We start from the raw sequence: 56,678 nt of genomic DNA on the forward strand, positions 1-56,678 counted from the left end.
ACCGGGAGATGGAGGACCTGGTGGCGCGCGTGTCGTCGCGCATCTCGCAGGGGTCGCCCCGGGAGCGCTTCGAGGAGGCCGTGCTGGCGTTCATGGGCTACGTGAAGGAGGAGCCGGCGGGCTTCGCGGTGCTGACGCGCGACTCGCCCACGGCGGTGGCGAGGCGGGGGCTGACGCGCGTCATCGACGACCTGGCGCAGCGGGTGGGGGACGTCTTCCGCAGCGAGTTCGAGCGCGCGGGCTATTCATCCAAGGTGGCGCCCATCTACGCCAACGCGCTCGTCGGCATGGTGACGCAGGTGGGGCACTGGTGGGCCGCGGAGGGCAAGGCGTTCTCCACGGAGAACGTGGCCCGCCACGTCGCGGCGCTCGGATGGATGGGATTGCGGCACCTGCCCAAGGACCCCAGCGCGCCCGGCGTGAAGCGCGAGCCCAAGCGGCGCGGCTGACGTCCGTGAGACGGGCACAGGGCCCACCGGCGACGACGCGCACCCTCGCTTCGGGAGGAGGGTGTGCGCGGACAACAGCGACAGGGAAGAGTGACCAGTTGAAGTCCGGTGAGCAGCGCGATGTGCCCTGCGGCATTCCATGGCCGGTTTGTCCCAACTGCCCAGGCGAGGGGCTACGGCGCACTGCGCGAACGGCAACTTGCTCCCGGTGCGGCAGCCCCTGGCTTGAAAGCGAGGGCATGCCGTGCCCCGGGGCACGTACAGTCCGCCTCGTTGAGCATGAGGGGACAGCCGAAGTCGTCTGCGCTTCCCACGCGGCGCACCCGAGCGTGGCTACGTGGGGCAAGGCCGTTGACCTCGCCGCGCGCCGAGGCCCTCAGTAGGCGCCCGGTGCGCTCACGGGGGCTGAACGATTCCAGCGCCCGCTCATCAGAGGCAGGCGCCAGTCACGCGTTGAAACAGGAGACGAGAACATGCGGAAACTGTTGCTGTTGGCGGTGCTGGTGGGCGGCTGTGCTGGGCCAGGAGCGAAGCTGGTAGGCGTGGACAAGGTCCCAGTCCATGTTCAAGAGGGAGGGCACTGCAAGAGTAGCGCCGCCTGCAAGGAGGGGCTGGAGTGCATGATCTGGTCGCTGACACCAGGTTCAGGTACCTGTCAGCGGGCGTGCAAAGAGACTTCGGAATGCCCGAGCGGAGAGCTGTGCGGCGGGGATGCTTTTACCGATAGGCCGGGGCCTTTTTGCACCCCTCCGACCATCGACTATCTGGAGCCGTGCGAAGAGTGTGACGGGCCGGGGTAATGGATCGCAGTTGGATCGGCCAAGCGGATCGCGCGCTGGAGCAATGGGCGCGGCAGTCGGCTCAGGGCGGAGGCCGTCAGAAGAAACGTGGCCAGTGGGTGGGCTGAGTTCCTACCTGGGTGGTCAGCCCATGCATCCTCGCGCGCCACCGAGCACCGCCGGAGCGGTGTGCGGAGGGGCCCGCGCGGATGAGTTACCGGAGAGTCGACATGGACAGGTTGAGAGAGCTGGCGCCGAGACGGTGACCTTGACCGAGGCCACGTCCGCATCAGGCGCCGCGAGCTGGAGTGAAGTGAAGACATCCACGGAGTCGGACTCGGACGAACCCTTTCATCCCGAGACACCCAAGACGAAAACCGCGAGCACCGCAATGGATTTGAGAGGCAATGACATGAGACTCCCCCCTCGAACAGAGGGCCGCCTTATAGAATGGGAGTTCACGGGAGGCAGAGGCCCCCACGGTCGGAATGCGACAGCGGGACATGCTCCGTCCCGTGACAGATTCACGGGCTGAGGGGACACCCGGAATGCCCTGTCTTCAATTCCGATCCATGCCTTCGACGTGGGCGTTGGAGTTGACCTGGCAGCCCGCGAGCGGGCCCGTCAGCCGATGCGTCTACTCCCTGGGTCCCCGCGCCTTCATGGCGGCCTGGATGCCCTCCAGCGAAGAGGGATCCTCGATGGTGCTGAGGTCGCCCGGCTCGCGGGCCTCGGCCACGGCCTGGATGCTGCGGCGCAGCAGCTTGCCGGAGCGCGTCTTGGGCAGGTGGGCCACCAGGTGCACCCGGGCGGGACGGGCCACGGCGCCCAGCGTGCGGCCCACGGTGTCCATCACCTCGCGCTCCAGGTCAGCGCGGTCCTCCTCGCGCTGGAGGCGCGTGGGGTCCTTGGGCACGGCGAAGGCCATCACCACCTGGCCCTTGAGGTCGTCCTTCACGCCCACCACCGCGACCTCCGCGATGGCCGGATGGCCGCTGATGGCCTCCTCGATTTCACGCGTGCCCAGGCGGTGGCCGGCCACGTTGATGACGTCGTCGGTGCGGCCCAGGATGAAGTAGTCGCCGTCCTCGTCGCGCATGGCCCAGTCGAACGTGTTGTAGACAGGTGTTTCAAAGCTGGAGAAGTAGGTGGAGACGAAGCGCTCGTCGTCGCCCCACACCGTGGACAGACATCCGGGCGGCAATGGCGGCTCAATCACCAGCACGCCCTTCTGGTTCGGGGCCGTCACCTCCGCGCCGCTCAGCCCGTCCAGCAGCTTCACGCGGTAGCCGTAGAGGGCCGCGCCCGGGGAGCCCAGCTTGCGCGGACGTGCCTGCACACCGGGGACGGGCCCGAGGATGGGCCAGCCCGTCTCCGTCTGCCAGTAGTTGTCCAGCACCTGCGTGGCGGGCAGCGCGTCCGAAATCCACGCATGCGTGGGCGCATCCAGCGGCTCGCCGGCGAGGAACAGGTGGCGCAGGCGGGAGGTGTCATGGCGCTTCAGGAAGGACGCGTCCTGCTTCTTGAGGACGCGGATGGCGGTGGGCGACGTGAACATCACGCTCACCCGGTGCTCCTCCACCAGACGCCACCAGATGCTGGCGTCCGGCCGGGTGGGCAGGCCTTCGTAGAGCACCGTCGTCATGCCATTCAGCAGCGGGCCATAGACGATGTACGAGTGGCCCACCACCCAACCGATGTCGCTGGCCGTGAACATCGTCTCGCCGGGCTGGCCCGTGTAGATGTGACGCATGGACGCCGCCAGCGCCACCGCGTAGCCGCCCGTGTCGCGCTGCACGCCCTTGGGCTTCCCCGTGGTGCCGGACGTGTAGAGGATGTAGCTGGGCTCGGAGGACTCCAGCCATTCCACGGGCACCCGCGCGCCCTCATGCTTCGCCCCGAGCGTGGCGAAGTCCACGTCGCGCCCCAGCGTGAGCGAGGTGCCCGGGACGAGCCCCCGGTTGAACACCAACACATGCGCGGGCGGGTGCTGGGCGAGCGTCAGCGCCTCATCCACCAACGGTTTGTAGGCAATCACCCTGCCGGCGCGCATGCCCGCGTCCGCGGTCACCAGCAGCACGGGCCGCGCGTCGTCGATGCGCAGGGCGAGGCTGTGCGCCGCGAAGCCGCCGAACACCACGGAGTGGATGGCGCCCAGGCGCGTGCAGGCCAGCAGCGTGAAGAGCGCTTCGGGCACCATGGGCATGTAGATGATGACGCGGTCGCCGCGTCCCACGCCCAGCTCGCGCAGCATGGCCGCCACGCGGTTCACCTCCGCGTGGAGCTGCGCGTAGGTGTACTGGCGCCGCTGGTCGGCTTCGGTGGATTCAAAGACGATCGCCGGCTGATTCGCGCGGGTGGCCAGGTGCCGGTCCACCGCGTTGTGGCACAGGTTGGTGCGGCCCCCGACGAACCAGCGCGTGAAGGGAGGGCGCGAGGCGTCGAGCACCTGGTCGAACGGGCGTTCCCAATCGATGAGGCGGGCCTGCTCGGCCCAGAACGCATCCGGCTGGTCGAGGGAGCGTCGGTAGAAGTCCTCGTAGCTGCCCATGCATCCGCTCCGTCGTGGGTGGGTGTCCATCACGATAGGGGTCGGCCCGCCGGAGAGGAAACCCTCCGGGGCCCCGCACGGGCGTGTGTGTCCTTCAGGCAGCACGCGGACCGCGTGGGAATAGATTCCCAAGTCGGCATCACCTGACGTGTGTCAGCTCGCACCAGCACGTCAGGGTCAGCTCGGTGTACGGACCGCGTTCCAAACCATACGAGCCGAGCGAGAAACCATCGTTCCATTCGATCAGGGCCGTCTGCCCTGAATCGAGGACGCCGAAATCCACTGCATACCCGGCGGTGCCCTCACCGGCGGACGCCAACGCCTGGACGGCGCTCGCCACCACCGCCTCGTCCACCCGCAGGGATGCATCTCCTGCGTAGTGCCGGATGCCCACGACGACGTCCTTCACCACGAACACCCGGTATTCGCTCAGCCACTGGACCACTTCCGAGCAGAGGATGGGCGTGCTCGCGGACGCACGCTCCAGCCAGAGGAGATCCTCCGCGCTGGAGAAGACATGGCCGGTGAACCTTTTGCGACGGCCGTAGGGCTTCGCGAACACCGCAGGGCCCGAGCCATGGAGCACGTCGGCGGTCAGCTTCCGGACGGTGCTGGACCAGACACGGCGGTGAAGAAGGCCGCTCAGACTCGGTGGATGATCCCGGGTTTCAGGTGGCTCGATGCCCAATTGCTTCAAGGCCCCCAGGACGGTGGGGACATCGCCCGCCACCAGGACGTCGCGGGCAAGCGGGAGTTGGCTGCGCGCAAGTCGTTTCGCGGAGAATGGCTCGGCCGGCACGCCTCTCGCCCGAAGCTCATCGAACAAGTCTTGCATCTCGGGTTCCATGCGCCCGAAGCCCTGCTCCTGGATGAATGCGCTTCGCACCATGGGCAGGAGACTACTCCTTGCGTCAGAGACGATGCGTCCGTGAAACGATGCGGGTGCCATCAACCTGCTCTCGGCCATTCCCCTGCCCCTTGGATTGGAGCGTGGCTGTCCTTTTTTCTCGCGAACAAGCCATCCTGGGCCATGCGAGCAGGAGCCCTGGTGTTGAGCGTGGTGCTGCTGGCCACGGGATGTGCCTCTCCATCGCCGGGTCCCGGACGAAGGATGCGGCTGAACCATGCGCGGCACGTAGCTTCGGGTCCCTTGGTGGAGGCACCTGAGCCACGGTCACGGGGCCGGCCCCCTGGAGAGGACCTGGACGGACAGGACGCGACACCGACCCGCCAAGCGGTCCTTCATGCCATCGCCGAAGTGAAGAGTTCTACGGACAGCATCGCCCGCGCGTTGTCGAAGCTGGATTCGCGCGGCGACTGGGACGTATTCACCCGTTACACCGACTACGGCTCCAATCAGTTGCCCTGGCTCCGCTGCGCACAGGGGAGCGTCACGCTGCTGGCGAGCACCTCCGAAGCGGTCGCGGATGCGGACATGGCGGTGGGCCTGATTGGGATGACGGGCCCCCGTCTCCAGGCCGCAATGTCTGGCGCCATGCTGCTCGCGGCCTGGCTCGATTTCCTCCAGCTCGCGGAGGCCCTGCGGGAACAGTGCCCGTTCTATGGACAGGAGCAGCTGTTCATGGACATGGACCGCGTCCAGAAGTTGATTGAGCCCTCCATGGCCGCGCTTGCGTCGCTGGAGCCCGGGCAGGTGGAGGCCACCGCACGCGCACTTCCCGGTGTCATGGCCCAGCTCACCCGCGAGTTCCATTCCATCCGGGAAGGTGCACGCGTGGCGACGGTGCGCGCTGGCAAGGTCATCGCGGTGGCGCAGTTCATGGAGATGCTCACCCTGGTCTCGGTGTTGAAGGTGTCACTGCCGAGGCCTCCTCCCGCGGCACCCGCGACGCTCGGCGTGGGACTCGTGATGGGCTCGGGCGGCGTGATGACGGGCACGCGGGTGGTCGTCTCCGCCGAATGGGTGGAGATGATGCGCAGGCTCGTGCAGGCGGGCGTCATCACCGTTCCCGCCGCCAGCTCCGCCATCCGCATCCACGCCGGGCAGGTGATGATGGCGCAATCGACCCGGGACCTGCCCCAGGGCGTGCGCGACGCGCTGGGCGACAGTCCCGAGGTTCGGGCCATGCACGAGACCGGCAAGGCCGGGGCCGGCATGTCCGATGCGCCGAAGCACCACGTCCTGCCGCAGGAGCACCGCGAGTGGTTCGAGCGGCGCGGCTTCAAGGGCGCCATGGACATCGATCAGTTCTGCGTCAGGATGGAGAAGGCGGACCATCAAGCGATTCATGGGGGAGGGGACTGGCGCATGGGGCGAACGTGGGCCGGTGAGTGGAACCAGATGATCATGGGACAACTTCGCGACGCAGAATCCGCAGCCGGCCGGATGTTGACGCGAAACGAGATCTTGAACATCGTCGCCGAGCACATGCAGTCCTCCGACATCCCGATGAACTTCATTCGAGGGGGAAGGCGATGAGCGACGGACGTTCCTGGCAGGGCAACTGGAAGGTTCGCCTGCATGACCGGGTCCGCGAGCGCGGTTTTTCTTCGCTCACCGCCTTCGCGAAGGCACGCCCCACCGCATCCCTGATTGCGCTGGCCGAAGAGCTGGGCAAGGACGACATCGCGGGGGTCCAGGTGTTGAGCGGACTGCTTGCCGAGGCGGAACAGCGCAAGCAGGTTTCGCGCTTTGAGCGCGATGTGCTGGTGCGCATGCTGTCCCATAACCTCCCTGGTGGCTGGCCAGCCGTCCTGGACGACGCCAACCGCTTCGCGGTCGCCAAGGCACTCAGCAGTTGGATCGCCTACACCCCTGAAGCCCATCAGGCACGCGCAAGGCAGATCATGGCGGAACTCCTCGCCCATCCCCCTCCATCCGGCTGGCGCCCGCTGAGCCCCGACGACGAGCTTTTGCGCACGCTCCTGCCCGACGAAGAGGCCTGAGCCCCACGGCCTTCCTCGGCGTGCCACGAATGCTGGGAACTCACACCATCCGTGCCCCCGCCCAGGGGTGAACACTCCCTGCCCGTCCGACCCTCGGCCGGAATGATTTTCCAACGCAGGACGCTTCCCGTCCGCCCTCGGCGCCACCACCTTCGCGCCGAGGAGTGAAACACCCCATGGATGCGGACGGCAGATCGGAGTTGGGAGCCGCGAAGGTTCCCCTCATGTCCACCCAGAAGCAGCAGCGCGTCCGCCGCCCGCCCCGGACGCTCAAGCCCTCGCGGCTCCAGGAGGTGGACTTCCGCAGCGTGGAGGAGCGCATGGACGCCGGCCGCGCCCTGCGCAAGCGCTGCCCGCGCAGCAGCCACGCCGCGTGGAAGCCCTTCCGGGGACGGGACCCGCTGGCGCAATTGAAGGAATCCGACGCCACTCGGCTGCCCTGGCTGGTGCCCGTGCGGCACGAGCGCATGTCCGAGTCCCCGTTCGCCTTCCTGCGCGGCACGCCGTTCGCCATGGCGCGCGACCTGGCGCACACGCCCTACAGCGGCCTGCGCAGCCAGATTTGCGGCGACGCGCACCTGAGCAACTTCGGCCTGTTCGGCACGCCCGAGCGCAACCTCATCTTCGACTTGAACGACTTCGACGAGACGCTCCCCGGCCCCTTCGAATGGGACGTGAAGCGACTGGCCGCCAGCTTCGTCGTGGCGGCGAAGCAGAACGACCTGGGAAACCGCTGCGGCAGGAAGGCCGCGCGCAAGGCGGTGGAGTCCTACCGCCTGATGATGCGCGAGCTGATGACCCGGAACCTGCTGGACGTGTGGTCGCTGCGCGTGGACGCGAAGGCGCTGCGGCGCTCCGACTCCGAGGACACCGCGAAGCTCGCGGCGGAAGCCATGGAGAAGGCGAAGCGCCGCACCAGCGCGCACGCGGTGGAGAAGCTCACCGTGGAGCGCAACGGCCAGCGCCACCTGGCCTACCAGCCGCCCCTGCTCTTCCCGCTCACGGCGGTGAAGATGGACGTGTCGAGCGAGGAGCTGGAGCGGCGCATCAAGCAGCTCACGGTGGGCTACCTGGCCTCGCTGGACGGCGCCGTGCGCGACCTGTGCCTGCGCTACCAGCGCAAGGAGTGGGGCTTCAAGGTCGTGGGCGTGGGCAGCGTCGGGCTCCAGGCCTACGTCGTGCTGTGCGAGGGCAACGGCGGGAACGACCCGCTGGTGTTGCAGTTGAAGGAGGCGAAGGCCTCCGTGCTGGAGCCCTACCTGGGCCCCAGCGAGTTCGGCAGCGCCGGGGAGCGCGTGGTGGTGGGCCAGCGGCGCATGCAGGCCTTCTCCGACCTGTTCCTCGGCTGGACGGAGGTGGAGGGCATGGGCGCCTTCTACGTGCGCCAGCTGCGCGACATGAAGGGCTCGCTGGACGCGGAGAAGATGGAGGCGCCCGTGTTCCTGGACTACGCGGAGGCATGTGGCGCGACGCTGGCCCGGGCCCACGCGCGCACCGGGGACGCTGCCCTCATCGCGGGCTACCTGGGCGGCAGCGACCACTTCGACGAAGCCGTCGCGGAGTTCGCCTGCGCCTACTCAGACCAGGTGGAGGAGGACTACGCGCGCTTCATCGACGCGCAGGCAAAGGCCTCGCAAGCGCTGGCGAGCTGAGGACGCGCCGCCCACCCTGACGCGCTTCAGCCCGAAAGCCGCGTCCAGTCGTCCTCGCGCAGGAACAGCCTCACGCCCAGGCGCTCGCACACGTCCGCGTGCGCCTGGGCCGCGGGGCCGCCCACCCAGACGGACAGCTCCTTCGGCAAAGCCTCACGCAGGCGCCGGAGCACGTCCTCGAACACGGTGGCGCCCCGGTTCGTCACCGCCGACAGACCCACCACGTCCGGCCGGGCCCGGGCCACCGTCTCCCCCAGCCCGTCCGCCGGCACGCGCTGGCCCAGCAGCGTCACCCTCACGCCCGCGTACCGCAGCCGCAGCGCAGCCCCCAGGAGGCCCATCTCATGCTCCTCCTCCGGGAAGCACGCCAGCACCGCGTGCTTGCGCCCCCCTTCGGGCGCGCCATGCAGCAGGCTCACCAGCCGCTCGCGCACCACCTGCGTCACGAGGTGCTCCTGCGCCACCGACAGCGTCCCCGCGTGCCAGCGCTCCCCCACCTCGTGCTGCACCGGCACGAGCACGTCCTCGAACGCGCGCAGGGGCGGCAGGGCCGACAGCACCTGGTCCAGGATGCGGGAGACGCGCGGCTGGTCATACGCCTCCGCCGCCGCCATCACCTCCGCGCGCCACGCGTCCGACTGCGGGCCCGCGCCACCGTGTGTCTTCCCCTCGCGGGCCGGCGGCGGTCCGGCGGCCAGCTCCGCCATCAACTGGGGCAGCAGCTTCGCCGCCTCGCTGATGGCCACGCCTTCGTCCGTCAGCGCCTTCAACCGCTTGAGCAGCGCGACGTCGCGGTCCGTGTAGACGCGGTAGCCCGCGGGCGTGCGCTCCGGGACGAGCACCCCGTAGCGGCGCTCCCAGGCCCGGATGAGCTCCACGCGGACTCCCGACAGCTCCGCGGCGACGTGGATGCGATAGGTGCGCTCAGCCATGGTGGATCACGGTCGGTTCTGCGCGTTCCTCACCTGCTGCCAGATGGCGATCAGCTCCTCCGCGGACTCCGCGTACTGAGCGCCCAGGGTGAAGAGGATCTTCAAGTGCTCCCGCGCCCCCGGCCCGCCCACCACCACCGGCACGGAGGCGCAGGCCTGCAAGGACTCCGACAGCACCGTGAGGAAGTCCTGCGCGTCCCGGCGCCGGACGAACGACAGCGCCACCACGTCCGGCCGCACCTGCGCGCAGGCCCCATGCAGCGCCTCCGCGGGCGTGTCCGCCCCCAGCAACGTCACCCGCCAGCCCCGCGCCTTCAGGTGCACGCCCAGCGCCAGCAATCCCCCCTCATGGTGGTCCCCCGCCGGACAGGCCAGCAGCCCCCGGGGTCCATCGCTCGCGCTCACCATGCCCGCCAGCAGCATGCGCAGGCGCTGCCGCACCAGCGCGGACGCCAGGTGTTCGCGCGCCACGTCCAGGCGCGACGCCATCTCCCGGAGCAGCGGAATCAGGAACGTGTCGCAGAAGACCGGGGGGGCCAGGTCCTCGCCGGCCTCTTCCAGCACCGCGTCCGCCGCGTCCGAGTCCAGCACCCGCACCGCCGCCCAGAAGCGCTCCATCAGCCGCGAGTCCTCGGGCAGGGACTGCGCGGGCGCGGTGCGCACCTGGGCGATGGCCTCGCTCACCGACAGGCCGCCTTCCATCAGCTTCGCCACCCGGCGCACGGCCTCCACTTCGTCGCGTGAATAGACGCGGTAGTTGTTCTCGCTGCGCTCCGGGCGCGGAAACCCATAGCGCCGCTCCCAGGCGCGCAGCGTGGCTTCGCGGATGCCGGTGAGCCGGGCGATGGTGCGGATGCGCAGGCTCATCGGCCCAGGCCTCGCGCCGAGTCCCAGCGCTCCGCCACCCCGCGCGCCCCCGACAGCTTGCGCGTGAAGCCCTCCAGGTCCGTCGCCTGGGACACCCTGCGCACCACCGCCTCCAGGCCGCTCTGGAAGCGCGACAGCGGGCCGGCTTCGTGGGGCGTCCCCACCTCCAGCAACACGTCCGGCCGCTCGTGCTCGAAGAAGGCATAGCGGATGGCGATGGGCACGCACTCCGCCTTCGCCGCCCGGGCCAGCAGCTCCACGCCCCGCTCCAGCTTCAGCGGCAGGGCGCCGAAGGGCCGGTGCTCCCCTTCCGGAAAGACACACACCGCGGCGCCCGGGCGGCGCAGCAGCTCCTTCGCGTACCGGAGCGAGGACAGGGACGACATCGCGTCCTGCTTGCGGATGCTGAAGGCGCCCATCTTCGTGTGGAAGGGATAGCGCCGCAGGTTCTCCTCGTCCATCAGGCAGTAGCCGTCCCAGCCCGCCACCTGGCAGAGCTGGTGCAGCACGAAGCCGTCCCACCAGTTGCAGTGGTTCAGGTAGATGAGCCGGCCCACGCCGTCCGCGGGCAGCTCACCGCGCACCCACAGGCCCCGGAACGTCGAGCGGACCTTCCACCCGATGTACCGGTCCACCGCCCACCCGAAGGGCCCTCCCTTGGCCGCGCGAATCAAGACGGCCGCGCCTCCCTGAGACGGAACAGCGCCGTGAACAGCGCGAGCCCCAGCGACACCAGCACGCTCGTGATGAGGAAGAAGAGCACCTCCTCCAGCGGCACCACGCCCAGGTACACGCCCACGTGGCGGCCCGGCCCGAAGTTCCAGATGCCGGTGGAGATGGCCAGGTGGTCCGCGATGGACAGGTACACGCCCACCACCAGCGCTGGCGGCATCACCGCGCGCAGCACCTCGCCGGAGCGCGACTTGTAGTGGCTGACCAGCAGCGCCAGTTGGATGCCAATCACCGGCAGCGTCCACGCCAGCAGGTGGATGAGGTACGCCCAGCGCGTCTCCATCATGACGACACCTCGCGGGAGCCCAGCGGCGGCTCAGCGCGGACGGGGCGGGCCTTCTCCGCGGGCCGCGCCTCCGGCTGCTTCGCCAGCGCGCGCTCCAGCCGGGCCCGGGCCCACAGGCCCACGAGCAGCGTCTGGAGGCCGAAGAAGAGGTACTCCTCCAGCGGCAGGTAGCCCAGCTTCACGCCCCAGATGCGCTCCGGGTCGAAGCCCCACAGGCCCCACTTCACCGCCATGTTGTCCCACGGCGACGTGGCCGCGTAGACGACCACGAGCAGCACGCCCATGGGCGCCAGCCCCCGCCACGACAGCGTGCGCCGGTAGCGCACGACGAGGAACAGGATGGGCAACACGACGAACAGCCCCAGGAAGCGCGCGTAGGTCATCCCGGGCCTCCACTCCACTGCGACGCCACCCGCACCATGCGCCCTCCCGCTTGGAGCGCGTACGTATGTCCGCGCCACGTCACCAGCCCCTGCCGCGTCAGCGAAGCCCCGAAGGCAACCAGCAGCAGCACCTCACCCGTGAGCCAGTCCGTCAGCGCATGGCCCCGCCGCGCCTCGCCCGGCAGCCGGCTCAGCGCGGACAGCCGCAGCGACAGCAGCGTGCGCACAACGACGAGGGCCGCCACCGCGACGCCCACCCCGGGCTCGCCCAGCGCGGCGGCCAGCAGCACCAGCGGCACCGTGGGCGTGAAGAGCAGCGGCACCGTGGGGTACAGGCCCGGCCGGTGGCTGGCGAGCACCTGCATCCACCGCGTGAAGCGCTCCAGGGGCACGCGCCAGGACGTCGCGGACGCCATGGGCACCCACGCGGGCGCGGGGCTCAGCGCCACGTCCAGCCCCCGGGCGTGCAGCCGCTTCGCCAGCTCCAGGTCCTCGCCGATGTGGTCCGACAAGCCACGCAGCTCCTCCACCGCCCTCGCGGACAACCCCAGCGCCTTGCCACACACCGCCGGCGCGCCCGCGCTCATCGCGTGCAGCGCGCGGAAGCTGTGGTGCGTGTAGCGCAGCAGCCCCGCCATGGCACGTCCCGCGGCGTCCACCGCGCCCACGGGCGTGGGGGCGGCGGTGCTCAGCGCCGCGCCCGCCACCAGCGGCGAGGCCAGCCCCTCCACCAGCGCCCCCGTCACCGCCACGTCCGCGTCCACCGCCAGCACCACCCGCCCGCGCACGTCCAGCGTGTCCAGCGCGTAGAGCAGGTGCCCCACCTTGCGGTTGGGGGAGAGCGGGTCGCTCGGCAGCCACCGGACGCCCTCGGGCAGCCGGGGCCGGTAGGGCGACAGCACCACCTGCTCCAGCGGCCCCGCGTAGTCGATGGGGCTCGCCAGGTTCTCCAGCTCCCGCGGCGTGGGCGCGTCCACCGGGCGCAGCAACAGCACGGACGGGAGGGCCTGCGTGGCCAGGGTGGGCGCGCGGCGCGAGAGCCGCGCGAGCGCCACCGCGCTGAAGCCCCCGGCCAGCCCCGCCCACCCGAGCGCGATGAGAGCAGGCGTGTTCATGCCGTCCGCTCCACGCGCGTGCGGAAGTGCGCCATCCAGCGGATGAAGGGCGAATGGAAGCGGCGGAAGTCCGCCACCTCGCCCATCGTGTCCAGCGCGCCCCGGCGCGACTCCAGCCGCGCGTAGAAGGGCGACGACTCCAGCAGGCGCGGCGCGCCCACCACCTCGTTGCCCGCGTGCAGGTGCGAGGGGACGCGCAGCCCCCAGCCGGTGATGCTCGTGGGCCGGGCCTCGGGGTGCGGGCCGCGCTCGCACACGACGCCGGACGGTCCCGCCATCAGCCGCAGCGGGGCCACGCCATCCGGCAGGTGGTAGTCCACCACCGTGTGGCTTTCGTGGTGGGTGCGCGCCCAGTGCCACCCGGACAGCCGGTCGCCCAGCAGCTCCTGGCCGTGGTTGGTGTCGTGGTAGCCCATGCCGTCGGCCGCCACGTCCAGGGACGACACCTCCAGCCGGGCCTCCGAGCGCGGCGCCAGCGCCTGCCAGTAGTGCGGCAGCCCCGGCATCAGCTGCATCTCCATCCCCCGGGGCGTCAGCGGCCGGAGCGTCAGGCTGGCGCGCACCGGGCGGCCCCACGGCGCCGTCCCGTCGTCCACGTCCATGCGCACCGTGCCGTCCCGCGCATGGGTGAGCGTGGAGCGACCGATGCGCAGCCTGCCGGGCCCCTCCACCTGCGCGCGCGGGTACTCGCTGAGCACCCACAGCCGGCGCACGCCCCGGTGGTAGAGCGCGAAGTTCACCGCGCTGTGCTCCTGCGGCAGGCCCCCGCGCCGCGCCGCCACCGAGTAGCGCGGCGAGAAGAGCGAGCCCAGCATGAAGATGCACACCGCGCTGTAGTCCCCCGCGGTGACGTCCGCGTAGAACCAGCGGTAGGCCCCCGCCGCGTCGGGCAGCGCGGGCAGCGCGGGCACTTCCGGCAGCAAAGGATGCGCGAGCAGGGACGTCATGCGCTCCTCCTCAGGTGGGCGGAGGCCATCTCCGCGGCGAACCGTCCCGACAACATCACCAGCGGCACCCCGCCTCCCGGGTGCGTGCCGCCGCCCGCGAAGAACAGCCCCGGCGTGCCGCCCCGGATGCGGGGCCGGCGGAACGGGCCGAAGCGGCCGTGCGGCAGGAAGCCGTAGATGGAGCCCCCCGGAGCACCGCGCGCCGCCAGGTCCACCGGCGTGCGCTGCCCCACCACGCGCGTCTTCCCGCGCAGGCCCGGGTAGTGCTTGAAGAGCGCGTCGAACATCTGCGTGCGCACGAGCGCCGCCATCGACTCCCAGTCGCGGCCCGCCTGCTCCGCCTGGGAATCCCCCAGTGGCATGGCCGGCGCGTTCACCATCACGAACAGGCCCGTGCGGCCCAGCGGCGCCATGCCGGGGTCGGTGGCGGACGGGTTGCAGAAGTACACCGTGGGGTCCGTGGCCAGCTTCCCGGCGAACAGCTCGTCGAATTCGCGCCGGTAGTCCGCGCCGAAGAGCACCGTGTGGTGCGGCAGGGACGGCCGCCCCTCCACCTCCAGGAGCAGCACGAAGCCGGACAGCGACAGCGGTTCGGACTCACGGCGCAGCGACGCCAGCGGATCCGCGTTCACCACCACGCTGTCGAACAGCTCCTGCCCCGGGCCCACGCGGTAGCCCTCGGAGGTCCGCTCGAAGCGGGCGCGCGTGTCCAGGTGCACCGTCACGCCCTGTCGCCGCACCGCCTGGCCCAGGGCCTCCACCAGCGCGCCGATGCCGCCCTTCACGTGGTGCACGCCGTACGCATGTTCGATGTGCGGGATGAGCGCGAAGGCCGCGCTGGACGCATAGGGCGACCCGCCCGCGTAGGTGGCGAAGCGGCCCACGTACTGCTGCAGATGCTGGGTCTGGAAGTGCTTCGTCGCCAGCGTGTGCAGCGTGTCCAGCTTCATCCCCGCCAGCATCGCCCCGATGCCCCGGCGGGCCACGCGCGCCATGAACCCGGCCATGCCTTCGAAGGGGGCCTCCAGGTAGGGCTCGCCCGCCGCCCGCCAGATGGCCGCGGCCTCCGCGTAGAACGAGTGCACGCCCTTGCGCTCACCGGGGCGCAGCTCGGCGGCGCTGTCCGCCATGCGCTCCAGGTCCTTGTACGCGGTGAAGCCGCACCCATCCGTGAAGCGGTAGGCGCACTGCGGCTCCAGCTCCGTGAACGGCGGCAGCAGGTCCAGCGCGTCCAGCTTCTCGAAGGTTCCCCGCACCAGCGCCGGCAGCGTCAGCAGCGTGGGGCCGGTGTCCAGCGTGAGCCCCTCCACGGTGACGGCCTGCGCCTTGCCGCCCAGGGAGGGGCTGCCCTCGAACAGCGTCACCGCGTGGCCCTCCTTCGCCAGGAGGCCCGCCGCGGTCAGCCCGCCAATGCCGCCGCCAATCACGGCCACGCGCGACGTCTTCGACGCCTTCATCGGGGACCTCCCGTTCCCGTGGACAGCAGCGGCGGAGGCGGCGCCAGCACGGGCATGGCCGCGTGGGTCTCCCGCAGCACCGCGCGGGGGGTCACGAACGCGGCCGTCGCCAGCGCCAGCTTGCGGCCCTTCGTCGTGTGGGCCCGGCCGCTGAACACGTCGTAGTCCCGCGCCTCGATGTCGCGCAGGATGTCGCCGTAGATGCCGCCCATCAGCCGCACCATGCGCTGGCTGCCGAAGCCGGTGAGGTACTTCACGCCGCCCGCCGCCCGCGCGTAGTACGCCCGGGCGCGCTGGATTTGAAAGCGCATGAAGTCGCGCCAGCGCGCGTCCACCTGACCCCTGCGCAGGTCGTCCTCCGTGAGCCCGAACGCGCGCAGCTCCTCCGCGGGCAGGTACACCCGGCCGCGCTCCAGGTCCTCGCGCACGTCGCGCAGGATGTTGGTGAGCTGCATGGCGCGGCCCAGGTCCGCCGCCGGCTCCACCGCGCGCTCGTCCTCGCAGCCCAGCACCGGCGTCAGCATCAGGCCGACCACCCCCGCGACGCGGTAGCAGTACAGCTCCAGCTCCTCCCAGGTGTCGTAGCGCACCTTCGTCAGGTCCATCTCCATGCCGGAGATGAGGTCCTGGAAGGGCTGCTCCGGGATGCGGTAGCGGTGGATGCTGTGGCGCAGCGCCGCGAACTCGCTCGGCTCCCACGGCGACGGCGCGTCGGCGGCGGGCTGTCGCGTGGACGGCGGGCCCAGCGCCTTCGAGGCCAGCTCCGGCAGGGGCAGGTACACCTGGGCCACGCGCTCGCGCGCCCGGGCAAGCCGCGTGGACAGGTCCAGGGGCGAGCCCTCCAGCGCGCTCTCGCCCGCGTCCACCAGGTCGTCCAGCCGCCGGCAGAAGGCATACAGCGCGAAGGCCGCCTTCTTGCGCTGCCCGAAGAGCAGGTACGAGGCGAAGAAGAAGCTCTTCGCGTGGTGGCGCGTGACGACGCGCGCGCGCCGGTAGCCTTCCGCGATGAGGGCCGGGGAGTCGGTGACGCTCATGCCGCCACCTCCACCGGGGCCGGGGTTTGCGTGCGCGGCGACAGCGTCACGCCCGCCTTCCGGGCCCACGTCACCAGCCGCTCGGTGACGAGCCGCGCGGAGATGAGCACCGTGGGCAGGCCCGTGCCCGGCTGGGTGGAGGCGCCCACGAAGAAGAGGTTCTTCACGTTTGGATCCACGTTGGCCGGGCGGAAGGGCCCCACCTGGAAGAAGTTCTGCGCCAGCCCGAACGCGCTGCCGCGCGCCAGGTTGTACGTGCCCGCCCAGTCATCCGGGGTGAACACGCGCTCCACCTCGATGTCCGCCTCCAGGTTGGGGAAGCCCAGCTCGCCCAGGCGCTGGAACACCTTCGCGCGCACCTTCGGGCCCTCGGTCTTCCAGTCCAGGTTGGCGTGCTGGTGCGGCACCGGCACCAGCACGTAGAGCGCGTCCTTGCCCTCCGGCGCCAGCGACGGGTCCGTGTGCGAGGGCACGTTGACGTAGAAGCTGGGGTCCTCCGGCACGCGGAAGCGCTGGAAGATGTCGTCGAAGGAGCCCGCGTAGTCGCGGCCGAACATCACGTTGTGGTGCAGCAGCTCCGGCACCTTCTTCTTCATGCCCAGGTAGAGCATGTAGCCGCTGGAGGTGAAGCGCAGCTTCTTGTCGCGCTTGAACGGCGCGTCCTTCGGGTCCAACAGCTTTTCGTACGCGTACGGCAGGTCCGCGTTGCAGAGCACCGCGTCCGCGGGCACCACCTCCCCGCCCACCAGCCGCACGCCCGTGGTGCGGCCCCCTTCCGTGAGGATGCGCTCCACCGGCGCGCCGTAGTGCAGGCGCACGCCCTCCTCGCGCGCCAGCCGCTCCAGCGCCAGGGGGATGGCGTACAGGCCGCCCTTGGGGAACCAGATGCCCACGCCCAGCTCGGTGAAGGGCAGCAGGCCGTACACTGCCGGGGATTCGAAGGGGGACACGCCCAGGTACATGGTCTGGAACGTCATCGCCGCGCGCAGGCGGTCGTCCTGGAAGAAGCGGCTGACGTCCGCGTACATGCGGCGGTGCGCGCGGGCCTTGAAGATCTTCGCCAGCACGCCGGGGGAGAAGTAGTCGGAGATGCCGTCGAAGTTGCGGCCCACGAAGTGGTCCAGGCTGATGCGGTACTGGGTGCGGCCCTGCGCCAGGAAGGACAGGTAGCGCTGGAAGCTGCCGGGCTCCACGCGCTCCAGCTCGCGGCCCATGGTGCACAGCTCGGAGGTGAAGGTGACGTCGGACCCGTCCCGGAAGTGCACCCGGTAGTTGGGGTCACAGCGCATCAGCGTGAGGTAGTCCTCGATGCGACGTCCGAGCGCGCGGAAGGTCTCCTCGAACACCTCCGGCATCAGCACGATGGTGGGCCCGATGTCCCACGTGAACCCGTCCACCTGGAGCTGGTTGCACCGCCCGCCCGGGCCCCGCGTCTTTTCGAACAGCTGCACGTCGAAGCCCTGCCGCGCGAGCCTCGCCGCCGCGGCCAGCCCGCCCACCCCCGCGCCCACCACCACCACCCGCTTGCCTTGTGCGCTCATGGACGTGTCCTCAGGAAGCGCGGCGCGAGAGACGGACGATGAGGTCATCCAGCAGGTCCCGCATGCCATGGGAGTTGGGCAGGGCCCGCAGGCTGCGGCGCGCCGAACGCGACGCCCGCTCCACCGCGCGCTCACACGCGACGCGGCCGCCGAACGACTCCACCAGGGCGCGGGCCCGGGCCAGGGCCTCCGCGTCCTTCTCCTCCACCGGCAGCGCCCACAGCCGCTCCAGCTCCTCGCGGCCCGCGGGCGTGGCGCGCACGTACGCCGCCATCAACGGGAAGGTGCGCTTGCCCTGCGTGAAGTCCCCGTCGCACGCCTTGCCCGCCACGGACGCGTCGCCGAACAGGCCGATGAGGTCGTCGCGCAGCTGATAGGCGATGCCCACCGAGCGGCCCACCTGCTCCAGGCCCTTCTTGAGCGTGTCGTCCGCGCCGCCCAGCATCGCGCCACACACCAGCGGGGCGCTGAAGCCGTAGCGCGCCGTCTTGAGGTGGGCCACGCGCAGCGTCTGGAAGAGCGTCACCTCCGACAGCGGCGTGCGCGACAGGTCCAGGTCCAGGTACTGCCCCGCGGCCGTGTGCCGGCACACCCCCAGGTAGTACTGCACCACGCGGGAGACGCCCGGCAGCCCCGACTCCAGCATCGCCTCCAGCGAGCGCGCGAAGAGGTGGTCCCCCATCACGATGGCCAGGTCCTCGCCCGGCCGGCCCGGGGACAGCATCCGGTGCAACACCGGCCCGCCCCGCCGCAGCTCCGCCTGGTCCGCCACGTCGTCATGGATGAGCAGGAACGTGTGCAGCAATTCCAGCCCCGCCGCGAAGCGCCACAGGCCCTGCGGCACCGCCGTCCCACCCCGCGCCAGCCCATGGCCCGCGAGCACCAGCGCCGGCCGCAACCGCTTGGCCGGCCGCAGGGCGTAGCCGCGCGCCTGCTCCAGCGCACGCGACCAGCGCGGATCCAGCGAGGCCTCGTCCGGCAGCTCGAACAGCAGCGCGAGGGCCGACTCCACCTGCGCCTGCACGAGCTGCAGCCAGGCCTGCTCCGGGGGTGCCACGTCAGCGGGAGTCTGCTGCACGTTGGGAAGCGGGATGGCCATACAGCGGATCTCCGAAGTCGGGAGCACGGCAGCAGCCTTTCCAGCTAGAGGTAGCGTTTGCGTCCAGGGATTGTCAAGGCTATGTCTAAGGTTTGCAAAAACCTTGTACACAGGAGGCTCCTGATGAAGGCGTGGATCACAGGTGCGCTGGCAGTGACCCTGGCGGCGGGGGGCGCGAGCGGCGCGCCTCCCGGCCCGGAGCCGGTGGATGCGACCCTAAGCACTTCCAAGGGTGAGCGCGTGCGGCTGTCCCGGTGGCGTGGAAAACCCGTCATCCTCTTCTACGAAGACAAGGACTCCACGACACTCAACGCGGCCTTGAAGGAGGAGTTGTTCGCTCGCGGGCGTGAGCGGGGGCTGCTGGAGAGCGCCTGGGTGGTCGCGGTCGCCAATCTGGAGAAGTACGACTTCTTCCCCGCGAGGGGAATTGCCCTGTCGTACGTGCGGGACGAGGAGAAGAAGGCCGGGGTCCCCATCCTGGTGGACCTGGAGGGCACGCTGGGCCAGGCGCCTTGGAAGCTGCCCACCAAGACGTCCAACGTGATGCTGCTGGATGCGCAGGGCGCGTTGGTCTTCCGACACTCCGGCCGCATGAAGCCGGAGGACCGGGCGCGCTTCTTCGTCGCCCTGAGCGCGCTGGTGGGCCAGGACCTGACCACGGAAGCGGTGACGGAGGCTCTGCCGTGAGGGTGACGTGCACGGGCGCCAGCGGCTTCCTGGGGCAGGGGCTTGTCCAGGGTTTGTTGGACGCTGGCCACTCCGTGCACGTGCTCAGCCGGAACGTTGAACAGGCCCTGGGCAGGCTGCCCGCCGGGGTGACGGGCTCCTTCTTCGACGGGAGCACGCCGCTGTCGCCGGACGCGCTCGGCGGGGCGGAGGCGGTGGTGCACCTTGCGGGAGAGCCGGTGGACCAGCGGTGGACGCACGACGCCAAGCAGCGCATCCACGCCAGCCGGGTGGAGGGCACGCGCGTGCTGGTGGAGGCGATGCGGCAGGCGGGCTGCGTGCGGCACTTCGTCTGCGCGTCGGCGGTGGGCTACTACGGCGGCGCGCGCGCGGGGCAGCCGTTGACGGAGGAGGATGCGCCCGGCGACGACTTCCTCGCCCACGTGTGCCAGGGCTGGGAGGCGGAGGCCCACCGCGCGGCGGAGGTGGGGGTGCGCACGGTGCGGCTGCGCATTGGCGTGGTGCTGCACCCGGCGGGCGGCGTGCTGCACCGGATGCTGCCGGTGTTCCGCATGGGCGCGGGCGGACGGGTGGGCAACGGGCACCAGTACGTGAGCTGGGTGCACCGCGAGGACGTCCTCGCGCTGATGCGCTTCGCGCTGGAGCACCCCTCGCTGGAGGGCGCGGTGAACGCCACGTCACCGGAGCCCGTCACCAACGCGACGTTCGCGCACACGCTGGGCGGGGTGCTGGAGCGGCCCGCGCTGTTGCAGGTGCCGGGCTTCGTCCTCAAGGCGCGCTTCGGGGAGATGGCGCGCGTGGCGCTGGAGGGCCAGCGGGTGATGCCCCGGCGCGCGCTGGAGGCGGGCTTCGAGTTCCGCCACCCCCACCTGGGCGAGGCGCTGAGAAATCTGCTGCCGCACGCGGGCCCCTGAGCGGGCGCCACGGCACCAGCAGGCCGGTCCTCCGGGGTGATGTCCGAGGGTGGACGCGGATCCGCCGTCGCGGCGATGCGGCCCCCTCTCGCTCCGGCGCGGTGCGTACAGTGCCCGCCACGCATGGACACGCAGACGCTGGAAGCACGCGCGCGCCGCGAGGGCACGCCGGTCATCGACGGGGACACCGCGACCTTCGTGTGGAAGGGCCCGAGCCGCGTCTTCCTCCAGGGGGACTTCCAGGACTGGCGGGGCGCGCCCCTGCCGCTGGAGCGCGTGGGCAAGGGCCTGTGGGCGCGTTCGCTGGCGCTGCCGAAGGACGCCTACGTGGAGTACGCGCTCCAGGACGCGCGCGGCCGGCGCGTGCGCGACGCGTTCAACAAGCGCCGCTCCGACAACGGCTTCGGCGGCTTCAACCACTGCTTCTGGATGCCGAAGGGGGCGCCCACCCCGCTGGGCACGCGCGTGCGCGGCGTGCCCCGGGGCCGCGTGACGCGCCACCAGGTGGAGACCCACGAGTGGATCGTGGGCCGCAAGCGCAAGGTGGCCCTCTACGCGCCGCCGGCGCCGGGGCCCGTGCCGCTGGTGATGGTGCTGGATGGCGACGACTACCTGGAGCGCGTCCAGTTGCCCACGCTGGTGGACAACCTGGTGGCCCAGGGCCGCATGCGCCCGGTGGCGCTGGCGTTCGTGTCCAACGGCGGCGCGGCGCGCACCGCCGAGTACGCCTGCAGCGAGGCCACCGTCGCCTTCCTGGAGCGCCGCGTGCTGCCCCTCGCGCACGAGAAGCTGTCCCTGGTGGACGCGCGGAGCACGCCGGGCGCGCACGCGGTGCTGGGCTCCTCGCTGGGGGGCCTGATGGCCCTCTTCGCGGCCCAGCGCCTGCCCCACGTCTTCGGCCGGGTGCTGTCCCAGTCCGGCGCCTTCTCCATTGAAGGCACCGACATGGTCGTCTTCGACCTGGCCCGGAGGCAGGCCCAGCCGCCGCTCCACGTCTGGATGGACTGCGGCCGCTTCGAGGCCCTGGAGGAAGGCAACCAGCGGCTCCTGCCCGTCCTCCAGGCCGCCGGGCACCGCGTCACGTACCGGAGCTACAGCGGGGGCCACAACTACCCGGCCTGGCAATGCGATCTGCCGGCCGGGCTCGAAGAATTGTTCTCAGCTTCTGGGTGACGCGGCGCGGCGTCCCGCCAGGGTTCCGTTCCGGACAGAAGCCCAATGAGAACGGGCGGTTGGCCTTTTCGGAAAGCGCTCAAAACGAAATGATCCGGGATTGATCCACGCCTTTGACGCAGCGGGCGGGCAGCCGGGCGGGGGTTGTGGCTCCGGAGGCCACGCAACATGCGCACGGGCTGGCGCGATAACGGATGTAGGTGCGCATCCTGACGCGAGCACCGCGTCAGGCCCCTCCCGCCCTGGAGTCCCGTCATGTCCCGCGTCGATGGTGGCAACCGCCCGTCCCCCCCCACGAAGCGCTCGGAGTTCGAGCGGGGCGACGCCACGCGCGACACGAAGCCGGCCGCCGCCCCCGCGGCGCGCCCGCCCGCCAACGCCACGGTGCGCTCGTTCCAGGGCCGCAGCGACTTCGAGCCCGCGCGCCCCTCGCCTTCCCGCCCCACGCCCACGCCCGTGCAGACGCAGGCGGCGCGGCCCCCGCCCTCCCCCGCGGACGCGGAGTCCATCGCCCAGGCGGACATGGAGCTGGGCCTGCTGGAGGAGTTCCCGGACGCGGACGCGCAGAGCGGCATCGCGTCCGCCATGCTGCACGCGCACTCGGACGCGCCGGTGTCGCAGAACCGCATCGTGGAGCGCCTGAAGCAGGACGGCCGCCTGGAGTCCCTCTTCGGCGAGGTGTTCCGCGAGGACAACCCCTTCGTGGAGCAGCCGCACAAGGCCGCCATCGTGCGCGCGCTCGACACGGCGCTCACGCGCGGCACCGTGACGTCCGACGACCTGCGCGCCTTCTCCCGGGGCACCTACGCCCAGGAGTGGCAGCAGATTGGCGTGGCGCTGGGCGACGCCCGGAAATAACCGGCTTCCCCGCCTCACCCCCATCGCTTTACGCTTCTTCACGCGCGCGCGGGTTGCGTCGTGACGCGCGCGCGCGAGGATGGGGGCGCCATGGAAAGCCCGCTGCGCTTCATCTTGTTCTTCCTCGTCGTCGGCGCCGCCACGGTCTGGGTCCACGTCTATCTGTACCGGCGCCTGTTCCGGGACACGTCGGAGCACCGCGCGTGGCGTCGCACCGGCCAGGTGCTGCTGACGGTGTTGTGCCTGCCGCTGCTGCTGTCGTGGGTGGTGACGCGCGTGCTGCCCTCCGCGTTCTTCCTGGCCGTCCTGTCGTGGACGTGGATGGGCGTGGCCGTGTACCTGCTGCTCGCCCTGGCCCTGCTGGGCGGGGTGCGCTGGCTCGTGGCCCGGACGCGGGGCCACCGGGGCCTCGGGGCCCCCACCCCAGCAGCGGGCCCGGAGCCGCTCCCCGCGCCGTCCCTGGCGGAGCTGTCCGTCACCGTCCCGCCCCCGACCGTGGACGAGGACCGGCGGCGCTTCCTCGCCCGGGCCACCGCGGGCGGCGCGGTGCTCGCGGCCAGTGGGCTCACCGGCTACGGCATCTGGAGCGCCTTCCACCCGCCGGTGGTGAACGAGGTCACGGTGCGGCTGCCCGGCCTGCCCAAGGCGCTGGACGGCTTCAGCATCGTGCACCTGAGCGACATCCACGTGGGCCCCATCATCCAGCGCCGGTTCATGGACGAGCTGGTGTCGCGCTGCAACGCGCTCAAGCCGGACCTGGTGGCCATCACCGGCGACATGGTGGACGGCACGGTGCGCGACCTGGGCCACTCGGTCGCCGCGCTCCAGAACCTGAAGGCGCGAGCGGGCACGCACTTCATCACCGGCAATCACGAGTACTACTGGAACGCGGGCGTCTGGGCGGACGCGCTCACGGGCCTGGGCCTCACGGTGCTGCGCAACCGCCACGTGACCATCGGTGACGCGGGCGGCGCGTTCGACCTGGTGGGCGTGGACGACTGGTCCATGCGCCACGGCCCCCAGGGCTACAACCTGGACGCCGCGCTCGCCGGCCGGGACCCGGGCCGCGCCTCCGTGCTGCTGGCGCACCAACCCTCCAACTGGGACGTCGCGGCGAAGGCCGGCATGGGCCTGCAGTTGTCCGGGCACACCCACGGCGGACAATTCTTTCCGTTCACCGTCGCCGTCTCCGCCATCTGGAAGCACGACGCCGGCCTCTTCCAGGACGGCGACCACCACCTCTACGTCAGCCGGGGCACCGGTTTCTGGGGTCCGCCCCTGCGCGTTGCCGCTCCGGCTGAAATCGTTAAGGTGACGCTCCTGGCGTGAGGTGTAGATTTACCCGGAAATGAGCAAGGAACCAGCGAAGCGCGAAATCAAGCAGGAACGGGCGGCGCGGACGCGGGTCGAAATCCTGGAGGCCGCCATCACCCTGTTCGCCCGGCGGGGTTACCTGTCCACGACGATGTCGGACCTGGCGAAGGCCATCCGGATGACGCCCGGCGCGCTGTACTGGCACTTCCCCACCAAGGAAGACCTGCTGATGGCGGCCATCGAGGAGCTGCACTCGCGCTACCGGGCGGAGTTCCTGCCCCTGCTCACCGAGCGCCGGACGCTGACCGGCCGGGAGCAGCTGGTGTTCGTCGTCTCGCGCACCTCGCAGTTCCTTCGCTACCACCGCGAGTACGGCATCTTCTTCGGGATGCTGTCCGCGGAGTCCGCGGACTCCAACGACCGCGTGGCGGAGCTGCTGCGCGAGAAGATCTCCCTCTACGTGGAGGTGCTGGCGGGGATGATCCGCTACGGCCAGAAGCGGCAGGAGTTCCGCGCGGAGGTGGATCCGCTGCACATGGCCCACACCATGATGGGCGGCTACCTGGGCATCCTGCTGCACCACAACCTGTTCCGCGCCATCGTGAACTACGACCCGCTGATGGCGTCGTTGGATCAGATCCTCTCCGGCGGCTTGCACGTCCGCGGCCCGCTGGGCTGACGACGCGGCCCCGGAAGAACGAAGACGCCCGGCCCCGCATGCGGTGGGGACCGGGCGTCGTCGTTTCAGGGCCTCAGCGGTGAGGGTCCCCGCTTCCCTCCAGGTTGGAGGGAAGCGGAGCGTGTCCCCGCGCTACGGCCGTTCGGTCGGGCTCTTCGAACTCTGCGGCTGGCGCACGGCGCGGGTCACGAAGTCCGTGGAGTTGTCGTCCGTGTCGTAGCCATTGCCCAGGGCCGCGTCCGCGCCCCCTTCGCCCATCGTCGCGGAGGTGGAGGTGGCCTTGGCCTTGCGCTCAAGGCTGCCGCCGGACGCGGGGTGCGCCGGAGCGGCCGTGCCCTCAGGAGCCTTGCCCGTGCCGTAGCCCATCAGGTCCACGATGTTCGCATCCGTGGCCCCGGTACCCATGGCGCCCGTGCCGATGCGGAAGTGGCCACCCGCCGTCATGCTGGCCGACGAGTTGATGCCGGACGTCTCGTCCGCGGTCACGTTGGGGTCGGAGAAGCCGGCACCGCCAATCAGGTAGTAGCCATGCGCCTTGATGATGGCATCCGCCTTCAGGGTGAACGACCCGGAGTAGGTGTCACCCGTGGCGGAGCGGTACTGGACCTTCCACCCGCCGATGTTCACGTCCTGGCTGGTGGGGTTGTAGAGCTCCACGAACTCGTCGGTCGCCCCCGCCGTCGTGCCACCGCAGACCTCGCTGATGACCACGTGGCCCACGTCAGCGACGACGCTCACGGTGATGGCCGCGGACTTCGTCACGCCCGCGTAGGAGGCGTTGAGCTGGGTGCTGCCCTCCGCGATCCCGGCCGTGAACGTCACCGTGCCCGTCGTCTGGGCCTCCGGCACCGTCACCGTCGCGGAGGACAGCTCACCCACGCCCGAGGGCGCGAGCACCACGTCCACCACCACACCGCCCGCCGGGGCCTTGCGGTCCAGCGTCACGGTGAACACCTGCGTCTTGGTCGCGTTCACCGTCACCACGTCCGGCGTGATGCTGGCGAGCTTCGAAGGCGGGGGCAGCACGGTCAGCGCGCCCGTGCGCGTGATGCCGTTGAGCGAGGCGGACACGGAGCCCGTGCCCTCCCCTTCCGCCGCCGCGGTGAACGTCACCGTCGCCGTCGTCTCACCGGGGTTCACCGTCACCGACGTGGCGGACAGCGCGCCAAAGGGCGTGCCCGTGGGCACCGCCAGCGACAGCAGCACCTGCACGGGGGACGTGGGAGCGGACTCCAGCGTCACCGTGTACACCTGCTGCCCGCCCGCGTTCACCGTGGCGGTGGACGGGGAGAGCGACACCAGCCGGGGCACGTCCGTGATGACGTTCACGGTGGCGTTCAGGGTGTCGGTGCCATGGGTGACCGTCACCGTGCCGGCGCCGGTGCTGGCGTCGTCCACGGTGAAGTCGAAGGTGGCCGTCATCGCGTCGGCGGCCACCGTCGCGTTGGCGAAGGCGCCGAAGCTCGCGGGCGACACCGTCAACCCCAGCGTCGTGCCGGCCGGCGCGGGCCGGTCGAACGTCACCGTGAAGCGCGCCGTCCCGCCCGGAGCCACCCCTTGCGTCTGCGGCGTGAGGTTCGTGATGGACGCGGACTCGTTCGTGCCCAGCACGCGCAGCGTGGTCGTCTGCGAGGACGTGCCCAGCGTCGCGGTGAGGGTCACCGCCGCCGAAGGCGCCAGCGCCTGCAGCGCCACCGTGGCGCTCGTCTGTCCGGCGGGGATGACGACCTGTCCACCCACCGCGTTGAGCGCCGCCGGGTCACTGGAGGCGATGGACACGGTGATGTCCACCGCGGAGGCGAACGCGACCGACACCGTGAGCGCCTGGGGAATGGCGTTGCCGCTCCCCACGCGCGCGAAGCCACCGGACGTGAAGGCCGTCAGCGCCGGCAGCGGCACGAGCATGTCGCCCACGCCCCGGGGCAGCAGCTTGTGGTCGCTGAAGGTGTACGTCAGCACGCCGCGCAGCACGCGGTACTCGGTGCCCAGGACCTGCGTCGGGTAGGCGTAGGCCTGGTCGTCCACCATCAGGCCCGTGGCCGTCGGAGTCCCGGCCTTGTTCTCATCGACGATGAACTCGCGCTGCTTGTTCTCCAGCCGGGTGTTGAACACGTCGCGCACCTCCACCAGCGCGCCCTCCAGGGCCTTCGCCTGGGGACCGCCGGTGCGGATGGCCTCCGTGCGCACCACCACCGGCGCGGGCAGCGGGTTGCCAGCGCTGTGCTTCGTCACCGTCGCGTCGACGATCTCCAACAGGCCGAAGTACTCCTTCAGCGTGCCTTCCACGCGCAGCTTGTCGCCCACCGCCACGCCGGCCTTGTCCGAGTAGATGAAGAGCCCGGAGTTCTCCGCGCCCTTGCCCGCCGGATAGTTCGCCACCTGCACCCAGTAGCCACTCTTCGACGTCGTCGCATCCACGGCGGTCACCACCACGTCGTCCACCGCCACCTTGGCGTTCACGAGCGACGTCTTGCCGGAGCTGGGCGTCGTCTTCACGTCGTAGACGGTGACGGGGCACGCGGCGCCGTTCGGGTTCGCCACCTGGCACGGGTCGCACTCGTCGCCCACGCCGTCGGCGTCGGTGTCCTTCTGGTCCGGGTTCGGCACGAGCGGGCAGTTGTCGCCCGGGGCGAGGATGCCGTCGTAGTCGAAGTCCGAGGGGTCGGTGGCCGTGCACGTCCCGGCCTCCGTGGGGCAGCCGTCGCATACGTCGCCCTTGCCGTCGCCGTCGGTGTCCTTCTGGTTCGCGTTGGCCACGAACGGGCAGTTGTCACGCCACGTCGGCACGCCGTCGTGGTCGTCGTCATCGCCGCGGAAGGCCACGCACGCGGTGGTGCCGGCCTCCAGGGGGCACGGGTCGCACGCATCACCCACGCCGTCGCCGTCCGTGTCCGCCTGCCGCCCGTCGTCCATGGGACGCACGGGGTTGAAGATGGCCGGGCAGTTGTCCGTGGCGGCCGGGATGCCGTCCGCGTCCGCGTCGTCCGCGCTCGCCACGCCCGTGTAGACGGTGGAGCCGTTGACCGAGGCGATGGGGAAGACGGTGCCCACCGCGCTGCGCACCGGCTCGCACGTCGGCTCGTTGGCGGGCGTCTCACAGGCGAACAGCGGGTAGAGGTTGCGGGTGTCCGGGGAGCCCTGGAACGCCGCCAGGTCCTTGCCAATCTCCGACTGCACGCACGCGGCCTTCTGCGTGCCGCACACGGCCAGCGCGTCACAGGTGTCCGCGCCCTTGAGGCCGTCCACCAGGGCCTGGTCGCCGTAGAGCGGCTTGCCACCGCGCATCGTCAGCACCACGTCCTGCGGATCCGCGGCGATGACCGCGCGGTACGGAGAGGCGGCGTAGGCGCCCTGACGGAAGATGGCCAGGTCCGCCATCTTGCCCGGCTTGATGCGGCCCACCTTCTCATAGACGTCCACCGCGTCCGCCGCGTTGGCCGTCACCATGCGCCACAGCTCCTCGTCGGTGAAGGTCTTCGCGTAGCGGGTGGTGTTGAGGTGGTCCGCGCAGCGCAGCTCGCGCAGCAGGTTCATGGAGCCGGAGCGGATCCAGTCCGTGCCCAGGGAGACGGACACCCCCAGCGTCTTGAACGCCGTCACCATGGCCGTGTCGCCGTACAGCGAGATGTTGGTGCGCGGCGACCAGACCAGCCCGGTGCCGTGCGCGGCCATCTGCGAAATCTCCCGGGCGGTGAGGCCCACGCCGTGGATGATGGCCGAGCGCGGATACAGCACGCTGGTGGCCCCCGACGACAGGCAGCGGAACTCATTGAGCGACGAGGCCTCGATGCCCTCCGAGACGTGCGGCAGGTACGCGGACGTGCGCGACGCGACCGCCTCCGCGGACGGGAAGGAGCTGTAGGCGCAGCTGCCCACCAGCTCCGTGCCGCCGCTGTCGCCCAGGGGGAAGGTGTCCGAGTCCGCGGCGCCTTCGCCCAGGCCCTCCTGCAGGGTGAGGGTGTTGGTGTCCAGGTTGCGCAAGAACCCCTTCTGGCCACCCGCGCCCGCGACGGAGGTGGTGCCCGACATCACCTGGCGCAATTCCGCCCAGAGGATGGCGTCCGCCTTGGCGTTGCCCGAGTTGTTGAGCTGGGTGTGGTTGTTGTTGCCCGTGCGCCAGTCATTGCGGTGCTCGTAGCGCTCCGCGCTGTTGCCCGGCAGGGGCGCGCCCTGGAAGCTGATGTGGTCGTGCGGGTTGATGAGGCCCGGGGAGATGACGCCCGTGGGGCACATCACCTGCGTCGCTTCAGCGGCTCCGGCCGCCTGCCCGCAGTCGCACGCGGAGCAGGTGATGACGCCCTGGGCATCCACCAGCACCTGGCCGCCCAGGAACGTCTCACCGTCCGTGAGCACCACGCCGGTGAACAGCGTGCCCGCCGTGCCCGCCTTCGTCACCGCGCACGTCGCGCCGTCCGGAAGCGCCGCGGGAGGCGCGGCCCAACACTGCGTCGTCTTGGTGGGCGTGACGGTACAGTCCGCCTCGCACCCGTCGCCGCTCACCGCGTTGCCGTCGTCACAGACCTCCGTGACCTCCTTCACGCCGTCGCCGCACTTCGACGGGGTCAGCGTGCAGTTGGCTTCGCACCCGTCCGCACCCTCCTTGTTGCCGTCGTCGCACTGCTCGTTGCCCTCCTTCTTGCCATCGCCACACACCACCACGGGCACTTCGGGATCATCGGATCCGCAGGCACTGCCTAGAAGGAGGACCGCGCCCAGGGCGGCCAGCAATAAGCGGGGGGAGCTGCGCATGAAGCCTCCTGCCGGAAAGGCAGTGCCGAAAAAGGTCGGAGCATCGAGAAGCACCCCCGGACCTCGCACGCTGCCGAGAGCCCGGGGTGCAACATTTCAGCGATACCTGACCCGTGAAGTCCACTTCGTGGGACTCAAAGCGTCCGCGGTGTGCCTGGAGGTATGGTAGGAGCGCACCCAACGTGTGGGGGAGCGTGCTCATGACGCGGACGCACAAGGTCTAGAGTAGGGGCGCCATGGTTACCCGGAATCCGTCGAGCACCGTTTCCCGCTTCCTGGAAGGCCACCTGCGGCGCGATGCGCAGGCGCGGGAGCTGTCGGTCGCGCGCTTCATGAGCATCCTGTCCGGCATCTGCGTGGTGGTGGCCGCGGCGCTGGGCCCGTCCATGGGCTGGGACCTGACGCTGGCGCTGATGGGGCTGTCGGCGGTGCTGGCGGGCTACTACGCGGTGATGTGGGCGGTGCTGCGCAAGGGCACGTTCCACCCGGCCATCCCGTGGCTCAACGTGGCGATTGAAGTGAGCATCCCGGCGGTGGTGCTGACATTCGACCTGCGCTACCAGGGCCCCGTCTACGCGCTCACGGCGCCCACGCTGGTCATCTGGGGCACGCTGGTGACGCTGGCGGGCCTGCGCAGCAACCCGCGCCTGGGGCTGGCCGCGGGCGCGCTGGTGGCGGCGGAGTACCTGACGCTCTACTTCGGCTTCGTGCGGCCGCTGCTGCCGGAGACGCCGCTCATCACGCTGGCGCCGCTGTTCATCTGCGTGCGCGCGTTCTTCTTCGTGGCCACCGGGGCGCTGACGGCGGTGCTCGCCAGGCACTTCCTGGAGCGCACCCGGAGCGCGCTGGCCGCGCTGCGCGAGCAGGAGGTGATGGGCAAGTACGTGCTGCACGAACGGCTGGGCGCGGGCGGCATGGCGGAGGTGTACCGGGCCACGTACTCGCCCGAGGGCGGCTTCGAGAAGCAGGTGGCCTTGAAGCGCATCCTGCCGTCGTTCGCGGACGACGCGGCCTTCGTGACGATGTTCCGCCGGGAGGCGGAGCTGTGCTCGTCGCTCAACCACCCCAACATCGTCCAGGTGTTCGACCTGGGCCGCCACGGCGGCACCTACTTCCTGGCGATGGAGTACGTGGACGGCCTGCCGCTCAGCGGCGTGCTCAAGCCCCAGGGCCGCAAGCCGCTGCCGCTGTCGGCCGCGACGTTCCTGGCCGCGGAGCTGGCGTCCGCGCTGGACTACGTGCACCGCAAGACGAGCCCGGACGGCGAACCGCTGCGGCTGGTGCACCGCGACATCAACCCGCCCAACATCCTCATCTCACGCATCGGCGAGGTGAAGCTGTCCGACTTCGGCATCGCGCGCGACGCGGCCCGCGCGAACCTCACGGTGGCCGGCAGCGTGCGCGGCAAGCTGGGCTACATGGCGCCCGAGCAGGCCATGGGCCGGGACATGGACGGACGGGCGGACCTGTTCGCGCTGGGGCTGACGCTGCACGAGGCCCTCACCGGCCGGCGCGCGCTGAGCGGCCATTCAGAGGAGCTGCTGCTGCGCGCGGCGGTGGATCAGGACGTCGTCCCGCCCTCGCAGCTCAACCCCGCGGTGCCGGTGGCCCTGGACGTCATCGTCATGTCGCTCCTGCAGAAGGACCCGCAGCGGCGCACGCCCAACGGCGCGGCGCTGCGCCAGCAGCTCCTGGCGCTGGAGGGCCCCGCGGCGCCCTTCCCGCATGGACAGGCGGAGCTGGGCCGGGTGGCGCGCGAGGCCAAGGCGCTGGCCGTGGCGCTGACGCAGGACGAGCCGGAGTCGTTCGCCGCCGCGAAGGCGCCCCTCGTGCGCTCGGCCTGAGTCCGGCCTTCCGGGGCCCGGGGCCCGGGGGTTGGGCGCTGCGCGGGGACGGGGGGCGCGGTAGAACGGCGCGCATCCCCGCTCCCGGAGCCTGTCGCCTTGGACATCGCCGTCCTCACCTACAAAGGCCTGCCGCAGCTGTTCCCGTTGGATGCGCCCATCGTGCCGGCCCTGCAAGCACTGGGGGTCCAGGCGCGGGCGGTCATCTGGGATGATCCCTCCGTGGACTGGAGCCGGGTGGACGCGGCGGTGGTGCGCAACGTCTGGGACAGCCACCTGCGCCGCGACGAGTTCCTCGCGTGGGCGGACCGGGTGGGCTCCGTCACGCGCCTGTTCAACCCGCCGGACGTGCTGCGCTGGAACACCCACAAGGGCTACCTGAAGCAGATGGAGGCCCAGGGGCTGCCGCTGACGCCCACCGTCTGGGTGGCGCCCGGCGGCACGCTGGACGTGGAGCAGGTGGCGCGCGAGCGGGGCTGGAGCGCGGTGGTGCTCAAGCCCGCGGTGGCGGCAGGCGGGCTCAAGGTCTTCATCTTCCGGGAGGGCACCCTGCGCGACGCGAGCGCGAAGGTGGCGGAGCTGGCGAAGGAGGGCGACGTGATGGTGCAGCCCTACCTCGCCTCCTTCGAGACGGAGGGCGAGCGCTCCTACATCTTCTTCAACGGTGTCTTCAGCCACGCGGTGCGCCGCCCGCCCACGCTGGAGTCCGCGCCCCGGGGCTTCGCGCAGCCGCACGCCTTCACGCCGCACGACCCGGCGGAGCGGCGGGTGGCGGAGGCGGTGCTGGAGGCCTCCGGCGGTGCCCGGCTGCTGTACGCGCGCGTGGACGTGGCCACGGACAACGCGGGGCGCACCCGGCTGCAGGAGGTGGAGGTGACGGAGCCGTGCCTGTTCCTCACCCTGGACGCGGCGGCCCCGGAGCGGCTGGCCCGGGCGCTCCTGGCCCGGCTGTAGCCGCCGGCCCCATTCGACCACTCGTGGACACCTGGAAACGCAGGGTGGCGGTGAGGGGCCGGGTTGGGGTTATGTGTGGAGCATGCGAGCCCTGTTGCTCTCGTTACTGATCCGGCAGCACATGGCACTCAAGGAGAAGTTCAGCGCCAAGTACCCGCACCCCTGGTTGGTGTGGGAGGCCGGCGCGTGGAACGTCCCCGAAGAGCAGAATGTGTCCGCCACGCGGCTGCCCATGATGGACCTGCGCGACTGCCTGCCCGCGGGCGACGCGCTGTGCTTCGAGCTGATGGGGGTGGCCGAGCGCGGCCCCCTCAAGCTGGGGCGCGCCGAGCACAACACCTTCGTCGTCAACGACGCCACGGTGTCGCGCGAACAGCTGGCCCTGCACCCCACCCCCGAAGGCCGCTGGACGGTGGAGCGGCTGGCCCAGTCCCGGCCGGTGACGGTGAACGGCGAGGCGCTGGAGCCCGAGCAGCCCCGGGCGTTGCAGCCCGGCGATGAGCTGAAGGTGGGCGACGTGCGCCTCACCTTCCACGACGCCGCGTCGTTCAACGCGCGCATCGGCCGCATCGCCGCGCAGGTGCTGGCGCAGTCCGCCCCGCCGCCGCCGCGCTGAAGCGAAGGCCGCGTGCCGCTCCGGCGGCACCTCCGAAAGCAACCGGATGCGCCCAGCGTTCCACGGCGCCGGGCGTCGTGCTCCGGCGTCTACCGCCCCACGGTGCCCAGCGTCGTGTCCCGGGGGTTGGGCGCCGTGGCGAGCCACACCGCGCCGCCCGCGAGCACCGCCACCGCGCCCACGCCGGCCCAGACGTACCAGCGGCGCGACCAGGGCTTGGAGGCCTGCGCCGTCACCGCGCCCTCCGGCACCTGCATGGCCAGGGCCTCGGAGGCCCCGTTCTGCTCCTGGGAGGGTGAGGAGGAGGGAGGGGCCCCGGAGGGATTCGCGGCGAGCCTCGCCTGACTGGCGCGGGCCTCCGCCAACGCGGCCTGCTGCCGCGCCTTCTGCAGCTCGCGGTCCCGGGCGAAGCGCTCGCGCTCGCGGCGCTGCTCCTCCTGGATGCGGGCCTTGGTGTCCATCTCCGCGACGAGCTCGCGCACCACGTCCGCGTTCGCGGGCTCCTCCGCCGACAGCGCCAGGTAGCGACGGTAGAAGAAGGCCGCGCGCGACGGGTTGTCCAGCTGCCGGTGGCACTGCGCGATGTTGAAGAGGAACGCGGGCAGCGGCTTGAGGCGGTACGCCTCGCTGAAGGCCTTCAGGGCCCGGTCGAACTCGCCCAGGTCGTACGCCAGGTTGCCTTCGGAGAATCGCTCGCGCGCCTGGTCCTCCACGGAGACCGTGGGCGCCTCCGCCGCCACGCCGTGCAACGGCGTCCCCAGCATGAGCGCGAGCGAGAGGCTCAGCGCCTTGCGGTCAATGCGACGCGAACGGATCAATGACCGCATCCCTGCTTCCTCCCTTGCGGCCCGGCCCGCGAGCTGGCGCGCGGCGCGGCCCCGGACTCGCCTTGACGAGCGGCACGGTCAGCTCCGCGGCGGCGGCATCCTGCTTCAGCTCCACCGCGCGCTCCAGCGGAACGTAGCCCGCCAGCTCCACCCGCAGCTGCGCCGGCACCGCGCGCCGCTCCAGCGCCTTCGTCAGCGGCGTGAGGCCCAGCTCCTCGCCCGTGTCCACGCGGACCACCTTCGCTCCGGGCGGAGAGGACTGCACCGTCAGCGTCACCGCGTCGCTCGCGCCCGCGACGGGCGTGCCCTGGGCGGCCGCCTCACCGCGGGCCTGGAGGACGGCGGCTTCCGGCGCGCGCAGGGAGTGCAGGCCCTTCCACGTCGTGATGCCGGACACCAGCGCCAGCGCCGCCAGCGCCGCCGACACCTGGAGCCGCCGGTCGCGCAGCACGCCCGGCACCCGCATGCGCAGGGTGGGCCGCTCCGGCTCCTCCACCAGCTCCAGCGCGGCGGCGGGCTCCACCGTCAGGGCGGGCAGCAGCAGGAGCGCGGTGGTGACCTCCGCCAGGTGCTGCGGCCGCGCCTCCGGCTCCTTCGCCAGGCAGCGCATCACCAGCGCCGCGAGCGCGGGCGGCATCGGTTCACCCGACGGCAGGTGCGCGGGCAGCGGCGGCGGCGGCTGGGTGATGATCTGCACCACGAGCTGCCCGAAGGCCGAGGCCTGGAAGGGCGGGTGGCCCGTGAGCATCTCGTAGAGGATGTTGCCCACCGCGTAGATGTCCGCGCGGGCGTCCACCGGCAGGCCCGCGGCCTGCTCCGGCGCCATGTACGCGGGCGTGCCGATGATGGTCCCATCCAGCGTGCCGGTGAGGCTCACGCCCGTCTGCGTCGTCATCAGCTTGGCGACGCCGAAGTCCAGCACCTTCACGAAGTCCGGCTGCCCCGAGCGCTGGCTGATGAAGAGGTTGTCCGGCTTGATGTCCCGGTGCACCACGCCCACCTGGTGGGCCGCGCCCAGCGCCGCGCACACCTGCACGCCCATGCGCTGCACCCGCGCCAGCGTCAGCCCCTCCTCCTTCAGGAGCGCGCCCAGGTTCTGGCCGCGCAAGAGCTCCATCACGCAGTAGACGTGCCCATGGGGCGACTCGTCCACGAAGTCGAAGACCTCCACGATGTGCTCGTGGTTGATCTGGTTGACGGTGCGCGCCTCCTGGAAGAAGCGCTGCACGAAGGTGCTGTCCCGCGCGTGCTCCGGCCGCAGCACCTTGAGCGCCACCTGCCGGCCCAGCCGCACGTGCCGCGCCTGGAACACCCGCCCCATGGAGCCCTCACCCAGGAGCCGCTCGAGCTGGTAGTTGCCCAGCACCGTGCCCTCCTGGACCTCTTCTCCGGGCTGCGACACCGGGGCCTGTGTCCCACCACCGTCGCTCACGGCGTCACCGTGGCCGGACAGGACTGTGTGCGCGAAGAGATCGTCGGTGACCATGGGGGGATCAGGTTTCCATGGTCGGGCGACCCTGCAACCCAGGGGCGGCCATCTATCGCTTCAAGGACGGAAAAACTTTCGCCACGCGACGATTGGGCCGCCCCACCCCGCATGGAACCATCCCATGTGCGGCGAGCACGCACCTTGCGTCCACGGACATTGAAATACTTCTCCATACAGCGCACTCCCGTCCCAACCCCCCGGCGTCGATGCTCGCCGCTTGGACGCGGTTGGTCAACGTGGGCGGACGCCCCCGCTATCACGGTGACAGTGGGATTGTTCCCCGGGTCCAGGGAGCGCCGGGTGGGTTGCCTGCCCACCGCCCGGCGCGCGGGCGGCTCGCTGCGGGAAGCTTGCCGGGGACAAGACGGGTCCGCACTCCTCAAGACACGACCCAAGGGAGGCAGGACGATGGCGGACAAGAGGCTCTGGATCCTGGTGGCCAACGCGAGTCGCGCCCGGCTCTTCGCCACGGATGCGAAGGCGGAGAAGTGGGACCTCATTGAGCAGTTCCAGCATGACGAGAGTCGGGCCAAGCCCGTGGACCTCTTCAACCAGGCCGACAATCCCAACGCGGGCACGCTGCACGGCCCGGTGCCGGAGAACGACCCCAACGGGCGGCGGGAGCTGGAGCACGAGCGCTTCGCGCGGGAGCTGTGCGCGCACCTGGACAGGGGCGTGGATTCGCAGGCCTTCGACGAGCTGGTCATCGCGGCGCCGCCCGCGTTCCTGGGCAAGGTGCGCGGCCTGTTGAGCACGCGCGTGAAGCAGCGGGTGCGGCTGGACCTGGACTCGGACTACTCGAACCTGCCCGCGCGGGAGCTGCCTGACCGGGTGCCCCTGCTGTAGGCAGCCGGTCGGTCGGGGGGTACGGGGCCCGGGTTCTGGTATAGGAACCCGGGTTTACCTCTCTTCGCGCCCGGCGTGCCATGCCTCCTCTCTTCTTGCGATCCCTGACGCTGCGTGGGCGGCTGCTGCTGTACATGACGCTGGTGTCGTGCGTGCCCTTGCTGGCCCTCACCGGGTTGCAGGACTCGTTGATGCGGCGGCAGACGGAGGCGCAGATCGACTCGTCGCTGCGCATGGAGGCGGAGGGCTTCAAGGACCTGCTCGAATCCACGCTCGCGGAGCGCGAGTCCAGCGCGCGCAGCTGGGCGGAGGACCCCGTCGTGCGCGCGGCGCTGCGCACGAAGGACCCGACCTCCAGCGACGCGATGTTGTCGCTCCTGCAGCGGCGCTACCTCACGCTCAACGGCATCGTGCTCTTCGACAACAGGGGCGCGGCGGTCTCCGCCAGCACGCCCGCGCTGCGGGATGCATACGCCGGCGGCGAGGCCCAGGTGCGCGCGACCGCGTGGTTCCGCGAGGCCCAGGCTGGACGCACCACGGCGGAGGGCGTGGCCGTGGAGGACCCCATCTTCAGCGTGCACGTGCTGCCGCTGGCGGTGCCGGTGACGGACGAGGCAGGACGTCCGCTGGGCGTGCTCCTGGCCGCGTTCGACTGGGGCCAGGTGGGGGAGCTGGTGAAGCCCGCGCTCGCCCGGGCCCAGCAGCGCGGCCACCCCAGCTTCGCCATTGAAGTGCGCGACGCGAACGGCGCGCTGCTGTTCGACTCGCGCGCGGGGGCGCACGACGACGCGGGCCGCGTGGCCGTGGAGGCGGTGGACGGCACGGTCCTGCGCGACGTGGGCGACGGGTGGCGCATCGTGGCCCAGGTGGACCCGGCGGAGGCGTACGCGCCGCTCAACCACATGCGCCGGCTGGTGCTGGGGCTCGCGGCCCTCTTCGTGGCGGCGGTGGGCCTGGGCTCGTGGGTCCTGGCGCGCGGCATCACCCGGCCCCTGCGCGCGCTCAGCGAGGTGGTCCGCCGCGTGGTGAAGGAAGGCGACCTCACGCAGGTGATGGAGACCCAGGCGGGCAAGGACGAGGTGGGCGAGCTGACGGAGGCCTTCAGGCAGATGATGAAGAACCTGCACGAGACGGCCACCAGCCTCCACCAGGGCACGCGCGTGCTCAGCGAGACGGTGGCGGAGCTCAACCTCGCCTCGGAGGTCCAGGAGCGCAACGTGGCCCGGCAGGCCGCCGCGCTCCAGGAGACGCAGGTCACCGCGCAGGAAATCAAGCAGACGTCGCTGCTGGCCGCGGAGAAGGCGGAGACGGTGCTGGGCGTGGCGGCGCGGGCGGAGGAGGTGGGCCGCGCGGGCGAGGGCGCCATCCGCGACAGCCTGGACGGCTTCCAGGGCCTGCACGAGCAGTCCGGGGAGATGGCCATGCGCATCGTGCAGCTCAACGAGCGCACGCAGCAGATTGGCGGCATCACCCAGACGGTGAAGGACCTGGCGGACCAGTCCAACATGCTCGCGCTCAACGCTGCCATCGAGGCGGTGCGCTCCGGCGAGCACGGCAAGGGCTTCAGCGTGGTGGCGCGCGAGATCCGCAACCTGGCGGACCAGTCCATCCAGGCCACGGAGAAGGTGCGCGACATCCTGGGGGACCTGGGCCACGCCATCATCTCCACCGCGAAGATGACCGAGCAGAGCCACGCGAGCGTCGCGGAGGGGTTGGATCAGGTGCGCACCAGCGGCGAGCACCTCAAGGAGCTGGCCACCATCGTCCAGGACAACGCCGCGGCGGCGCGGCAGATCGCCGGCGCGGTGAGCCAGCAGAACGCGGGCATCGCGCAAATCTTCAGCGCGGTGACGGACCTGTCCTCCATGATGACCGAGACCCAGGCGAGCCTGAAGTCCACCACCGGCGCCGCGCGGCGGCTGCAGGAAGTGGCCGGGCGGATGGAAGGCGTCGCCAGGGCGTACCGCATCTGAGCCCGACACCGGAGGAGTCCCCCGTGGCCGCTGTCCCCGCCGTGAAGGCCGTGCTGCTGGACCTGGGCAACGTGCTGGTGTTCCACGACAACGCCCTGCTCTTCGCCAGGCTCGCGGCGCGGGCGGGCCTGGAGCCCCAGGAAGCGGCGCGGCGGCTCACCGGCGCGGGGTGGACGGCGGCGAACCGGGGCCTGCTGGACGCGGAGGGCATCCGCCAGGACGTGTGCGGCGCGCTGGGCGTGGAGCTGCCCATGGAGGAGTTCGCGCCCCTGTGGAGCAGCCACTTCACCGTGCACCACGCGGTGCTGCCGCGCGTGGAGGGGCTGGAGGGCCGGGTGAAGCGGGTGCTGGTGTCCAACACCAACGCGCTGCACGTGGCCTACCTGAAGCCGCTGCTGCCGCTGCTGGCGCGCTTCGACGCGCTGGTGCTGAGCTGCGAGGTGGGCGCGGTGAAGCCGGAGCCGGCCATCTACCACCGGGCGCTGGCGGAGGCGGGCTGCGCGCCGGACGAGGCCGCCTTCTTCGACGACCTGCCCGAGTTCGTCGACGCGGCCCGCGCCCTGGGCCTGCGCGGTCACGTCTTCACGGACGCCCCCGCGTTCGACGCGCAGCTGAAGGCCCTGGGCCTCTGAGCGGCTACCGGTAGCGGGCCAGGGGCGCCTCGCCCCGGGCGGCCTCCGTCCACTTGAGCATCGCGGGCAGGCCGAGCACGGCGTCGCGCCACGAGGTGAGCTCCGGACGGAACGGGACGCCGTAGGTGACGAAGCGGGTGATGACCGGCGCGTAGAACGCGTCCGCGATGCTGAAGTCGCCGAAGAGGAACGGGCCGCCCTTGCCGTGCCGCTCGCGGCAGCCGGACAGCAGGGCCTGGATGCGGGCGATGTCCGCGTGCACGCCCGGCGCGTCCACGCCCGGCACCGTCTTGCGCGCGGTGATGTCCATGGGCAGGTGGCTGCGCAGGGCCTGGAAGCCGGAGTGCATCTCCGTCGTCACCGAGCGCGCCATCGCGCGCGCGGCGCTCTGCTGGGGCCACAGCTTCGCGTCGGGGAAGGTCTCCGCCAGGTACTCGCAGATGGACAGCGAGTCCCACACCACCGTGTCGCCGTGCTTGAGCACCGGCACGCGGCCGCTGGGTGAGTGCATGGCGATGAGGGCCGCCGTCTCTGGCGTGTCCAGCGGAACGAGCACCTCGCGGAACGGCTGGCCGGTGTGGGCCAGGGCCAGGTAGGGGCGCAGCGACCACGAGGAGAAGTTCTTCGAACCAACGACCAGGGTGAGCTCGGACATGGCGCGGCACCTTACCGCCGCGCGCCTGTCCGTTCCGCATCAACCGCCCGCGGGCACGCGCCGACGGCCCAGCAGTGAACGCACGCGCGCCATGAGCGCGCCCTCGCCCCGGGGCTCCACCGGCGCGTCGATGCGGAACACCGCCACCGGCAGCTTGATGTTCTTCAGCTCATTGCGGCCCAGCCGCACGGGGGGCGCCTTCAAGCGGCCCTCCACCTGCGCCGCCACCGTCTCGCTGACGTAGACGGTGCCCGGACGCGCCAGGGATTCGATGCGGGCCGCCAGGTTGACGCCCTCGCCAAACACGTCACCGTCGCGGTGCACCACCAGGCCCAGGTGCGCGCCCGCGCGGACGGACATGCGCCGCTCGCCCGGCACGCTGCGGTTGCGCGCATCCACGGCGGCGCGCCACTCCAGCGCGAACGACACCGCGGACAACCCCGCGTCGAACTCCAGCAGGAAGCCGCCCTCCTCCATCCGCTTCACCTCGCGCCCTCCGTGGCGCGGCAGCAGGTCCCGCACGAGCCGTCCATGCTCGTCGTGCAGGGCCTGCTGAAGACAGTCATCCCGCCAGCGCTGACCAGCGGGGGCCTCCATGTCCGTGAACATGATGGCCGACAACTTCCGGGGCTCAGGGGCCTCCACCACCATCGTGCATCCTCCCTCCCCCCGGCGCAGACGAACACGATGCTACCGCACGACGGGCCCGGGCTCCCAACCTGCCCGGGAGCCCACCCGGACGGACACGCTCCGGGGAACGTAACCGTGCGAAGTCAGAGGCGGACCCCACGTCCGCACCCCCAACCTAGTGGTCCCCTGACGCGACGCACCAAGCACCCGGCAGGTCCTGGGCCTCCGGTGTCCGGCACCCGACGCGTCGCGGTGGGAGAAGTTCGTTGCGTGTCACGAGGGGGCGCGAAGGCGCGTCCCGCGAGGCCTTGGAAGGCCTCCAGGCCCGGGCGTGCACCGCACGGCCGTTCCCGGCCGCGGCAAGAGCGCACGCACCTCTGGGCTTGAAGCCGAGCTTCAGCGATCCGCGCCAGGCGCTGGATCGCTGAAGCTCACAGCCGCCTTACTGGACGGCGCGGAGACCCTGCTGCTCCTCAGGGGCGCCGCTCAGCTGCGTCAGGAGGCGATCCCCCTCGGTCTCGTCGATGGGGACGAAGCGGCCGAGGTCGGAGCGGTAGGCGTGGACCTGCGCCGCCCCGATGTCGAACCACCAGCCGTGCAGCCGCAGCGTTCCCGCCGCCAGCCGATCCCGCACGATGGGGTAGGTCTTCAGGTGCTCGAGCTGCGCGAGGACGTTCAGCTGGGAGAGGCGATCCGCATCGGGCAGCCCCGCGCCCACCTGGGTGTTCTCCTTCAACGCCTTGAGCGAAGGCGCTCCGTGCGCGAGCCACTGCTCCAGGTTCGGAGAGCCCTTCACGGAGCCTCCGGCCAGGATGGCCTTCATCGCGCCGCAGCTCGAGTGTCCGCAGACGACGACGTCCTCGATGGGCAGGAAGCCCAGGGAGAACTCGATGGCCGCCGCCTCCGAGCGGTCCGCGGTGGAGTTCCCGTTGACCGCGGCGGGCGGAACCAGGTTGCCCACGTTGCGCACGGTGAAGAGGTCACCGGGGTCCGTGGAGACGAGCAGGTTGGGCACCACGCGGCTGTCCGAGCAGCTGATGAAGAGGCAGTCCGGGGTCTGCCCCTTCGCGAGCCGCGCGAAGGTCGCCCGGTACGAGGGCAGGGTGTGACGCTGGAAATCGAGCAGGCCTCTGATGAGCTTCTTCACTGTGCACCTCCGGAAGCGAGAGACGACGAAACGTGATGGACAGAGGACGACGGGGATAAGGCAGCAGGTCCTGTCGCGGAGGCAGCGCGCGCGTCACGCCGCTTCCAGACGTCCTCGAGCGGCTCCATGGTCACGGTGCCGCCCGTCTTGCGATGCGTGTCTGCCCAGCTCTCGAGCGCCTCGAAGCCGGAGTGGTCGAGCGTGCCGACCGCCACGTCCACCTCCACCCTGGAGCCCGAGGGAATCTTCGCGAGCGCCGTCGACAGCTTCGGCACCCCGACGAACGTCAGCGCACCGCTGATGCAGACCTGGTGGACGCCGTTGGCGACCTGGGTCTCCACGCGCACCTGGCCGAGCTGCCACAGGAGCCGGAGGATGGCCGCGCCGAGCCCGAGGCCGATGCCCGCGAGCAGGTTGATGCCCACGACCCCCGCCACGGTGATGAGGTAGACCGGCAGCTCGCCCCGGTGCCGCAGCTCCCGGATGTGGGCCAGGTTCACGAGCTTCAGGCCCACGTGCACGAGCAGACCGGCGAGCACCGTCAGGGGCACGAAGGAAGCCAGCCCACCCAGCAGGGTGATGAAGGCGAGCATCCACACCGCGTGAAGCACCGCCGACCAGCGCGTCTTCGCGCCGGCGTTGATGTTCGCGGCGCTGCGCACGATGACGCCGGTGATGGGCAGACCGCCGACCAGACCGGAGAGGGTGTTCGCCACGCCCTGCGCGAGCAGCTCGCGATCAAGGTTCGCCCGCTCACCCGTGTGGAGCTTGTCGGTCGCCACCGCGCTCAAGAGCGACTCGGCGCTCGCCACGAGGGCGAGGGACAGCACGGCCACGAAGAAGGCGCCCCACATGGACCCTTCAGGAAGGGAGGGCAGGTTGATGGCCGACAGCGCATCCGCCGCCAGCTGCACCCGCGCCACGTCCGAGTTCAACACCGCCGCGATCACGGATCCGCCCACCACCGCCACCAGCGGCCCCGGGACCTTCTTCAGACGCCCGTTCGGCAGGAACTGCCACGCGATGAGGATTCCAAGCGTGAGCAGGCCCAGCAGCGTGGCCGGTCCATGAAGGTCGGCGATCTGCCCGGGCAGCTCCCGCAGGTTGTTCCAGGCATTGCTCTGCGGAGAACCTCCGAGAACGATGTGGACCTGCCCCAGCACGATGAGGATGCCGATGCCCGCGAGCATTCCGTGAATCACGGCTGGCGAGATGGCAAGCGCTGAGCGCGCCACCTTCAGCACGCCGAGCGCCACCTGCACGAGACCCGCCGCGGCCACCGCCGCGCACGTCACGGCGAAGCCCAGCTCCTGGATGAAGCCAAAGACCATCACCGCGAGGCCCGCCGCGGGGCCGCTCACCAGCAGCGGCACGCCCCCCATGAGGCCCACCACGAGGCCACCCACGACGCCGGCAATGAGTCCCGCCATGATGGGCGCCCCGGAGGCGAGCGCGATGCCCATACAGAGGGGCAGGGCCACCAGGAACACCACCAGCGAAGCCGGCAAATCCGAGGCGAGGATCTCCTTGAATGAGGGCCTCGCCTCTGCAGCTTTTCCACCCGAAGTCATTGCTTGAGCTCCCCTGTCATCTGCCAGGCCAGACAAAGGCCCGACGTGACGCAGGGAGCTAGGCAATCGTCGTGCCAGCCCATTCCAGGCTGCTTCCGCCGAGGGCGTGGCGGATCAAAACCGGGTGATGAAAGAAACTTGAAGCCCGCACCTCAACCGATGAAAGTCTTTTTAAGTCTTTCACTCAGAGGGTGGGTTCTCCTCCAAGCGGCGGAGAAAGGTCGGGTAGGACAGACCCAGAGCGCGGGCTGCCTCCATGCGCCGGCCGCCAAGCTGCTCGAGCACGTGCCGGACGTAGAGCCGCTCCACCTCATCAAGCGGCCGAGGCGGGCCCGACACGGAGAAGGCGTTGGGGTCGCCCGAGGCCGGCGTGCCGTTTCCCTTGGAGAGTGACGGCAGTTCCAGCGTCGGCCCGCCTTCAAGCACGAGTGCTCGCTCAAGCACGTTGCGCAGCTCCCGGACATTGCCGGGGAAGGGGTAGCTCAGCAGGCGCTCCTCCGCGGCGGGAGAGAAGGGGACGGGGCGTCGACCGAGTTCCGAGCAGAGCTCCAGCACGAGCGTCCGTGCGAGTGGCAGCACGTCCTCGCGGCGCTCGCGCAAGGGGGGCACCTCCACCCGGAACACGCTGAGCCGGAAGAGGAGGTCCTCGCGAAAGCGCCCGGCGGCGACCTCCGCTTCAAGGTCCTTGTTGGTGGCCGCCACGATCCGCGCGGTGCTCGTGAGCTCCGTCGTGCCACCCAGTCGCCGGAAGGCCCCCTTGTCCAGGAACGTGAGCAGCTTCGCCTGGAGCGCGAGCGGCAGCTCACCCACCTCGTCGAGGAAGAGCAGCCCATCGCTCGCCAGCTCCACGAGCCCGCGCCTGGCCGTCTTCGCATCCGTGAAGGCGCCGCGCTCGTGCCCGAAGAGCTCGCTCTCCATCATCGTGTCCGGGAGCGCGGCGCAGTTGATCTGCACGAAGGCCCCCTGCTTCTGGCGCAGGGCGTGGAGGTGGCGGGCGAGCACCGCCTTCCCGGTCCCCGTCTCCCCGAGCAGCAGGACGGGACTTCGCGGCGTGGTGGCGATCCGCTCCAGCATCTCCAGGGTCTGCTGCATCGCTGGCGAAAGAGGCTCCGCCATCCGATGCCGACCTTCGAGGACGCTCTCGGCCTGGCGCAGCCGCTCCTGGAGCTGGAGGTCGCTCGCCGCGCGGCGCGCGCGCATCACCAGGTCGTCAATCTCGACCGGCTTGCTCAGGTAGTCGCGAGCCCCCGCCCGGATGGCTTCGACGGCGCTCTCGATGTCGCCGTGCGCCGTCACCATCAGCACGACCGTCGCCGGGAGCTGGGCCCGCAGCTCGGGCAGGAAGACGAGCCCGTCACCGTCCGGCAGCCTTCGATCCAACACGACGAGGTCAGGCGCCTCCGCGGCGAGCGCGGCGCGGGTCTCATGCAGCGAACGAGCAACCCGGACGCGAAACCCTTCCTGGCTCAGCATGGACGCCGCGAGCGAGGAGAAGGTCCTGTCGTCATCGACGAGCAGCAGGGATGTGCTCATGAAGCCATTTTCTCGAGCGGAAGGCGGACCGTGAAGAGGCTGCCTCCAGGCACGCGGGTGTAGGAAACGCTTCCTCCATCATGCGCACGGATGGCCGTGCGTACCATCGGGAGCCCCAGCCCGATCCCCTTCGACCGCCCCACCGCGAATGGCTCCCAGAGCCGCGGCTCGAAGGCCGGGGGGACTCCTCCTGCGTTGTCCTCCACGATGAGCACCACCTCTCCGCCGTCGCGAAGGAGCCGGACCTGGACGCGGGGCGTGGGCTGCTGACCTATATCATGGGCCACGGCGCCGGCTTCGACGGCGTTGCGCATGAGGTTGTCGACAGCGGAGACCAGCAGCGTCGGGTCCCCCTTCACGAAGAGCCCCTCCTGGAGCGTGGTCTCGATGACGACGTCCGCGGCTTCCGGCAGGAGCCTCACGGCCTGAAGCGCGTCTTGGACCAGCAGGTGCATCTCACAGCTGCGCCGCTGCGTGGACTGGGGGGAGGCAAAGCTCAGCAACGAGCGGGCGAGGTGGCCGAGCCGCTCCGCCTGGGAGCGCAGCGCCTGGACGGGCAACGTCGTCTCCCCTCCCTTCGCGCGGATCATGCTGAGCGCGGCCTGCATGCTGTTGAGCGCGTTCTTCACCTCGTGGGCGATGAGCGAGGAGGCCGTGCCGAGCGCCGCCATCGTCTCCTGGCGCCGCAGTTGTTCTTCGGCTGTCACCAGTGAGCGGTAGGAGCGACGCAGGAGCACCGTGAAGAGCAGGAGCACTCCGCCGAACAGCGCGGTGTGGAAGCCGAGCTGGCCGAGGTAGCGGCGCTTGAGCATCTCGCGGTCCCTCGCCTCGTCCTCGAGCACGGCGAGCAGCATGCCGGTTCCGGGGACGAGCGCCGCGGCGCCGAGGAGCCGCGTGCCTCCGAGCGTGACGGCCCCGGGAGCCTCCACCAGCGGGCGGAGGCGCTCGGCGAGCTCCGGCTGGCGCAGCAGCGGCGGGGGCGTTGCCGGCAGGAGGAGCCGACCGCGCTCGCCGAGCAGGGCGACCATGGACTCGTTCGCCCCGCGAGGCGTCGCCGGCAGCAGCTCGCTCGCCGTCGCGAGCTCGCCCACGAGGAGGCCCACGACGCGCTCGTCGCGCACGACGGGGACCGCGACCGCGACGAGCCCGCCGCCCTCCTCGTCCAGCAGTCCGACCGAGGCGACCCGCTCCTCCACCGTCCGCCGGAACCACAGGCGCGAGGCGAGCGGTGTGCGCCCGAGCGCCATGTCCGCCGGGTCGCTCCACATGCGCTTGCCGTCCGCCGACACCAGCGCGACCCCCGCCGAGAAGAGGGACGTGTGGCTGAAGGCATTCTCGAGGAGCGCGACCTCGGGTCCCGAGGCTCCATCCTCGGGCCTGAGCGACGGGTGATCCGCGAGCCGCTGCAGCTCCGAGCGCAGCAGCCCCAGGTGCGCGCCCAGCGCATGGGCCTGGAGGCCCGCGCGGTCCGACAGGTGGGTGAGCAGCTCGCCCTCCGCCGTCTTCACGTCCTCCTGGTAGGCCACGAAGGGGATGACGAAGGCGGCGCCCCAGAGGAGCATCAGGCCGAGCACGGCGGACCGGCCCGCTTTTCTCTGCGTGCGAAGAAGCTCGCCCGGTGGGGGCACGAGAGACGTCAGGGAGGGATGGGCCGGAGGCGACGACATGCGCCCATCATCAACACATTTCGACCCGCACGGCAGTCGCTACGACAAGCCCCCCGCGCTGGGGAGGAGGGCCTGCTGCCCTCCCCCTCCCCCGCGCTCCCGCGTCAGCGCGCCGGGGCGGCGGGCGCCGTGCGCGGACCCGTCAGCTCGTTGACCACGCGCGTGGCGCCGTACACGTGCTCCAGCGCGGCGAGGATGCCGTCGCCGTGCACCGCGACGGCGCGGTTGGATTCGGGCACGTAGGCGTAGCGGCCCCCCAGCGACGGCAGGTTGCCATCGAAGATGAGGCCCACCACGTGCCCGTCGCGGTTCACCACCGGCGAGCCGGAGTTGCCGCCGATGATGTCGTTGGTCGTCGCCATGTCGAGCGGCGTCTGCGCGGGCACCTTCCCCTTCGCCTTCACCCACGGGGCGGGCAGCTTGAAGGGCTCCTTGCCGGTGTCGCGCCCGTACGCGCCGCCGAACGTGGTCAGCGCGGGCACGGCCGTGCCGTTGTCGTCCCAGCCCTTCACCTGGCCGTAGTTGAGCCGCAGCGTGAACGTGGCATCCGGCGCGCCCGACGTGCCGTTCACCGCCAGGTATGCCTTCGCGAGCCGCTCGCCGTTGCGCTTGAGCACCGCCTCCACCGTGTCCTCGTACTGCTTGCGCGACGCGCGCGTCTGGGCGTCCACCTTGCGCGCCAGGACGATCATCGGATCCTTGGAGGCGTCCACCGCCGCCTTGCCGCCCTCCAGCAGCGCCTTGCGCACGCTCACGTCCCCCAGCTTCGTGCCGCGCACCAGCGCGCGCGCCAGGTCCGCCGGGGCCTCCTTCCCCAGCACCTCGCGCACGAACGCGTCATCCGCGCCCAGCGTCTCGCGCAGCTTGTTGAAGCCGAACGTCATCTGCAGCGTCTCCAGCTCCGCGGGGATGGGCGCGTCGCGCAGGAGCTGCTGGCGCAGGCCGGGGAGCTGGCCGTCGGTGTACTCGCGCAGGCGCTCCGCGTTGGCCTTGGGCAGCTCCTCCGCCGCGCGCACCAGCGCCTGCGCGTGGGCGAACAGCTCCGAGCGGAAGGCGTCCCCCGCCCCCTTCATCCGGTAGTCATTCATCATCCGGCGCCACGCCTCCAGCGCCTTGCCCGTCTCCTCCCACATGCCCTGGGTGAGGGCCTTGGCCTGGGGGTTCGCGTCGATGCGCTTCTTGAGCTCCGCCTCCTCCTGCCGCTTGCGCGCGAGCAGCGCGGGGTCCGCCAGCGCCTCCTGCCGGCCGCGCAGGGCCTTCAGGCCGTTCTCCACGCCGCGCAGCCGCGAGCGCGCCATCCGGTAGCGATCCGCCGAGCCGCTGGTGAACTCCCGCAGCATCCCGCGCATCTCCGCCAGCGTCAGCAGCGTCTGGGGCAGGGCCACGTCGCGCTGGAACTCCAGCTCCGCCACGGTGCTCTTGCGCTCGGTGCCGCCGGGGTGGCCGGAGACGAACACCAGGTCCCCCTCCTTCGCGCCCTCCTGGGCCCACGGCAGGAAGTCCGGGCTCTTCGCGGGCGCGTCGTCCTGCCACACGCGCACGAAGGCCACGTCGTAGCCGAAGCGCGGGAAGTTGAAGTTGTCCGCGTCACCGCCAAAGGCGGCCATGGAGAACTCCGGCGCGAAGACGAGCCGCACGTCCTGGAAGCGGCGGTACTTGTAGAGCTGGTACTTGCCGCCGTTGTAGAGCGTCACCACGTCGCACCGCACGTCCGTGCCGGTGGCGCACGCGGCCTCCACCGCCGCGGTCTCCTTCTTCAGCGCGGTGTTGAAGGCCGCGCCGGTGAGGCCCTTCGTCGCCGTGTTCATCCGCCCGGTGACGTCCGTCATCTCCACCAGTTGGTTGGCCTCCACCTTGGGACAGCGCCGCTCCTCCTTCGCGGACTTCGCCTGGAAGCCCTTCGCGAGCAGGTCGTCCTTCGCGGTCGTCAGGTCCTCGATGCAGCCGCGAATGCAGTGGTGGTTCGTCATCACCAGGCCGTCCGGCGACACGAAGCTCGCGGAGCAGCCGCCCGCCAGCCGCACCGACCCCAGGCGCACCTTGTCCAGCCAGGCCTGGGTGGGCTCGAAGCCGTAGGCCTTCTTCACCTGGGCGGCAGGGAAGGCATCGTAGGTCCACATGCCCTCCTCCGCGGAGGCAGGGAGGGACAACAGCAGGCCGAGCGCGAAGAGTCCGCGGTGCATGGGCAGGCTTCCTTGGGTAGGGAGAAAGGACGTCCGGTTCTGTCAATGCGGACGGGCGTGCGTCAACCCGGCAGGCGACCGTGTATTCCGAGCCGGGGCACGGGGCGCCAGGGTATGCTCGGGCCCAATGTCCGAGAAGCACCACGTCTACCTCGTCCCCGGGTTCTTCGGCTTCACCAACCTGGGCGAGCTCCTCTACTTCGGCCACGCGTACGAGTTCCTGAGGAGGGACCTGGAGCGCCGGGGCGTGGACGCGGAGGTGGTGACGGTCGTCTCCCACCCCACCGCCTCCATCCGCCAGCGCACCGCGGATCTGCTCAAGGCCGTGAACGAGACGGCCTCCGGCGACAACGGCCCCATCCACCTGGTGGGCCACTCCACCGGCGGGCTGGACGCCCGGCTGTTCGTCAGCCCGGGCGCGCAGGTGTCGGAGGCGCTGGAGCTGGAGCCCTTCGCGCGCCGGGTGCGCACGGTGGTGACCGTCTCCGCGCCGCACGCGGGCACGCCCCTGGCCACCTTCTTCCTGGGGCTGTTCGGCCAGCAGCTGCTGAAGCTGTTGTCGCTGTTCACCATGTACGTGCTGAGGTTCGGCCGGCTGCCGCTGAGCGTGGTGTTCCGCTTCGGGCACCTGATGGCGCGCGCGGACAACCAGCTGGGGTGGAAGGCCACGCTGCTGGATCAGATCTTCGACCAGCTCCTGGGGGACTTCTCCACCGAGCGGCGCGACGCGGTGGCGAAGTTCCTGTGGGACGTGGGGCGCGACACGTCGCTCATCCCGCAGCTCACGCCCGAAGGCATCGACCTGTTCAACGGCGGCACCCACGACAGGCCCGGCGTGCGCTACGGCTCCGTGGTGACGCAGTCCCGGCCGCCCTCCCTGCGCACGCGCCTGGCGGCGGGCATGGACCCGTACGCGCAGCTCACGCACACCATCTACGCGTTCGTGTACGGCCAGACGCAGCGCATGCCGCTCACGCAGCTGCCCCTGCACACGCCCGCGCAGACGGCGGCGCTGGTGCAGGCCTACGGCGCGATGCCCGGCCCCACCGCGTGTGATGGCATCGTCCCCACGCGCTCCCAGGTGTACGGGCGCGTGCTGACGGCGGTGCGCGCGGACCACCTGGACGCCATTGGCCACTTCGACCAGCCGGCGCACCAGCCCCCGCACGTGGACTGGCTCATCTCCGGCTCGGGCTTCCGCCGGCCCCAGTTCGAGGCCCTGTGGAAGACCATTGGCGACTTCCTCATGGAGGAGGAGCCGCGGCGCTAACCGCGCTTGAACACCGCCAGGAAGCGCGCCTCCGCGACGCGCTGTCCGTCGGTGCCCAGCAGCTGCACGGGGATCCACGCCTCCGCCTTGTCGCCCTTCTCCCGCAGCGACGACGCGAGGCCCGAGAGCAGCTCCTCGGAGGGCTCGCACACCGCGCTCACCGCGGTCTTCGCCTTGGCGTGGAAGGACACCTCCATGCGGTTGACGAGCATCTTGTACTGGCTGGGCGGGAAGCGGCGGAAGAGCATCACGCCCATCGTCAGCTCCATCACCGTCACCTGGGCGCCCAGGTACACGCTGCCGACGTGGTTCTTCGTCTTGCGGTTGAGCGGCACGGTCGCCTTCACGCGCGCGTCCGTCACCTCCTCCACCCGGTAGCCCATGGCCGCCGCCAGCGGGACGATGTTCTTCACCGCCAACGTCGTCAGCGCGTTCGCCGCGCCCGGCGACACCTGCCGCACCTTCTCCACCATCTCCAACGCGAACATCCGGTCCTCCACCCTTCGACGCCACGCGCACCCTGGCCCGTGGCGCTTCCGTCATAGAGTGCCCGGCCCTATGGACACCAGCGTGGACGTGGTCGTCGTCGGCGGGGGACTCGCGGGCCTCACCGCGGCCCGGGACATCGCCCGCACGGGCGCCACCGTGGCCGTGCTGGAAGCACGCGACCGCCTGGGCGGCCGCACGCTCACCCGCGACGTGGGCGGCGGCGCCGTGGACCTGGGGGGCCAGTGGGTGGGCCCCCACCAGCACCACGTGCTGCGGCTCGCGGATGGCCTGGGCCTCAAGCGCTTCGCCCAGCACCACCAGGGCACCAAGGTGCTGGAGGTGCGCGGCGGGCTGCGCACGTACCGGGGCAAGGTCCCGTCGCTGCCCCTGCTGTCGCTGCTGGATTTGCAGCGCACGGTGTGGCGGCTGGATGCGCTGGCGAAGAAGGTCCCCCCGGAGAAGCCCGCCGCCACCCCGCGCGCCGCGGAGTGGGACGCGCTCACCCTGGAGCAATGGAAGCAGCGCCACGTGCCCACCTGGGGCGCTCGCGCCGCGCTGGACATCGCCGCCCGCGCGGTGTTCGCCGCCGAGCCGTCGGAGCTGTCCTTCCTGGGCTTCCTCTCCTACGTGCACTCCAACGGCGGCCTCATGCCGCTCACCGAAGTCGAGGGCGGCGCCCAGGCCGAGCGCTTCGTGGACGGCGCGCAATCCCTCTCACGCCGGCTGGCCCAGGCGCTGCCCCCGGAGCGCGTGGTGCTCTCCGCCCCCGTGCGCGCCGTCCTCCAGGACGGACGCGGCGTCACCGTCACCACCACCGACGGCCGCACCGTCCGCGCGCGCTACGCCGTCGTGGCCACGCCGCCCGCGCTCGCGGAGCGCATCGACTTCGGCGCGGACCTCCCGGCCGGACGCCGCCGCGTGCACGCGGAGCTGCCCATGGGCAGCGTCATCAAGGTCGTGGCCACCTACGCCCGCCCCTTCTGGCGCGAAGCGGGCCTGTCCGGCGAGGCCGTCAGCGACGTGGGCCCGGTGCGGCTGTGCTTCGACGACTGCGGCCCCCAGGGCCACCACCCCGCCCTGGTGGGCTTCTTCCTGGGCGACACCGCGCGCGCCTGGACGGGCCGCCCCTCCGCCGACATCCAGCGGGCCGCGCTGGAGGGCTTCGCGCGCTTCTTCGGCCCCCAGGCCCTGACGCCCATCGCCGTGGCGGAGCTGGACTGGAAGGCCGAGGCGTTCAGCACCGGCTGCTACGGGGGCCTGCCCCGCCCCGGCACCCTCACCGCCGTGGGCGACGCGCTGCGCGCCCCGTTCGGCCGCGTGCACTGGGCGGGCACCGAGACGGCCATCCACGGTACCGGCTACCTGGACGGGGCGGTGGAGTCCGGCGAGCGCGCCGCCACGGAGGTCGCCACCCGCCTGACCGCTCCAGGCCCCCCCTGAGCCGACGTGAACGGCCGGCTGCCTGCCCCACGGGCCGGCCGGACAGCCAGGCACGCGGCGCCGGGCCGTGGCACGGAGCGAAGGCCATCCCCACCCTTCCGGAAGCGCCGCGACGTCATGTCGACGCCCTGCCGCGCGCCACCACCTGACAAGGGATGCGGACCATGTACTCCACCAGCCACGTGAACCTGCCCCAGAACGCGCGCGAAGAGCTCATCGACATGCTCAACACGCTGCTCGCCAACGCCATCGACCTGCACTGGCAGGTCAAGCAGGCGCACTGGAACATCCGCGGCACCCACTTCTACAGCCGGCACCTGCTCTTCGACGAGGTGGCCAAGCACGCGCGGAAGCAGGCGGACTCCTACGCCGAACGCGCGGGCGCGCTGGGCGGCTACGCCCAGGGCACCATCCGTCTGGCCAGCAACAACAGCCAGCTGCCCGAGTACGACCTCCAGGCCGTGGACGGCGAGTCCCACATCCGCGCGCTGGTGGAGCGCGTGGGCCGCTACGCCGCCAGCCTCCGCGACGGCATCACCAAGTCGGACGAGGTGAATGACCCCGTCACGGCGGACATCCTCACCCAGACCCTGGGCGAGACGGAGGAGGACCTCTGGTTCCTGGAGAGCCACCTCAACGGCGATGCCCGCGTGGGCGCCACCGTTCCGCCCCGGGGCGGCGGCAACCGCCGGGGCCGCGCCGCCGAGGACATCAGCCAGGCCGCGACCTGAGCCCGGGCCCCGGGTGTCGCGTCCCCGCACGGTTCTCCTGCGCGGGGACGCCCGGGTCCGTATAGAACGCGTCCTCTGGATTCCAGGAGGGCGCGCGCATGGCGGCTCAGGACGACCATTGGGATGGCAAGGTGTGCCTCATCACGGGGGCCACCGGCGGCATCGGCCAGGAGACGGCGAAGGCCCTGGCACGGCTGGGGGCCACGCTGGTGGTGTCCGGCAGGGACGAGGCCCGCACGGCGGCCACCGTCGCCGCCGTCCGCGAAGCCGCGCCCCGGGCCCGCGTGGAGTCACTGCTCGCGGACCTGTCGTCGCTCGCCTCCGTGCGCGCCCTGGCCCAGGCCTTCCGTGAGCGCCACCCGCGCCTGGACGTCCTCGTCAACAACGCGGGCCTCATCATCGACCGTCGGCAGGTGACGGTGGATGGTTACGAGGCCACGTTCGCGACGAACCACCTGTCGCACTTCCTGCTCACGCACCTGCTGCGCGATCTGCTGGTGGCCAGCGGCCCCGCGCGCATCATCAACGTGTCGTCGGAGGGGCACCGCCTGGCGAACGCCGACTTCCTGGACGACCCGCAGACGGCGAACCGGCCCTACCGGCCCATCCAGGTCTACGGCAACGCCAAGCTCAGCAACATCCTGTTCAGCAAGGGATTGGCGAAGCGCCTCGCGGGCACGCAGGTGACGGCGAACGCGCTGCACCCGGGCGTGGTGCGCACGGGCTTCGGGCACAACGGCGAGGGCTTCTTCCGGCACCTCGTGAAGCTGGGCGCGCCCTTCATGATCTCCCCGGAGAAGGGCGCACGGACGTCGGTGTACCTGGCCTCCTCGCCCGAGGTCGCTGGCGTCAGCGGGGAATACTTCAAAAAATGCCGCAAGGTGAAGCCGTCGTCCGCCGCCCGGGACGAGGCGCTCGCGGAGCGGCTCTGGCAGGTGAGCGAACAGCTCACGGGAGTGAAGGCATGATCGACCTGTACACGTTCAAGACGCCCAACGGCCGCAAGATCTCCATCGCGCTGGAGGAGCTGGGCATCCCCTACAAGACCCACGTCGTGGACATCTCCAAGGGGGACCAGTTCAAGCCCGAGTTCCTGGCCATCAACCCCAACAACAAGATTCCGGCCATCGTGGACCACGCGGCGCCCGGCGGCGCTCCGCTGGCGCTCTTCGAGTCCGGCGCCATCCTGCTGTACCTGGCGGAGAAGACGGGCGCGCTGATGCCCCATGATCCGCGCGGCAAGGCGGAGGTGACGCAGTGGCTGATGTTCCAGATGGGCGGCGTGGGGCCCATGCTCGGCCAGTTCAACCACTTCGCGAACTACGCCCCCACGAAGGTGCCCTACGCCATCGACCGGTATCGCGCGGAGTCCAAGCGTCTGCTGGGCGTGCTGGACCGGCAGCTGGCCTCGCGCGACCACCTGGCCACGCAATACTCCATCGCGGACATCGCCACGTACCCGTGGATCAAGGCCATGCACAGCGGGTTCCCCGACCTCTTCCTGGACACGCACAACATCGTGCAGTGGCTGCACCGCGTGGGCAGCCGTCCCGCCGTGCAGCGGGGCATGCAGGTCCCCTGACGCAGCGGAGGCACGCGGAGGGCCCGGGCAACCGCCCCGCTGACCTGGGGCGGCGCCTGAAAGTGGGCGGCAGCGCCTGACGCGCGCCGTCGCCGTCCGCCCAGCGGGCAGGCGGGCACCCGCGCGCGGGAAGTCGGGGAATGGGGTGCCTAGCTTGGAGGGCATGATTGAACCTCCTGCTCCGCCCCGCCTCGTGTTCCGCGCCCTCGGTCCAGGGCTCGTCGGCGCCACCGCGCTGACGCTGGTGCACGAGGGTGCCCGCCGCGTCCTGAAGCACCCACCGCGCATGGACGTGTTGGGCATGCGCTCGCTCAAGAAGGGCATCCGCTTCTTCGGCGGTGAGCCGCCCCCGGACCGGCGGCTGCACCGCCAGACGCTGGCGGCGGACCTGCTGTCCAACGGCCTCTTCTTCTCGCTCGTCGCCCTGGGCCGTCCCAGACGGCCGTACCTGCGCGGGGCGGTGCTGGGGCTGCTGGCGGGCCTGGGCGCGGTGGTGCTGCCCCCGAAGCTGGGCCTGGGCAAGGCGCCGTCACGGGCGCGGCCCTCCACGTCCCTGCTCACGGTGGCCTGGTACACGCTGGGCGGACTCGCCGCCGCGCGCGCGACGCGCCGGCTGGTGGCCCGGAGCGCGCTGGCGCCGCCGCTGGGACGCCCCGTCGGGTAGGAGGGCCGCCGGGGACGCCAGGGTTGGCGAGTGGATTCCATCGCGTCCGGGCACTTGCCGCGGACGGGAGGGCGTCACCAGCCTTGAAGGCTCATGGCCACTGACTTCACCCGCCTGCCCCTGCGCGGCTTCCAGGATGCGTTGAACGTCGTCGTCGAGTCGCCTCGCGGCTCGACGGTGAAGCTCAAATACGACACGAAGCTCCAGGCCTTCACCCTGTCGCGGCCGCTGACGCGCGGCTTCCGCTACCCGTTCGACTGGGGCTTCATCCCCAGCACGGAGGGGCCGGACGGCGACCCGCTGGACGCGCTGGTGTACTGGGACGTGCCCACGTGGCCCGGCGTCGTGCTGCCGTGCCGTCCGCTGGGCGTGCTCCTGGTGGACCAGAAGAAGAAGGACAGCCAGACGGGGGCGCGGGAGCGCAACGACCGCGTGCTCGTCGTGCCGGTGAACGCGCCCCGCGCGGAGGGGCTGAGCTCCTACCAGGACCTGTCCCGGCGCGAACTGGAGGAGCTGGAGCACTTCTTCCTCGCGGTGGTGCACTTCGCGGACAAGGACGCGCACGTCCTCGGGTGGGAAGGCCCCGAGGCCGCCGAGCGCATGGTCATCCAATACGCCCTGAAGAAGGACTGACGCGCCATGCCCCCTCCCACTCCCATCCGGGGCCTGGGCCCCGACACCGCGCTGGGCGACGCCGCCCGCCGCATCCTCGCCGGCCGGCTCGCGGACGCCCGCCACCCCGAAGCGCAGCTCGACGGTGAGCTGGACGAGGACGGCGTGCACGACATGCGCGTGGCCACCCGCCGCCTGCGCGCCGCGCTCCAGGTGTTCCAGGCCACCGGCAAGCTCACCCGGCTGGAGGCGGACGTGAAGCGCCTCCAGGACGCCCTGGGCGGCGTGCGCGACCTGCACGTCCAGGACGCGTGGCTGGGCAGCGCCGTGAAGGGCAAGAAGGACACGGCCAAGGCGCTGGACGGGCTGCGCAAGACGCACCTGTCCGGCCTGAAGGCGAAGGAGAAGACGCTGCGCGCGGAGCTGGAGCGCTGGTCGGAGCGCACCGTGCCGCGCCTGCTGAAGAAGCTGGACTCGCTGCAGGACGACCACCGCTTCGCCGGCAAGCGCGTGCGCGGCCACCTGCGCCAGCGCCTGCGCCGCGTGGAGAAGCGCCTGGAGCGCTACGCGGACGCCCCCGACGCCACGTCCGCCCACGCCCTGCGCAAGGATTTGAAGAAGCTGCGCTACGAGCTGGAAATCTACCAGCCCGCCTTCCGCCGCACCGTGGGCGCGCTGCTGGAGGTGCTGGTGCCCCTCCAGGACGGGCTGGGCGAACTGCACGACGCGGACGTGCGGCTGGAGCTGTTCGAGCGCGCCGCCGCCGAGGCTCCACCCGGTCAGCGCAAGGCCGCGCGCAAGCTGCTGCCCCAGGCCCGGGAGGAGCGCGCGGAGCGCTCCGCCGAAATCGCACGGGAGGTGCAGCGCTGGCACGCGGAGGCCATCCCCAAGCGCCTGCGCAAGGCCTTGACCTGAGCCGCCCCACCACCGACGCGGGGCCCGACCTGGGGTCCATGCCCGGCACGCCCTGACGTGTCCCCCACGCCTGGCGTGGCCGCCGCGACACATCCTGGCGACGGACCTCAGGGAGGCGAGCGTGGCACGCCTCCTTGCCGACACTCACCCCGCCGGGCCCCTGGTGGAGGGGCGGGGGCGTTCCTACATCCCTGACAGATGTGATCCGCCCTGCGCACAGGTCGGAGGGCAGGCAACCCTCCCCAGGGGGCATCCGGAAGAACCTTCGGATCAGGGCGCTGTAAAAACTGCCGGCTTCCGCCCTAAGCATCGAAGCCACTTCGCGCAACCCACCAGAATCATTGAGGTTGGCCGCTGGCTGGCATTGGCACCTGCATTGCTAAAGCTATCTCCCGTCGCAGCAAACGAGCGGAACACATCCCGCCCTCTTCCCCGAGAGACCCCCATGCAGGCTTCCAACTCCTTCTCTTCTGCTGACTCGCTCTCCACGTACCTCTCGGAGATCAACCAGTACCCGCTGCTGAGCCCGCAGGAGGAGCAGGCGCTCTCCCGCAGCTTCCGCGCCGGCGACCTGTCCGCGGGCCACCACTTGGTGACGAGCAACCTGCGCTTCGTGGTGAAGGTGGCGTACGAGTACCGCTCCTACGGCCTGAAGATGTCGGACCTCATCCAGGAGGCGAACATCGGCCTGATGAAGGCCGTGCAGAAGTTCGACCCGGAGAAGGGCATCCGCCTCATCTCCTACGCGGTGTGGTGGATCCGCGCGTACATCCAGAACTACGTGCTGCGCAACTGGAGCCTGGTGAAGCTGGGCACGACGCAGGCGCAGCGCCGGCTGTTCTTCAGCCTGGCCCGCACCCGCCGCGAGCTGGAGAAGCTGGGCGCCGGCGACGGCCACATCGTCAACGCGGAGGAGATCGCCCGCAAGCTGAACGTGAAGCCCACGGAAGTGCGTGAGATGGAGCAGCGCATGGGCGGCCGGGACCTGTCCCTGGACGCGCCGGTGGGTGAGGACGGGGACGCGACGCACCTGGACTTCGTCGAGTCCGAGTCCGCCTCCCACGCGGATGAGGTCGCGGACCGGCAGCAGGCGGGCCTCACCCGCACGCTGGTGCAGCGCGCCCTGACGCGCCTGGACCCGCGCGAGCGCTTCATCATCGAGCAGCGCGTGATGAGCGACTCGGAGATGACCCTGAGCGAGCTGGGCGAGCACTTCGGGTTCTCCCGCGAGCGCGCCCGTCAGCTGGAGATCCGCGCCAAGGACAAGCTGAAGGCGGAGCTGGCGAACCTGATGGCCGAGGCG

49 protein-coding genes (2 of these 49 cut by a window edge) are annotated in these 56,678 nt (G+C 71.1%); 25 read left to right on the top strand and 24 right to left on the bottom strand.

Annotated elements, in window-relative coordinates; translation table 11 throughout:
• Positions 1-449: the 3' portion of a TetR/AcrR family transcriptional regulator gene (locus OV207_RS34115; protein WP_193346616.1), read on the top strand. 190 nt of this gene lie to the left of the window's left edge; 449 of the gene's 639 nt are visible here — the last part of the coding sequence; the start codon falls outside the window, past its left edge; its stop codon occupies positions 447-449.
• A gap of 1,416 nt (positions 450-1,865) precedes the next feature.
• Here OV207_RS34115 and OV207_RS34120 read toward each other — a convergent pair.
• Positions 1,866-3,779 (bottom strand): propionate--CoA ligase, encoded by a 1,914-nt coding sequence (locus tag OV207_RS34120; protein WP_267559291.1) that lies wholly within the window; start codon positions 3,777-3,779, stop codon positions 1,866-1,868.
• 139 nt (positions 3,780-3,918) lie between these two features.
• On the bottom strand, positions 3,919-4,668 hold the full coding sequence (locus OV207_RS34125) for an ATP-grasp domain-containing protein (RefSeq protein ID WP_267559292.1): 750 nt from the start codon (positions 4,666-4,668) through the stop codon (positions 3,919-3,921).
• Between the two features lie 159 nt (positions 4,669-4,827).
• Here OV207_RS34125 and OV207_RS34130 point away from each other — a divergent pair, with 159 nt between their 5' ends.
• The 3 genes from OV207_RS34130 to OV207_RS34140 all read left to right on the top strand — a co-directional run bounded on the left by OV207_RS34130 (position 4,828) and on the right by OV207_RS34140 (position 8,338).
• Positions 4,828-6,219 carry a DUF2380 domain-containing protein gene (locus OV207_RS34130; protein ID WP_324291589.1) on the top strand — a complete coding sequence of 464 codons (1,392 nt, stop codon included), beginning with the start codon at positions 4,828-4,830 and terminating at the stop codon, positions 6,217-6,219.
• Complete coding sequence (locus OV207_RS34135; protein ID WP_267559294.1) at positions 6,216-6,686, top strand: NUDIX hydrolase; 471 nt, start codon at positions 6,216-6,218, stop codon at positions 6,684-6,686. Before OV207_RS34130 ends, OV207_RS34135 begins: the two co-directional genes overlap by 4 nt.
• A gap of 224 nt (positions 6,687-6,910) precedes the next feature.
• Positions 6,911-8,338: a DUF2252 domain-containing protein gene (locus tag OV207_RS34140; RefSeq protein WP_267559295.1), complete on the top strand. Its 1,428-nt coding sequence runs from the start codon at positions 6,911-6,913 to the stop codon at positions 8,336-8,338.
• A gap of 26 nt (positions 8,339-8,364) precedes the next feature.
• Here the strand turns inward: OV207_RS34140 and OV207_RS34145 are convergent, their stop codons facing one another.
• Genes OV207_RS34145 through OV207_RS34195 form a run of 11 tightly spaced genes read right to left on the bottom strand, consistent with a single transcriptional unit; the run spans position 8,365 to position 18,731 of the window.
• On the bottom strand, positions 8,365-9,270 hold the full coding sequence (locus OV207_RS34145; RefSeq protein WP_267559296.1) for a MerR family transcriptional regulator: 906 nt from the start codon (positions 9,268-9,270) through the stop codon (positions 8,365-8,367).
• 6 nt (positions 9,271-9,276) lie between these two features.
• On the bottom strand, positions 9,277-10,137 hold the full coding sequence (locus OV207_RS34150) for a MerR family transcriptional regulator (protein ID WP_193346611.1): 861 nt from the start codon (positions 10,135-10,137) through the stop codon (positions 9,277-9,279).
• Positions 10,134-10,811 carry a lysophospholipid acyltransferase family protein gene (locus OV207_RS34155; protein ID WP_267559297.1) on the bottom strand — a complete coding sequence of 226 codons (678 nt, stop codon included), beginning with the start codon at positions 10,809-10,811 and terminating at the stop codon, positions 10,134-10,136. Before OV207_RS34155 ends, OV207_RS34150 begins: the two co-directional genes overlap by 4 nt.
• A complete protein-coding gene (locus OV207_RS34160; protein ID WP_193346609.1) occupies positions 10,808-11,155 on the bottom strand; it encodes a lycopene cyclase domain-containing protein in 348 nt (115 codons plus the stop codon). The genes OV207_RS34155 and OV207_RS34160 overlap by 4 nt, the downstream gene beginning before the upstream one ends.
• Positions 11,152-11,538, bottom strand: coding sequence for a lycopene cyclase domain-containing protein (locus OV207_RS34165; RefSeq protein WP_193346608.1), 387 nt, complete (start codon positions 11,536-11,538; stop codon positions 11,152-11,154). The genes OV207_RS34160 and OV207_RS34165 overlap by 4 nt, the downstream gene beginning before the upstream one ends.
• Entirely contained in the window at positions 11,535-12,653 is a 1,119-nt protein-coding gene (locus OV207_RS34170) for a glycosyltransferase (RefSeq protein WP_267559298.1), read from the bottom strand. The genes OV207_RS34165 and OV207_RS34170 overlap by 4 nt, the downstream gene beginning before the upstream one ends.
• Complete coding sequence (locus tag OV207_RS34175; RefSeq protein ID WP_193346606.1) at positions 12,650-13,600, bottom strand: carotenoid 1,2-hydratase; 951 nt, start codon at positions 13,598-13,600, stop codon at positions 12,650-12,652. Before OV207_RS34175 ends, OV207_RS34170 begins: the two co-directional genes overlap by 4 nt.
• Positions 13,597-15,057, bottom strand: coding sequence for a phytoene desaturase family protein (locus tag OV207_RS34180; protein WP_267559299.1), 1,461 nt, complete (start codon positions 15,055-15,057; stop codon positions 13,597-13,599). The genes OV207_RS34175 and OV207_RS34180 overlap by 4 nt, the downstream gene beginning before the upstream one ends.
• Entirely contained in the window at positions 15,054-16,091 is a 1,038-nt protein-coding gene (locus OV207_RS34185; RefSeq protein WP_267559300.1) for a phytoene/squalene synthase family protein, read from the bottom strand. Before OV207_RS34185 ends, OV207_RS34180 begins: the two co-directional genes overlap by 4 nt.
• Positions 16,088-17,632, bottom strand: a complete 1,545-nt coding sequence (locus OV207_RS34190) for a phytoene desaturase family protein (protein WP_267559301.1) — start codon at positions 17,630-17,632, stop codon at positions 16,088-16,090. Before OV207_RS34190 ends, OV207_RS34185 begins: the two co-directional genes overlap by 4 nt.
• 10 nt (positions 17,633-17,642) lie before the next feature.
• On the bottom strand, positions 17,643-18,731 hold the full coding sequence (locus tag OV207_RS34195) for a polyprenyl synthetase family protein (RefSeq protein ID WP_193346602.1): 1,089 nt from the start codon (positions 18,729-18,731) through the stop codon (positions 17,643-17,645).
• A 123-nt stretch (positions 18,732-18,854) separates the two neighbouring features.
• Between OV207_RS34195 and OV207_RS34200 the strand changes: the two genes are divergently transcribed.
• From OV207_RS34200 to OV207_RS34225, 6 genes are all read left to right on the top strand, one after another.
• Positions 18,855-19,418, top strand: a complete 564-nt coding sequence (locus OV207_RS34200; protein ID WP_193346601.1) for a peroxiredoxin family protein — start codon at positions 18,855-18,857, stop codon at positions 19,416-19,418.
• Positions 19,415-20,332 carry a TIGR01777 family oxidoreductase gene (locus OV207_RS34205; RefSeq protein WP_267559302.1) on the top strand — a complete coding sequence of 306 codons (918 nt, stop codon included), beginning with the start codon at positions 19,415-19,417 and terminating at the stop codon, positions 20,330-20,332. Before OV207_RS34200 ends, OV207_RS34205 begins: the two co-directional genes overlap by 4 nt.
• 123 nt (positions 20,333-20,455) lie before the next feature.
• Entirely contained in the window at positions 20,456-21,505 is a 1,050-nt protein-coding gene (locus tag OV207_RS34210) for an alpha/beta hydrolase-fold protein (protein ID WP_267559303.1), read from the top strand.
• Between the two features lie 255 nt (positions 21,506-21,760).
• Positions 21,761-22,363, top strand: a complete 603-nt coding sequence (locus tag OV207_RS34215; RefSeq protein WP_267559304.1) for a hypothetical protein — start codon at positions 21,761-21,763, stop codon at positions 22,361-22,363.
• A gap of 90 nt (positions 22,364-22,453) precedes the next feature.
• Positions 22,454-23,692 carry a metallophosphoesterase gene (locus OV207_RS34220; RefSeq protein WP_267559305.1) on the top strand — a complete coding sequence of 413 codons (1,239 nt, stop codon included), beginning with the start codon at positions 22,454-22,456 and terminating at the stop codon, positions 23,690-23,692.
• A 19-nt stretch (positions 23,693-23,711) separates the two neighbouring features.
• Positions 23,712-24,356 carry a TetR/AcrR family transcriptional regulator gene (locus OV207_RS34225; protein WP_267559306.1) on the top strand — a complete coding sequence of 215 codons (645 nt, stop codon included), beginning with the start codon at positions 23,712-23,714 and terminating at the stop codon, positions 24,354-24,356.
• A gap of 132 nt (positions 24,357-24,488) precedes the next feature.
• Here OV207_RS34225 and OV207_RS34230 read toward each other — a convergent pair whose 3' ends face one another.
• On the bottom strand, positions 24,489-29,105 hold the full coding sequence (locus OV207_RS34230; RefSeq protein WP_267559307.1) for an amidohydrolase family protein: 4,617 nt from the start codon (positions 29,103-29,105) through the stop codon (positions 24,489-24,491).
• Between the two features lie 236 nt (positions 29,106-29,341).
• Here OV207_RS34230 and OV207_RS34235 point away from each other — a divergent pair, with 236 nt between their 5' ends.
• The 3 genes from OV207_RS34235 to OV207_RS34245 all read left to right on the top strand — a co-directional run bounded on the left by OV207_RS34235 (position 29,342) and on the right by OV207_RS34245 (position 32,519).
• Positions 29,342-30,949, top strand: coding sequence for a serine/threonine-protein kinase (locus OV207_RS34235; protein WP_193346594.1), 1,608 nt, complete (start codon positions 29,342-29,344; stop codon positions 30,947-30,949).
• 99 nt (positions 30,950-31,048) lie between these two features.
• A complete protein-coding gene (locus OV207_RS34240; protein ID WP_267559308.1) occupies positions 31,049-31,903 on the top strand; it encodes an ATP-grasp domain-containing protein in 855 nt (284 codons plus the stop codon).
• An 82-nt stretch (positions 31,904-31,985) separates the two neighbouring features.
• On the top strand, positions 31,986-32,519 hold the full coding sequence (locus OV207_RS34245) for an FHA domain-containing protein (protein ID WP_193346592.1): 534 nt from the start codon (positions 31,986-31,988) through the stop codon (positions 32,517-32,519).
• A gap of 89 nt (positions 32,520-32,608) precedes the next feature.
• On the opposite strand, the gene OV207_RS34250 is transcribed toward OV207_RS34245, so the two are convergent.
• A complete protein-coding gene (locus OV207_RS34250) occupies positions 32,609-33,346 on the bottom strand; it encodes a tetratricopeptide repeat protein (protein ID WP_267559309.1) in 738 nt (245 codons plus the stop codon).
• Positions 33,315-34,832, bottom strand: coding sequence for a serine/threonine-protein kinase (locus tag OV207_RS34255; protein ID WP_267559310.1), 1,518 nt, complete (start codon positions 34,830-34,832; stop codon positions 33,315-33,317). The genes OV207_RS34250 and OV207_RS34255 overlap by 32 nt, the downstream gene beginning before the upstream one ends.
• A 411-nt stretch (positions 34,833-35,243) precedes the next feature.
• Here OV207_RS34255 and OV207_RS34260 point away from each other — a divergent pair, with 411 nt between their 5' ends.
• The 3 genes from OV207_RS34260 to OV207_RS34270 all read left to right on the top strand — a co-directional run bounded on the left by OV207_RS34260 (position 35,244) and on the right by OV207_RS34270 (position 38,286).
• On the top strand, positions 35,244-35,681 hold the full coding sequence (locus OV207_RS34260) for a host attachment protein (protein ID WP_193346589.1): 438 nt from the start codon (positions 35,244-35,246) through the stop codon (positions 35,679-35,681).
• 80 nt (positions 35,682-35,761) lie between these two features.
• Positions 35,762-37,654, top strand: a complete 1,893-nt coding sequence (locus OV207_RS34265) for a methyl-accepting chemotaxis protein (RefSeq protein ID WP_267559311.1) — start codon at positions 35,762-35,764, stop codon at positions 37,652-37,654.
• Positions 37,655-37,677: 23 nt separating this feature from the next.
• Entirely contained in the window at positions 37,678-38,286 is a 609-nt protein-coding gene (locus OV207_RS34270) for an HAD family hydrolase (protein WP_193346587.1), read from the top strand.
• A gap of 4 nt (positions 38,287-38,290) precedes the next feature.
• Here the strand turns inward: OV207_RS34270 and OV207_RS34275 are convergent, their stop codons facing one another.
• The 7 genes from OV207_RS34275 to OV207_RS34305 all read right to left on the bottom strand — a co-directional run bounded on the left by OV207_RS34275 (position 38,291) and on the right by OV207_RS34305 (position 47,672).
• Positions 38,291-38,941, bottom strand: coding sequence for a glutathione S-transferase family protein (locus OV207_RS34275; protein ID WP_193346586.1), 651 nt, complete (start codon positions 38,939-38,941; stop codon positions 38,291-38,293).
• Between the two features lie 39 nt (positions 38,942-38,980).
• Positions 38,981-39,592 carry an adenylate/guanylate cyclase domain-containing protein gene (locus OV207_RS34280; protein WP_267559312.1) on the bottom strand — a complete coding sequence of 204 codons (612 nt, stop codon included), beginning with the start codon at positions 39,590-39,592 and terminating at the stop codon, positions 38,981-38,983.
• 421 nt (positions 39,593-40,013) lie between these two features.
• Complete coding sequence (locus OV207_RS34285) at positions 40,014-40,718, bottom strand: carbonic anhydrase (protein ID WP_267559313.1); 705 nt, start codon at positions 40,716-40,718, stop codon at positions 40,014-40,016.
• Positions 40,715-42,289, bottom strand: a complete 1,575-nt coding sequence (locus tag OV207_RS34290; protein ID WP_267559314.1) for a SulP family inorganic anion transporter — start codon at positions 42,287-42,289, stop codon at positions 40,715-40,717. The genes OV207_RS34285 and OV207_RS34290 overlap by 4 nt, the downstream gene beginning before the upstream one ends.
• Positions 42,290-42,469: 180 nt before the next feature.
• A complete protein-coding gene (locus OV207_RS34295) occupies positions 42,470-43,822 on the bottom strand; it encodes a sigma-54-dependent transcriptional regulator (RefSeq protein ID WP_193346582.1) in 1,353 nt (450 codons plus the stop codon).
• Positions 43,819-45,489: a sensor histidine kinase gene (locus tag OV207_RS34300; RefSeq protein ID WP_267559315.1), complete on the bottom strand. Its 1,671-nt coding sequence runs from the start codon at positions 45,487-45,489 to the stop codon at positions 43,819-43,821. Before OV207_RS34300 ends, OV207_RS34295 begins: the two co-directional genes overlap by 4 nt.
• Before the next feature lie 104 nt (positions 45,490-45,593).
• Positions 45,594-47,672, bottom strand: a complete 2,079-nt coding sequence (locus OV207_RS34305) for a S46 family peptidase (RefSeq protein ID WP_267559316.1) — start codon at positions 47,670-47,672, stop codon at positions 45,594-45,596.
• A gap of 127 nt (positions 47,673-47,799) precedes the next feature.
• On the opposite strand from OV207_RS34305, the gene OV207_RS34310 reads away from it, so the two are divergent.
• On the top strand, positions 47,800-48,942 hold the full coding sequence (locus tag OV207_RS34310; protein WP_193346579.1) for an esterase/lipase family protein: 1,143 nt from the start codon (positions 47,800-47,802) through the stop codon (positions 48,940-48,942).
• Here the strand turns inward: OV207_RS34310 and OV207_RS34315 are convergent.
• Entirely contained in the window at positions 48,939-49,430 is a 492-nt protein-coding gene (locus tag OV207_RS34315) for a DUF4442 domain-containing protein (protein WP_193346570.1), read from the bottom strand. The two genes, OV207_RS34310 and OV207_RS34315, sit on opposite strands and share 4 nt — an antisense overlap.
• Before the next feature lie 70 nt (positions 49,431-49,500).
• Here OV207_RS34315 and OV207_RS34320 point away from each other — a divergent pair, with 70 nt between their 5' ends.
• From OV207_RS34320 to OV207_RS34355, 8 genes are all read left to right on the top strand, one after another.
• Positions 49,501-50,871, top strand: coding sequence for a flavin monoamine oxidase family protein (locus OV207_RS34320; protein WP_267559317.1), 1,371 nt, complete (start codon positions 49,501-49,503; stop codon positions 50,869-50,871).
• 164 nt (positions 50,872-51,035) lie between these two features.
• The gene (gene dps / locus OV207_RS34325; protein ID WP_267559318.1) at positions 51,036-51,602 is read left to right on the top strand and encodes a DNA starvation/stationary phase protection protein Dps; all 567 of its coding nucleotides are present in this window, start codon (positions 51,036-51,038) and stop codon (positions 51,600-51,602) included.
• 98 nt (positions 51,603-51,700) lie between these two features.
• A complete protein-coding gene (locus tag OV207_RS34330) occupies positions 51,701-52,570 on the top strand; it encodes an SDR family oxidoreductase (RefSeq protein WP_267559319.1) in 870 nt (289 codons plus the stop codon).
• Entirely contained in the window at positions 52,567-53,184 is a 618-nt protein-coding gene (locus OV207_RS34335) for a glutathione S-transferase N-terminal domain-containing protein (RefSeq protein WP_267559320.1), read from the top strand. The genes OV207_RS34330 and OV207_RS34335 overlap by 4 nt, the downstream gene beginning before the upstream one ends.
• 163 nt (positions 53,185-53,347) lie before the next feature.
• Positions 53,348-53,848 (top strand): hypothetical protein, encoded by a 501-nt coding sequence (locus OV207_RS34340; protein ID WP_267559321.1) that lies wholly within the window; start codon positions 53,348-53,350, stop codon positions 53,846-53,848.
• Between the two features lie 93 nt (positions 53,849-53,941).
• Positions 53,942-54,481, top strand: coding sequence for an inorganic diphosphatase (locus OV207_RS34345; protein WP_193346564.1), 540 nt, complete (start codon positions 53,942-53,944; stop codon positions 54,479-54,481).
• 6 nt (positions 54,482-54,487) lie between these two features.
• Entirely contained in the window at positions 54,488-55,375 is an 888-nt protein-coding gene (locus OV207_RS34350) for a CHAD domain-containing protein (RefSeq protein ID WP_267559322.1), read from the top strand.
• 445 nt (positions 55,376-55,820) lie between these two features.
• A protein-coding gene (locus tag OV207_RS34355; RefSeq protein ID WP_193346562.1) for an RNA polymerase factor sigma-32 crosses the window boundary here: on the top strand, positions 55,821-56,678 show its 5' portion. It continues 30 nt past the right edge of the window; only the first 858 of its 888 coding nucleotides appear in the window; its start codon is at positions 55,821-55,823; the stop codon falls past the right edge of the window.

It is taken from the genome of Corallococcus sp. BB11-1, from assembly GCF_026626625.1.
GTDB lineage: Bacteria > Myxococcota > Myxococcia > Myxococcales > Myxococcaceae > Corallococcus > Corallococcus soli.

Coding starts and splice junctions, on each gene's coding strand:
- OV207_RS34315 (WP_193346570.1), bottom strand. CDS start 49,430: ATGTTCGCGTTGGAGATGGTGGAGAAGGTGCGGCAGGTGTCGCCGGGC.
- OV207_RS34190 (WP_267559301.1), bottom strand. CDS start 17,632: ATGAGCGCACAAGGCAAGCGGGTGGTGGTGGTGGGCGCGGGGGTGGGC.
- OV207_RS34260 (WP_193346589.1), top strand. CDS start 35,244: ATGGCGGACAAGAGGCTCTGGATCCTGGTGGCCAACGCGAGTCGCGCC.
- OV207_RS34235 (WP_193346594.1), top strand. CDS start 29,342: ATGGTTACCCGGAATCCGTCGAGCACCGTTTCCCGCTTCCTGGAAGGC.
- OV207_RS34250 (WP_267559309.1), bottom strand. CDS start 33,346: ATGCGGTCATTGATCCGTTCGCGTCGCATTGACCGCAAGGCGCTGAGC.
- OV207_RS34180 (WP_267559299.1), bottom strand. CDS start 15,057: ATGAAGGCGTCGAAGACGTCGCGCGTGGCCGTGATTGGCGGCGGCATT.
- OV207_RS34220 (WP_267559305.1), top strand. CDS start 22,454: ATGGAAAGCCCGCTGCGCTTCATCTTGTTCTTCCTCGTCGTCGGCGCC.
- OV207_RS34125 (WP_267559292.1), bottom strand. CDS start 4,668: ATGGTGCGAAGCGCATTCATCCAGGAGCAGGGCTTCGGGCGCATGGAA.
- OV207_RS34150 (WP_193346611.1), bottom strand. CDS start 10,137: ATGAGCCTGCGCATCCGCACCATCGCCCGGCTCACCGGCATCCGCGAA.
- OV207_RS34340 (WP_267559321.1), top strand. CDS start 53,348: ATGATTGAACCTCCTGCTCCGCCCCGCCTCGTGTTCCGCGCCCTCGGT.
- OV207_RS34170 (WP_267559298.1), bottom strand. CDS start 12,653: ATGAACACGCCTGCTCTCATCGCGCTCGGGTGGGCGGGGCTGGCCGGG.
- OV207_RS34140 (WP_267559295.1), top strand. CDS start 6,911: ATGTCCACCCAGAAGCAGCAGCGCGTCCGCCGCCCGCCCCGGACGCTC.
- OV207_RS34345 (WP_193346564.1), top strand. CDS start 53,942: ATGGCCACTGACTTCACCCGCCTGCCCCTGCGCGGCTTCCAGGATGCG.
- OV207_RS34280 (WP_267559312.1), bottom strand. CDS start 39,592: ATGGTGGTGGAGGCCCCTGAGCCCCGGAAGTTGTCGGCCATCATGTTC.
- OV207_RS34210 (WP_267559303.1), top strand. CDS start 20,456: ATGGACACGCAGACGCTGGAAGCACGCGCGCGCCGCGAGGGCACGCCG.
- OV207_RS34255 (WP_267559310.1), bottom strand. CDS start 34,832: ATGGTCACCGACGATCTCTTCGCGCACACAGTCCTGTCCGGCCACGGT.
- OV207_RS34245 (WP_193346592.1), top strand. CDS start 31,986: ATGCGAGCCCTGTTGCTCTCGTTACTGATCCGGCAGCACATGGCACTC.
- OV207_RS34200 (WP_193346601.1), top strand. CDS start 18,855: ATGAAGGCGTGGATCACAGGTGCGCTGGCAGTGACCCTGGCGGCGGGG.
- OV207_RS34160 (WP_193346609.1), bottom strand. CDS start 11,155: ATGATGGAGACGCGCTGGGCGTACCTCATCCACCTGCTGGCGTGGACG.
- OV207_RS34290 (WP_267559314.1), bottom strand. CDS start 42,289: ATGACTTCGGGTGGAAAAGCTGCAGAGGCGAGGCCCTCATTCAAGGAG.
- OV207_RS34145 (WP_267559296.1), bottom strand. CDS start 9,270: ATGGCTGAGCGCACCTATCGCATCCACGTCGCCGCGGAGCTGTCGGGA.
- OV207_RS34135 (WP_267559294.1), top strand. CDS start 6,216: ATGAGCGACGGACGTTCCTGGCAGGGCAACTGGAAGGTTCGCCTGCAT.
- OV207_RS34120 (WP_267559291.1), bottom strand. CDS start 3,779: ATGGGCAGCTACGAGGACTTCTACCGACGCTCCCTCGACCAGCCGGAT.
- OV207_RS34300 (WP_267559315.1), bottom strand. CDS start 45,489: ATGTCGTCGCCTCCGGCCCATCCCTCCCTGACGTCTCTCGTGCCCCCA.
- dps (WP_267559318.1), top strand. CDS start 51,036: ATGTACTCCACCAGCCACGTGAACCTGCCCCAGAACGCGCGCGAAGAG.
- OV207_RS34165 (WP_193346608.1), bottom strand. CDS start 11,538: ATGACCTACGCGCGCTTCCTGGGGCTGTTCGTCGTGTTGCCCATCCTG.
- OV207_RS34295 (WP_193346582.1), bottom strand. CDS start 43,822: ATGAGCACATCCCTGCTGCTCGTCGATGACGACAGGACCTTCTCCTCG.
- OV207_RS34225 (WP_267559306.1), top strand. CDS start 23,712: ATGAGCAAGGAACCAGCGAAGCGCGAAATCAAGCAGGAACGGGCGGCG.
- OV207_RS34330 (WP_267559319.1), top strand. CDS start 51,701: ATGGCGGCTCAGGACGACCATTGGGATGGCAAGGTGTGCCTCATCACG.
- OV207_RS34265 (WP_267559311.1), top strand. CDS start 35,762: ATGCCTCCTCTCTTCTTGCGATCCCTGACGCTGCGTGGGCGGCTGCTG.
- OV207_RS34275 (WP_193346586.1), bottom strand. CDS start 38,941: ATGTCCGAGCTCACCCTGGTCGTTGGTTCGAAGAACTTCTCCTCGTGG.
- OV207_RS34230 (WP_267559307.1), bottom strand. CDS start 29,105: ATGCGCAGCTCCCCCCGCTTATTGCTGGCCGCCCTGGGCGCGGTCCTC.
- OV207_RS34175 (WP_193346606.1), bottom strand. CDS start 13,600: ATGACGTCCCTGCTCGCGCATCCTTTGCTGCCGGAAGTGCCCGCGCTG.
- OV207_RS34335 (WP_267559320.1), top strand. CDS start 52,567: ATGATCGACCTGTACACGTTCAAGACGCCCAACGGCCGCAAGATCTCC.
- OV207_RS34195 (WP_193346602.1), bottom strand. CDS start 18,731: ATGGCCATCCCGCTTCCCAACGTGCAGCAGACTCCCGCTGACGTGGCA.
- OV207_RS34185 (WP_267559300.1), bottom strand. CDS start 16,091: ATGAGCGTCACCGACTCCCCGGCCCTCATCGCGGAAGGCTACCGGCGC.
- OV207_RS34215 (WP_267559304.1), top strand. CDS start 21,761: ATGTCCCGCGTCGATGGTGGCAACCGCCCGTCCCCCCCCACGAAGCGC.
- OV207_RS34350 (WP_267559322.1), top strand. CDS start 54,488: ATGCCCCCTCCCACTCCCATCCGGGGCCTGGGCCCCGACACCGCGCTG.
- OV207_RS34310 (WP_193346579.1), top strand. CDS start 47,800: ATGTCCGAGAAGCACCACGTCTACCTCGTCCCCGGGTTCTTCGGCTTC.
- OV207_RS34320 (WP_267559317.1), top strand. CDS start 49,501: ATGGACACCAGCGTGGACGTGGTCGTCGTCGGCGGGGGACTCGCGGGC.
- OV207_RS34305 (WP_267559316.1), bottom strand. CDS start 47,672: ATGCACCGCGGACTCTTCGCGCTCGGCCTGCTGTTGTCCCTCCCTGCC.